The sequence below is a fragment of the Pantoea cypripedii genome (assembly GCF_011395035.1).
GTDB classification, from domain to species: Bacteria; Pseudomonadota; Gammaproteobacteria; order Enterobacterales; family Enterobacteriaceae; genus Pantoea; species Pantoea cypripedii_A.
Map to the genome: position 1 here is coordinate 346,030 of NZ_CP024770.1, position 57,671 is coordinate 403,700.

Genomic DNA, 57,671 nt, shown 5'->3' on the forward strand with positions numbered 1-57,671 from the left:
TTGATGGGGGCCTTGCCGCATCCCACATCACGCCACGCCCGCAGCGTAACCTGATAGCGTTTCCCGCTGGTGACCTCTTTTAAATTGAGCTGTATCTCGCTGAAGCCCGGGCCTAAGTCCCAGTCAATTACCGTCGGACCACTGGCATTGCTTTGCTTCGGCACGGTATAAGCGACTGACCCTTCAGCCGTTTCTTTTGACAGGTCTGGCAGTGTCAGTATCTCCCGCGCATTAATCGTCGTCATCCCGCTCAGGGTGCGTGCTTCAGGGTAGACGCTTTTGATCCAGTGAACATACTGGCTGGTACGTGCTGCATTGGACGAATGCATCGAACCGCTGTTGGTCACGCCAACCACGCTCCAGAATCCCTGATGTTGCTGCCACCAGGCGGCACCGCTGTCGCCAGGCGCGAGGCGGGCCCAGGCTTTGGCATCATGCTCAGGATGGTATGGGGCGCTCATCCCATGATCTTTCTCCCAGATCGCATCGACATAACTTTCTCCCCATGCCCGCAGGGTGCCATGGTCCGGGACAAATTGCTCTCCATCCGGGGTGCTTTGCGGCGAAACTTCACCGGTTCCCCAGTTACCGTAGCCAACCATACTGATGCGTGCCCCTTTCTCCGCCACACCGTCATATATCCACGGCGGGTTGATGGCTTTACCATGATCGTCCAGCATATTGGCTTTTTTATTCAAGGCCAGTATCGCAATATCCGTGGAGGCGCCACCAAATCCTGCCGGACGCTGAATGCGGTAAGGTCCAAGATAATAGGTGCCATTCTCTGCAATAACCCGATTATGCCGATCGCGAAATTGTCCGGTATAGCTGCCGGAAGACGCGGAAGGATCATGGAATTCAGCACAATGGGCGGCAGTCAGAATATACGCTTTTTTCCCGTCTTTACTGTCCCCAAGCCAGGTAGCGGTGCAGGCATAAATCTTACCTATCGCGTCAAAACGTGGGGAATAACTTTTTGCGCGCAACGGGGTATAGGCATCTTCCAGCGTGCTATGAATATTAGCCAGATTGCCGCCATTGTTTAAAAACGTCGAATGGTTAATAACCACTGCGTTGCTGTTAACTGAGAACAATAAAGTGCTCGCAGCGGCAAGTGATCCGATAATAATTCTGTATTTCATCATTTTTCCTGCGAAACCCGGTTTAACATTACCGTTTTCCGTTTTAAACGGATGCATCGAACATCTGGGCGATTGCCATTAAGCAGTAAAGATGACACTCGTTTTTTACATTGAGTTTTGCCATCGCATGCATCTTATGTGCACTTACGGTTTTATTGCTGAGATTCAATTGAGTTGAAATTTCAGGCTGTAGCAATCCCTGATACAAACTATGTAAAACTTCAGTTTCCCGCTTTGTCAGTGCCATTCCGGTCAATGAACCGTTATCACGACGGAATAATGACGCCATCAGTTCCCGTTCAACATAAACCCTGTCGTTCATGACGGAATGGAGCGTTCTCTGCAGCGTTTTTTCACAGCTGTCACGGCCGATATAACCCATGGCTCCGGCTTCCAGAGCGTTACGCACCAGCAGGGCATTCTTATAGGGTGAGATCACCACCGTTTTCATGGCGGGATACAGGCGGCTAATCCCTTTCAGCAAGGCTTCCTTAGGCAATTCACTGTCAGCCGGTGTACTTTGCAACGTCGCCAGTGAGAAGCCAACAAACAGGATGTCGACCTGATTATCCGCCAGCAGCGTCATCAGCTGTGAAGGTGATGCGGTATCTGCCACGACGCTGAACGCCGATTTGGAAAAAGCATTGTTAGCATCGGGGGACAGTTCAGTGATCATTGCCGTTACGCCACGCCGAATCAGGATATGTTCATCGGCAATAACGATATTTTTTTTCATTTGATTCTCCACGCAGATATGTCAGATAGTTACGTTTCTGCTGTGTTAAATCGCAATATCAAACATTTGTGTTTTTGCCATCAGACAGTAGAGCTGACAGTCACTTTTTACGCCCAGCTTATCCATTGCCCGTAATTTATGTGCACTGACGGTTTTATTGCTGAGGTTCATCTGGACTGAAATATCGGTAAGTGACAGCCCCTTGCATAACATACGTAATACATCAATTTCACGCGGTGATAACTCCGCACCACCCATGGCATGATTATCGCGACGGAACATGGAATCCATTAATTCACGCTCGATATACACTTCACCGTTAAGCACCGAGTTAAGGGTGCGCAATAAGGTTTTTTCACAGGTATCACGGCTGATATAACCTTTGGCTCCGGCTTCAAGGGCCATGCGGATCAATAACGTGTTTTTAAACGGTGAAATCACCACGATTTTCATCGCGGGATATTTGCGGCTGATCCATTTAATCAAAGAGACGCCGTCCATACCGCTGATCGGGTTTTGACTCAAATGGGTGGAGAGTGAAAAGCCGAGAAAAAGAATATCAACCTGGTTATGTGAAAGCAGCGACATCAATTCTGAGGGGGAAGCGGTATCACCCAGTACAGTGAAGTCCGGCTTTTCCAGACTCTCGTTAGCAGCGGGTGGCATATTAGTGATCATGGACATCACGCCACGACGAATAATGGTGTGTTCATCGGCAATCACGATACGTGCTTTCATTTAATTCTCCAGGAAAGGTAGCGGTGGTGCGACAGCACTCACCTGATGCGGGGAAAGATAACTGCTCTAACAAGAGGATTCTTTAGTACGGGTAAGAAAACTCAGAGAGGTGTTCTGCTTATCGCGTGGATGGCGACAGAATTAACCCTGATAACCTGTTAAAATCGATACAGAAACGCGGCGGTCATCAATCAAAGAATGGAGGGGATTTACGATGCTGGTAACCTTTTTTGCCATTCTGGGGGCGGTGATTGGCAGCTTTTGTAATGTGGTGATCTATCGTTTACCGAAGATACTCATGGGTGAGCCGTTGTCACTGTCATGGCCTGCCTCGCACTGCCCTCATTGCCATCAACCGGTCCGCGCCTGGCAAAATATCCCGCTGCTAAGCTGGTGCCTGTTGCGGGGACGCTGCGCGCATTGTCAGCAACCAATTTCATGGCGCTACCCCCTGGTCGAAGGGTTGATGGCGTTACTTTTCGCGCTGGTGACATGGCGACAGGGTATTACGCCGCCCGCTGTGTTTGATTTGCTGGTGATTTCACTTTTAATACCGCTGCTGTTTATCGACCTGCAAACCCAGCTGCTGCCTGACCGCCTGACGTTACCGCTGCTGGCATTGGCGCTGTTGTTCGCTGCCAGCGGCGAGGCGAGGATTGATTTTACTATGGCGGCCGTCGCGGCAGCATTAGGTTTTGGCTTACCCTGGTGCCTGTCGTCTTTGTTCCGCTGGTGGCGTGGTTATGAGGGCATGGGGATGGGAGATATGAAACTGTTCGCCGGGTTGGGCGCATGGCTGGGGATAGAGCCCCTGTTCACGCTCTTTAGCGTTTCCTCACTGCTGGCGATTATCTCGGCACTGGTGTTGCTGCGGGTGAAAGTGAGCCAGCCTTTTGCTTTTGGCCCTTATCCAATCATCGCTGCCCTTGGCTGGATGCTGATTTATCATTAATGATATTCGATTATTATTCGGTTAATCACTGAGACGAGAAACTTCTTATTAATCTGGCTGGGAGTCCTGGTAAAGAGTTCTTTATATCGCAAAGATTAAAATTTGTAACACATTAAAATAAAATCTAAGTATGCCGTTACATCTGGCTGCATGGCTGACTATTTTTTTGTATATATAAAGGATCTCTGATTGTGAAAAAACTTGCGTTACCACTGCTTATTGCCGGTGCTTTACTGGCGCAGTCTGCTGTTGCGGCTGATAATAATCGTTCTATCAGTTATCTGGCCTCCTGGGGTGTCAACTGGGGAATGGAAGAGGAGATGGCAGCGACAAAAGTCGATACATTACTGCTGGCCTTCGGTCAGTGGGATGCAAACGGCAATATTCAGTCTTCAGACCAAATCGCAAGTATTCCCTCTGATATCTATAATGTTCCCCTCTCTTATAAAGTCTGGACACAGTTCAAAACAAATAACCAGAATAACAAGGTTCTGATCGCTTTTGGTGGTGAGACCTATGAACACATCTGGGGCGTAATGAATACGCCAGAAAGTCGTGAAAAAATTGCCAGCGGGTTGGCTGCGCTGCTGCAAACTAATTTCCCGGTGTATCAGATGGTAGGATCAACCTACACACAAACCGGCACCACGCAAATTGATGGCATCGATTTCGATTTTGAGAAAGCTCAGCCGCTGACTGAAAAAGAAAATGATGACCTGCTCCAGCTGGCTAAACTGTTGCGTCAGAAAATCGCGGGTCTGCCGTCGAAAAAAATGATGATTCTGACCACCTATCATACGGGTGCCGATCCGGTGGAGTGCAAAGATCCGACGGTCTTTGAGAACTGTTCTTTTGTTGAACCAGGGCGCTCACAGCATCATGGCACTGTGCTGCCCATCCTGCATGGCGGTAAAGATGTCTTCGATTTGTTCAACGTGATGGCTTATGACGCAGGCCCGCGCTTCAAATACGACGTAGCCATGGCCAACTATGCGCGTGCCGTTGGCAATAAAGCAAAAGTTATCCTGGGGAATACCATTAACAGTCAATGGGGACCTGAAGGCAGGTACTATGAAGATTACCAGACCAACCTGAATCGCAGTGCCTGGCAGGCCCGCGAAGGGTATGGCGGTTTCTTTGCCTGGTCACTGGCCGGTACCAACCCGCAATATGGTAACGCTGAGCAGGTAAGCTATATCAACGCCATGAAAGAAGCCGCAGACAATGCTGCTCAGGGTACGATTAACCAGGCTCCTGTGGCACGAGCAAACTATCCTGCTGTGGTGGTGGGTGCGGCAGATCATGTTGAACTGGATGGCTCTGCGTCATCGGATCCGGAAGGAAGCCCGCTGACTTACAAATGGGAACAGTTGTCTGGCCCGGTGGTGACACTGGTTAACAGCACTCAGATGAAAGCCTCTTTCTCGCTGAACAGCGCCGCTCAGGATCAGAGTCTGCGTTTCCGTCTGACGGTGAACGATGGTGAAAAAGAATCCGCACCGTTCGAGTTTACTATTAAGCATCAGGCTGAGCAGGGTGCCGAAAATCTGCCGCCCGTTGCGGCTGCTACTGCCACACCGAAAGATCTGACGGAAGGTCGTGTGACGCTGGATGGTTCAGGTTCGGTCGATCCTGAAGGTGAGCAGCTGACCTATAAATGGATACAGCTGACAGGTAAAACCGTTCAACTGGTGAACGCGGATAAAGTTCAGGCTACTTTCAATCTGGACAAAACCAGCCAGTCAGACAATCTGCAGTTTCAGCTGACGGTAAATGACGGTAAGCAGAACTCCCTGCCAGCATCGGTCGTGATCATCCATCGTGCGAGCAGTACGGAACCGGAAGAGCCAGGGCAGGTCGCTGGCTGGGTGTTGGGTAAAGCCTACGCAGCGGGGGATAAAGTATTGGGTCGCGATGGCAGCATTTATGAATGCCGCGGTGACAACGGACGCAACGGCTGGTGCGGCCTGGCAAGTGTCTATGAGCCTGGTGCTGGTTGGGCGTGGCATGAAGCCTGGAACCTGACGAAATAAGCGTGACCGTCGCTGGCAGGGAAAGATTTAGCCGTAAGTTATATCCTCCAGTGTGAAATAAACCCCGGGTGTTGCTACTTCATCGCCCGGGGTTTTATTTTTCTATTTTCATGCGGGAATTGCCAAATCTTGATTAAAGTCTATACATAGTAATATATGTAAGCTCATAGACTGACAATAAGGAAGGCGTTATGCCATACGTAAACAATACTTGCTTTAGAACATTTGAAAGTGTGAATTTGTCGCTAAAAAAAACAGGAAAAGGTAGCAGAAGCTGAGCGTGCCTGTTTTTCAGCTGAAATTAATCTGCTCTCCAATGAGCCTTTTAATATATCTTCAGACTATCATGATGTTACTGCACAACCCCGACTTCTTTTTTCAAAACCCAATCTGACCCGCTGGTTTTTTCTGTCCCTGCTCTTAGCGAACGCAGGATTGGTTTTTAACCGGGAAAAGGCAACAGGGGAGGCACTTTCGCTGGAAAATAATCCCTTATTGGTCAAGCCTGGGGAGCTAACTCAGACAGATAATGGGCGTTTCCCGCCAAAAATGAAATATCTCCCGGTGACGCAAAGCCGCATAAGAATGCGAAAAGATACCAGCCAGCAGAGAATCGTTTTGAGGGCAAAACATGCTCATGTTGGTGAATGCATACGACGGGTTCAGCATTATGTTGATGATATCCGGAAGTGTATACCGTCTCAATCCTATGAAAGTACGCAGTGTGAATCAATTTTCAATAACAACAGGCTGGTGGATCTTCAGTTGCGTACCCGCTTGCAAACTTATGGCGATGAAACCTGCCTGCGTAATTGTCATGAGACAGTGGTAAAAATTAACGCGAATATTGCTGCTCTGGATGAGAAACTGATTGAAGTAAACCGTATGGAAGTTGAACTGGCGGAAGCGCCAATAGTGCCGGGAGATAATCAGATAAGAGATCAGATCAGAGAATATAAACGTATTATTAAGGTTGCTAAAGAGGGGAATATCCTGCTGCGCACCGCCTGTGAGAATCTGAAAAATGATGCTGAGGTGATCCGTATTGGTGCTCCGGCCCGTAAAGGAATTTTTGCAACGCATTGTAATGCCACATCGATGGGAAGGAATGTGACATTGCCTGACTTCGATGATAATCCGGCGGACAAATCCCATTATAAATTGTGGACCTATCTGAACGGCATGAGGGCCGTGATGGAACAACTGGAGGTCCTTAAAGTGCAGATTTATAATCGCATCGAAGTAACAGGCGTTCAGGTCAGAGAGCCGATGTTTTCCTGAATCATATTCTCACCACTCTGACCGCCCGACGTTTACCCTGCGAATCGGGCTGGTCGAAGGTTGTAGGGACCTAAGTTAATGAGTGACGGATAATCACAAGCCGGAGAAAATCATCTTATGATGTGATTGATTTTATTTAATGTTTTTCACGGGAATATTCCATAAATGTCATAAGTCGGTATGCCTCCGTTTGGTATAGTTATTAAAAAATAATAACGCAGAGGTATTTCTTTTTATGACATCGATAAACTTCAATGGCCAGGCTATTTTAAACACCAACCTCTCCTCAGCTGATGAAGTGGATGGCGAAAGTGGGAAAGGGAAATTTCTGCTGGCAGAAGTGATTAATAGCCAGGTGTTACCGGACACAATTTTCCATTCTGAGGATGAGAAAATGCGAGTTCAGCAACTGCAGACAGCTTTCAAAGCAGACACCAGAAAGAACAACTTTGGATCAGTAAAGAAAATCGTTGTCAATGGAGACAGCCTGTCCGACGAAAATGGTTTAATGTATAAAAAAACACACGAAATCTTGCCATCCGATCCGCAATTTATTGATGGGAAATTTACCAACGGCTATACATGGGTAAAATTTTTGGCAAAATACCTGAGCTTACCTTGTTACAATGTTGCTGAGGGTGGTGCGGTGTCGGCGAACTACTCCGGTATTCCTGTCATTGGAAATCCTGCTTTTTTATTTGTCTCTAATCTTGAAACTCAGACTAAAAAGTCAGCACCCGGAGAGGACGCACTGGTATTTATCTTTCTTGGTGCGAATGATTATATGACTTTTGGCAAGACAGATGTTACCTGCGTTGTCTCTGGTCAGAAAAAGCAGGTGCAGAGAATGATAGATAACAAAGTCAGCAACATCGTGATTATGGGAATGCCTGATTTATCGCTCACTCCTTATGCTCATGAACAAAATGAAGAATACAGAACAATGATGCATGCTGTATCTGAAAAGCATAACAATGCTTTAAAAGGCATGGTGAACGACGTGCAGCGCGAAAATCCGCAGGTGAAAATTATTTATATCGACACCCATGCAATCATGAGTAAAATCATGGAGGTGGCCAAATACGTTAATTACGATCTCGAAAAGGCATTTTTTAATGGCGGGTATGTTTCTTTACGCGATAAAGGAAAGAAATGTACCATTGATCATGAGAACTTCTTTAATGACAAATCACACCCAAGTCAGGAAGTGCATTCTGTCTTTGCCCGGGCGGTAGAAAAAATTGTCAGGGATGAGTTTGGTGATACGGCCATGCATAATAAAAAACATATCGGGAAAAGATAGAACCGATTTTGCCAGTAAATGAAACCCGTTTTGATGTGAATTTTATAAGAAATATATTCTAATTCAATGAGAATCCAGATTCACAGGGTATGGTCGAAAAATAATAGATGTCGCACCGGTAAAACGAGAAGATGCCAGGTGCGACATGTCCGAAGGAATATTGCACGGAAGTTGCTATCCTCAGCACTGAAGCTTTTTTAATTCGCTTTCTGTCATGCCCGTTAACTCCATAATGCTGGCTAAATCATACTTTTTGGATATCATCAGGCGAGCCAGTTGCTCATTGTGTTCTTTACGTGCTATTTCACGGCCTTCCTTCAAGCCTTCCTTCATCCCTTCCTCACGTAAACGCTCTGCAATAGTCATCATCCTTCCCTCTAATTGTGGTTTTTTCTGCGCCAGGGCGGGTGGCTGGATATGTTTCAGAAGCACCTCCTGAAACACCATGCGACGGTGAGTCATAAAACTGTTTAAACAATGCATCGTGAGGTGTAGGGACGGCGTTCATTCGCAATACCGGTCATTCCGTAAAGGTGAGAAAACATTAACAGACTGATTTTTTGGAAAGAATTGGAGTGATTTAATTATCAGGTATATCTTCTAATAATCAGGATTACAGCCATGGAAAAGGCATTTTTTCAGGAATAATTTGGAGTTTATTGGGTTGACTGTGCTTGATTGATGCGTATCCAGTCGGCACTGCCGGGCTTACCGGCCGCAGGCGGTGGGCAGTGGTGCGTTCAGGTCGCTTTTTACGGTGAATTTCCAGTCCTGATATGTCTTCGCTTTGCTGAATTCAACCGCTTCCTCACTAAAACCAGCCTTACGTAGCGGCGTGCCATTGCCAGCGCTGGTCACACCGATCCAGCGACCATCGGGATCGTAAAGCATTGCCCACGTTTCCTGGTTAGTCAGTGGATCGCGATAGTGTTGCCGTAAATGGTAGACGGGCTTCATACCCCGCTCGTCATCGAGCAACTGCGCAAAATCCGTTGGAAAGCAGCCATGGCCTACCGCACGATAGGAAGCAATCGCGGCACGAATTTGCTCACCGCGAAACAGCAATTCCTTTTCCTGCCGTTCACGGTAACGCATGGTGATCTCATCGGTGCTCTTGAGCAGAGCCATCGCCAGTACAGACAGCGCAATCAGCAGCAGCAGATAGGTAAACCCGCCTTGCTGTTTGCGAAGGTTATTCATCATCGTCATGTTGCTGATTCGGATGGCTTAGTGAAGGGGAGTCCACATCCAGAATCTGTCCCTCTTCATCGGTGATGGCTTCCCAGTTATCACGGCTGTTGGCGACGGGGTCCAGCGGTAGCTGACGCAGATAACCGGCTTCCACCAGGTCCTGTAATGTATACGGGCCCGTGAGACGGTCGCGCCGGAAATTATCGATCGCACTGCGCAGCGTATTCAGGTTGTGCTCCAGTACCACCGTTTTTGAACGGTCGATTTGCTGAAAGAAACGCGGGGCGACCAGCGTCATCAGGGTGGCAATGATCGCCATTACCACCAGCAGCTCAATCAGCGTAAACCCTTTCTCACCATTGCGCATAGGGCACCCCATTCAGACCGTTGGCCCGGCTACTGGAGCTGATATCATAAACATCCTTACCACCCGTAAATTCACCTGGCGGTTGATCGGCGGCGCGCAGACGCCAGGTCTCTTCGTCTTTACGTCCATCGCAATCACACATCGGATCACGTGGAATACGACGCAGAAAATAGATTTTGCTGCCTTTGGGCGATTGTTTGTCCTTCACCCCTTCCACCAGAATATTAAGTGAGGGCGGATAGCCTGATGCATCGGACTTTTTCTCAATGCGTTCTTCAGCTGTCGCCTGTTTGTAGAGATCAATGGCGGTGCGAATTTCACGCAGGGCGTCACGTAACTCCTCTTCCTGACGTTGCTGATGATAGCGCTGCACCAGTGGGGTCGCGGCAGCTGCCAGCGTCCCCAGTAGTGCGAGGGTGACCATCATCTCAATCAGGGTAAACCCACGTTGCCGCTGCATTACTCAGTCCCGTAATGTGCCTGCTCATTTTTAATCACCGGCGGAGGCAAGCCAGCAGAATGGTCAGGGAACTGAGCAGGGGGTGCCAGGCGTGGGGCCTCAAAGTTAGGAATGATGTGTTCAGGCGCTGCGCCACGCAGTTGCAAATTCTCACCCGTTAACTCATCGGTGCCCATATCGATGGTGCTGACATGGCTGCCTGGCAGATCAAGGTTGCGCTCAATGGTCGGGGTGATCAGCAGAATCACTTCGGTACGTTTCTTCTCATCGCCTTTATTTGAGAAGAGGCGGCCGATACCCGGGATTTTACTGAGGTAAGGTACGCCGCTATCAAGGTCGATATCTTCCTGTTTGATCAACCCGGCCAGCATCTGCGTTTCACCGTTGCTACTGCTCAGCACGGTGTTGGCTTCACGGCTGTTGGTGCTGTAGTAAACCGCCCCATCTTTACCCGGCTGCGGCGTACCCAGGCTGCTTAAGGTAAACTTCACTTCCATCGAAATGTTGTCATCCATGCTGATATCCGGCGTAACTTCCAGTTTCATACCCACATCCTGATATTCAACTTTTTGCGACAGGAAGCCATCAGAACTGGCGTTGCTGGTCAGCACCGGGATTTTCTGGCCAATATCCACCAGGGCTTTTTTATTGTTTTTAACGCGGATCCGCGGGCTTGCCAGCACTTTGGCATGGCTCAGCACTTGTTTCATATCCAGCGACATGCCATCAATGCTCACCAGCATGTTACGGGGACTCAGGGCGCTCAGGGGAAGCTTGCTGTTGGTATTGCTTGAGGTGGAATCTTCGCCCACTTTTCCGAACGAAACACCAGCGTGCTGAGGCAGGGTCATACCCAGTTTCTGGACATCTTCGGTATTCACTTCCAGCACTTCCACGGCCAGCGTGACCTCGGCTTCCGGACGATCAAGAGTGACCAGCAAACGTTCTGCTTTGTCGACGCTTTCTTCCGAACCGCGAATGGTGACTGAGTTGGTTCGTTCATCAACGTGGACATCTTTCAGTTTCACCAGATTGCGCAGGGCAACATTGACATCTTTTGCCTTGGCATAGGCGAGAAAAATGGTTTTGACCACGATTTCACGGTAAACCTTTTCCTTCTGCGCGGTAGCCGGATAGATCAGTAAGGTATTGGCATTCAGCGCCTTTTTACGCAGGTTGTTTGACATCAGCAAAACATCAATCGCATCTTCGGCGGTCGTGTCTTTGGCAATGATGCTGGTGGTGGCACTGCTGGAAACGTCTTTATCAAAGATGATATTCACACCGGTCATCTGGCTGATACTACTAAAAATGGCCATCAGATTATGTTGGCGGTAATTCAGTGAAATCGGCTTTTGCAGCTCACGGCTAAGACGTTTTGCTGGCTGGTTCATCATCGAAATCTCGCGCAGCAGATGGTCACGCAATGCGCGCCCCTGTGGCCAGTTGGGATCTTCCTCCAGTACCTGCTTCACTTTGCGTAATGCCAGTTCCGGGTCTTTGGTGCTGAGCTTCACCGCTTCGCGATAGGTTTTATCCACGGCACGCCAGGCATTAATTTTGCGCAATCCCTGCTGAGCGCGCAGGTTGCCTGGCTGATACAGCAGGGCACTTTTCCAGTTCTCTGCCGCAAGTTCGTAATTATTCCTCCGCACAGCGACTTCAGCCTGTCGGAGGTAGCTGGCGATAAGCTGGTTGGTCAGATCGGTCTGTTCTGCTCGCAGCGAGATATTGTTCGGATGGTCGACGCGTTCACGGTCCAGCTGCACCAGACGGGCGGCCATACTTTCGGGAGAATGCAGGGACACGGTTTCCGTGGTCTGCGGTAAGTTATGTTCTGCGCAACCACTTAGCAGTGCGCCGAGTATAGAGAGTGTGAAGGTTACTTTTTTCATGATCGATTAACGTGTTGGTTCCGCTTGCAAATCATCCAGCTCAAGGCGTTTGCGTGTGTGAGTGGCTTGCCACTCAAATAAGAGGTGGTCATTCGCCACATCCACTAAACTCCATCCGGCAACCGGCGAACTGCCGATCCAGATTTTCCCGTCAGCCTGGCAACGCTTGCACACCGGCCAGGTTTGATTGCCATCAGTGATGATGACAATGCGCTGTTGCTGACTCCACCACGCCCCCATGACCTGTAACGGCAACGGGGGTGCCGAAGGCGGCGGTGGGGGAGGCGGTGCAGAAGCAGCGCTTTGCCCGGAGGCGTTTTTATCCACTTTCACCGGGCCGGGAAACAAATTCACCCAGGATGAACTGTCCGGTTTTGTCGCAGGTGTCGTCGTGGCTGCCGGGCGGGTGCGCGGCGAGGTTGCCGGCGACAGCGTTAGCTCGTCCGGATCTTCGTCACTGACAAACTGGCTCCATATCACCAGGCCGACGGTGACCGCGATCGCCAGCTGTAAATAGCGCGGAAGTTTCATCGCGCCTCCTGTTGCAGCCGCAGCCGCAGGGTAATTTTCAGCTGGCTGGTGGCCGGCGTTGGCCGCTGCATCGACAATTGATCGATAAATATCGGCAGGGTACGGCTCAGAGTGTCGAGAGCCTGCACCAATGGCAGGTATTCACCCTTCAGTGGAATATCCAGACGCAGAATTTTATTTTCACCCTGTTGCTCCAGTTGATAACGACTGGATTCCACCAACAGGTTATTTTTTTGCAGCTGCTCGAACACCAGCCGCACCTGCTGATATTGATTGAGGCTGAGCTGGTTTTGCAGGGCCGGTTGCTGCTGGTCCATTGGCAGCGTGTCATGCAGTTGCTGGCGGAGCATGATAACTTCCTGCTGCTGTTGCGAAGTTTGCGGCATCGATACGACCAGCCAGAACGCCAGCAGACAGCACGGCAGCATGGCCAGCATCAGCGGCACTTTTCCGGTACGTTCTACCAGTTGTGCCAGCCGCCAGTGGAGTAACCCGCTGTTAACGGTTAGCTTCATCACCTTTCTCCGGATGGAAATTCACATCAAGTACCGCCAGAACCGGCCATTCGGGGTTTTTATCCGTCGCCTGGCGATGGTTATCCAGGGCGACTTTTGCGGGTAATTTCTGCAGGTCCTGGCTAAATTCCAGCACTGCTGCCAGTGATTTGCTGCTGACTTCAAGTCGCACGGCTTGCTGGCCGGGGCTGACATCCGCAGCGCGTAGCACCACATCAGGACGCATCACGCTGCCGATTTTTTCCAGCATCACCAGTGAGGGTGAGGTGGTTTGCTGTTGCTGCTGCTGGCGCATCAGGCGTTGCTGCGCTTCACGCAGCGTGCGGAGTGCCTGCTGTTGCGTATGCAGTTGCTGCTGCATCTGCCCGGCTTCCAGTGTCAGCTGCTGTTGCCGGGAGGAGTCGTGCACAATCAGTCCGGCAATGGGCAGGCAAAGCAATCCGGTCGTCAGCAACGCATAGCGCGCCCAGGGTGGTGTCAGTGAAAAGCGTGGCGTCATGACGTGACTTCCCGGCTGTCAGTGACTGTCTGCCAGTCGGTGGTGTTGATCACAAAACGCGGGCTGTCAGGCATCGCGGCGAGGCGTCCAATAATTTGCAACTGCTCGCTTTGTCCCTGCTGTGGCAAATTGAGGCAATGAACATCACGCCATTGCTGGTCCTGGCGGCAGGCAACACGGCTGCGCATCGGGCCGATTGCGGCAAAAATACCTTCCACCGGTAAACGTCGATTGAAACGATGTAGCAATAACTGGAAGGGCGTGACGACGCCCTGAAAACGCAGATGATGCTGACGTGATAATTTTGCCAGCATCTGCCAGCAGGTCTGTTGCAGGCAGGCCACTAATGCGGGTTGTCCCCAGCTGACGTCTTCGAAACGTACCTGCCAGTGTGGCTGCGTAAAGCGTTTACTGGCTTCGCGTTGCGCGATGCTCAGTAACTCCTGCGGGGTTTTGATGCCGTTTTGCCAGGGGATAACCAGAAAATCCAGTTCATCCGTATCCAGGTAAAATTCAATGGCGTCCAGCCAGGCCATGGCGGCCGGGCGAGCGCTAAGTAAGGCGGTCAGCGCCGTTTCAAGCGGTTCATCCGGGATGCGTTCACAGGACATCACCACCTGCGTGCCGTTGCGCAGACGTAGTGCATGAGGCCAGATATCACACTGCCAGGTTTTAATGAGCGATAACACGGTTTATTTCCTCCCAGGTGGTTTTACCTGCCAGCACGGCACGTAATGCAATGACAGGAAGCGGCACAAAACCATCCTGCAAAGCCACTTCACGCAGTTTTCGTTGTGACGAACGTGCCAGCATGGCTTCTTTGATGCCGTCGCTAAAATGCAGGACCTCGGCCAGCGCGAGGCGACCGCGATAACCGGTGTGTCGGCATGCCTCGCAGCCACGGCCTTTGCGCCAGTCCGGGGTGAGATGCTGTAATGGGCCGTTAAGCCAGGCCTGTTGTGCTTCGGTACTGGCTGGCGCGGACTCACCACATTCAGGGCAGATTTGCCGCACCAGTCGTTGCGCCACGACACCGTTAAGTGCGGTGATCAGACTTGCCGGATCCACCTGCATATAGAGAAAACGTTCCAGTACGCTGAACACGTCGTTAGCATGCACGGACGACAACACCACATGGCCGGTCAGTGCGGCCTGTACCGCAATACCTGCGGTTTCGCCGTCACGAATTTCACCGACCAGAATGATGTCCGGATCGTGACGCAAAATGGCACGCAGACCACGGGCAAACGTCAGCCCTTTTTTGTCATTGACCGGTATCTGCAATACGCCGTTGAGCTGATATTCCACCGGATCTTCAATGGTGATGATTTTGCTTTCACCGCTGTTCAGTTCGCTAAGTGCAGAGTAAAGCGTGGTGGATTTACCACTCCCGGTTGGACCGGTGACCAGCACCATGCCGTGTGGCAGATGGGTGAGCTGACGGATCGCGTGCAGTGTATGGTCGTCAAAACCCAGGGTTTCGAGTTTCAGATTCTGATCGTGTGATTTATCCAGCACACGCAGCACACCATCTTCGCCATAAATACTCGGCATAATGGATACGCGAAAATCGACAGGACGTTGCTGAATCAGCGCCTTAAAACGGCCATCCTGCGGGATGCGGCGCTCGGAGATATCCATACAACCTAGAACCTTAATCCTGGAGATGACCTGCTCAGCATGCTGCAGGCCAGCACAATGGCGGATGTTGTGCAGTACGCCATCGATACGGTATTTCACCATCAGACCATCGGCGACCGCTGAGAGGTGAATATCACTGGCACGGCTTTGCAGCGCGTCATACAGCGTTGCGTTTACCAGCTTGATGACGGCATGGGGTTCGCTGGCGATGGCGGCCGGGGTGATCTCAAGGCAGCCATTTTCCGTGTGTTCCTCGTTTTGCTGCTCCAGCTGATCCAGGGTGCGCTGCTGTTTGCCGAGCACATCTAACCGGTTGTTCAACCAGGAAAGCGGAGCCAGTGCGGGCAGGGCGTTAAAACGCAACGCCCACTGACGCAGCGGCAAAGAAAAGGGATCGGCAAGCGCCAGCCACTGCTGATTATTGAAGCGTAGCGGCAGGACGCGCTGGTTCAGTGCTTCAGCCAGCGGTATCTGGTTAAAATCCTCGACGGCCTGTTCGCATAACGATAAGGGTAATGGCGTCAGGCCGATGGCGGTGGCGGCGGTAGTCAGTGCGTGTGGAAAGCTTTCCAGCAACTCACCGAGCGCGACACAACGCTGCTCCTCCGGTAGCTGCACCAGCTTGTCGATGCTGATGCCGCCGAGATGGGAAGGGGACATTTATTGCAATCCTCCGGCCAGTTCAAATATCGGCATATACAGCAGGAACACCACCAGGCCGACAATCCCCCCTACGATCATCATGAGTACGGGTTCAAAAATTTTGCTGAATTTCTCGATGGCTCGTTCCAGCGACTCATCATAAAAAGCGGCGATGCGTTCGCACATGGCGGGCAATTCACCGCTGCGCTCACCAACCTGTAACAGACGGGTAGCGACCGGCGTGGTCATCTGCTGTTTGTCCAGCATGCCGGAAAGGGACTGTCCCGCTTCGACATCGCGTACCACCTGTTCGATGTGAGGCCGATAAGCTGGTGGCAGGACTTCACTGCCGAGCTTCAATGCTTCAGGAGCCGGAATACCGCCTTGCAGTAACAAGCCGAGGGTGCGGTAAAAACGCACCAGCACAGAGAGCTGATATTGTTGTTTAAGCTGTGGCACTTTTAGCATCAGGCGCAGTGCAAACTGGCGCAGCCAGGAAGAACGGATGGCCATCACCAGCGTGGTGACACCGAGCAGCGTTCCCAGCAGCAGTAACGTCCCGTGGGTTTGTGTGAGCTTGCCCCACCACAAAATGAAACGGGCGCTGTTATTGAGGTTTTTCATGCCATCGAACACCAGGGCGAAGCGTGGAATGATAAATCCCAGCAGGAAAAACAGGATCGCAGCACCCGCCGACATGACAATCGTCGGATAGAGCAGGGTGGCTTTAATCCGCTTACGTAACACGTCCATGCGTTGTTCGTAATATTGAAAACGCCCAAGCGCGATTGGCAGATGTCCGGTCTGCTCAGATGAGGCCACAGTATTGATGAGCAACGGCGGAAAGACGTCAGGCAAACTGGCCATGGCCTGCGAGAGTTGGGCACCTTCGTACAGCCGCTTAATCAACGTATCCAGTACCAGCGTGGACTCGCCTTCGCGGCTGCTTTCACGCAGTGCTTCCACGGCCTCGACGACAACCAGTCCGGCTTCCAGCAGGGCAATCAGCTCCTGCAAAAAGAGATTGAGCGGGAAACGCCGGTCACGTCGTGGCTGGCGTTCTGTCACCCTGATAACGAGACCACCCTGCGTTTCAACACGCAGGCCGGCTTTCTCGGCTGATTCAGCCAATACAGACAGGGTGACGCGTTTACCCTGTTCCAGGGTGATGACGTCGTAATGTTTCATGATAGTGAGCGTTTAGATTTCGTTTTGGGGCCTTTTTTTAATTGCGCGTATTGCGGGGCCACCTTCTTAATATATTTTTGCCGTAATGCATGATGCTTGTGCGTTTTACCGGTGCCTGCGTTATAGGCCCCTACCGCTTCCCAGGAATAACCATACCTGCGAATATTGTCCGCGAGGATCCATGCACCCGTCATCACACTCTGACAGGGATTGTTAATCAGATCTTTTTGACTAATACGAAATTTACTTAACGTCTGAAAATGCCGGCTGTTTATTTGCATCAGTCCGACATCAATAGAACCATCGGTATTTTTGTTAATCGCGGTGGGATCAAGATTAGATTCCACGATAGCAATAGCCTGAAGTAATTCAGGTTCAATACCATAGCGTGCTCCCGCCTGTTCCCAGCAGGTTGCCATGCCGGAAAAAGCGGGGACGAACAGGAGAAAAGCTAAAAACCGGGCTTTCATGGTTAGAACCCATAAGAAATCGCTTTTCCATCTTTGCCAGCTGACTGGATGTCGACTTCATTAATGGTATTTTTTTCACGAGTCGGGTTATGCCACTGATACGCATTTCCCCATGGATCCAGCGGCACCTGCTGACTCAGGTAAGGACCATTCCAGTGCTGAACACCTGCGGGTTTTTCCGTCAGCGCTTTCAGCCCCTGAGATTCAGTCGGATAATTACCCACGTCCAGGCGATATTGCCCCAGTGAATCGGCGAGTGAACGCATCTGGCGCAGAGCGGTTTTTTCTTTTGCTGTTTCAACATTAGAAAAAACCTTTGGCCCCACGAAGCCGGCCAGTAACGCGATAATCATCAGAACAACCAACAGTTCCAACAGGGTAAAGCCACCCTGCTTATTTTTTAGTGAAGCAATCTTGTTCATAAGTGCGTGCCTTGTATTATTTCTGAATTTGCTGGCGTGATTTTTTCATGAAGTTGCTGTGAGGGAGTAGCTGATACCTCTGACCATGTCGGCGAATTTTCGCTAAACCATTCAGATAAATCTCGGGCTAACTGAAAGTACAGGTCATTACTCATCATCTCATCCCCGGCTTGATAATTAATTTATTGAATATTATTTAGAGGCTATTGACTGGCAGGATAGGGTAAAAGGAGACTGAAGTAGTCTTATTTGTTTGTGATTTATTTGGCTGGCTCTGAGGAAATACTATGATGTTCTGAAAATCTGGTTCATGGATGGCTAATAAATAGACATTGAGAGATGTTCAGTATGGGTGTAATCAACCGGTGCGAATCTATCGGGATACGATTGTTATTGTGTTTTATGTGTGATGATAATTATTATCCCAGGCTCAGTTGCGCTTTTTAGTTATATTCTAGCCTTATTTTCATCTCTTACTAACTCAAAGCCCGGGATGAGTTTTTTCGCCGAGGATAACACTCCCAGCTCGCTGACACCGACGAGGTGGTTATTTATCATTTTCCTGGCAATGAATAACAATTTGTGTTGGGTCTGTTCATTTTTCTCCGGGAAGGGACCGGTGATATGACCCAGTTCAATGGCAGCCTGTACCACACTTTCATTAAATGACAGATGACTTTCAAAAAACAAACCGCGGCTTGAGCGTAAATTGACGTTACAGACAATCTCGTACCATTCCTTACAGCCATAATCATAATCAACAGTGTCAGGTGTACTAGCTTCAGTTATTTTATTTGCAAGTGGTAGTGCGGTTGGTTTCGGAGAATTGCAGGATAATGAGGCGATTAGCATAGAAAAAGAGGGTAATGATATTGAGGATTGAGAAGAAGAGGGTAGCGCATCGGTTTGGCTGAAAGTTTGTAGCGGGGATGATGGTGCGGAACTGGCAGGGCTTATCGGGGCCAGAGGGATGGAGAAGATCTGTTGATTGATTCCTGGCATGCTGTCTCTCCCGATTTAATCCTTAGTGTGGCTGGCAGAAAAATGTTGTATCTGCTGTTAGTTTATTTTTATTTTTTCTCGATGAGAATGGCTGATCGCGAAACTGTGACAGGGTTGGCACGCCGTCGGCAAACCGGCGTGCTTTGAGCCTAATCAACAGAGACTAAGGTGCAGAATTGTTCCTGGGATGCGGCATGGAAGGTGTTTTTTTCTGACTGCCGGAACACAACGCAATGCCGGATGTAATCAACATTGCGCTGATGAGATGGAAGTTGTGAAGAGGCGTTTGTAAAAACAGAATACTTAATACTCCTCCGCTCAGGGGGATAAGATGAGAGAAAACTTCACCGCGGGTGGCCCCAATCGCCAGTATTCCTTTGTTCCACAACAGATAAGAGAGCCAGGACGGGAAAACAATCAGGTAGGCCAGCCCCAGTAGAAAATCCGGGCGCAAAAAGACCTGCAAATCAGCCGCATTGTGTTCAACGGTGCGAAAAAAGAATACCGGCAGCAGCATTAACGCCCCGATAACCGCACTGACGGCGACAAAGGCATTCCCGCCAACTTCACGAGGTTTGGTGCGCAGGAAAGCGCAATAGAGTGCCCAGCTCAAAGCCGAACCCATTGTCCAGGCATCACCGCGATTAAGGTTTTTCAGGGTTTCTACATGCATCAGATCACCCTGAAGTACCAGATAAATGACACCTAATGAACTCAGAACGACTCCGGTAACATTACGGGAAGTGATTTTCTCGCGAAAAAACAGTTTGTTTATGATCAGCACCAGTGCGGGTGTTGTGGATAAGTAAATTGATGCGTTCAATGAAGAGGTGTATTGCAGGCCAATATAAAGAGTGAGGGGGAATAACACCTGTCCACACATTGCCAGAAAAAACAGTGTGCCTTTAGCCTGTTTCATTGCAGGCCATTGTTGTTGCACTGATTTATAATAGAGTGCCATCAGCAATATTGCAGTGAGTAACCAGCGAGCCTGAGAGAGTAAAATCGGATCAGCATGAGCGACCAGCAGGTGACCAACCACATAATTTCCTCCCCAGAAACAGGCGGCAAGACTGAGAAATAAATACGGCATTGTAATTTCCTGGTGATTTTTTTATCTGCGCTGTTATCGAAACGGCTGAAATTCTGGCACGGAAATCAGTCGGGTTTATTGATGTTTATCATATTCATTCATTCTGGCCGGTGGTGAGGTATGAACTAAGAACCTTGTTTCATCGGTTGTTTTGCCTGTTTCTGCCCATGACTGAATACCCTTTGCACGAGCTTGCTGGCCATTTTAAAAGACACTTCTGACTAATCACCTTTTCTGGAATGAATAAGTTTTAACAACAGGAATGCTACACATTTATTTTATTTATTAAAATCAAAGTGAGGTCGTTATCTCTATTTTCATATTTATATACGAAAGTACTCATAAAGAGGTATCAAGATCACGTTGTGAGTTTAAGTTAAATAAGGTGACTTCCCGATATTTCATCAGGACTTTCTAATTCATTCTGCGGTTTTCAACATGACCAGCCCGGAGAGAAGGGTTTTAAAGTTAACTCGCGCATTACCTATGAGCAACGTCATTTTGTGTGGCAAGACCTTTCTTCAATCCTTCCGGAGCAGTATCGGGAGATGAGACAAACAGAATGCCAGTGCTGTTACAGATAAGCCTATGAATAGAATAATCACTCGTGGAGCTGGGTTCTGCTGGGAGGTCGAATGATATCAGGGATAACTTTTTCCGTATCTCATCAAGTCTGTCATCCAGTTTCTTGCGCACAATTGACTTTTTCGCGCTGCTGCTGACATTCATACCGGCTGGTGTGGCTATGTGTTCCGAGGTGGCAGGCTGGTTTCGCAGAGGCCGGGCAAAAGCATCGACGCCGGTAAAGTGATTATTATTATTGCTGATGTACTGGATCCTTTCAGGTGTTGTAAATTTTTCTGCTGCGGAGTTTAAATCAGAGATTTCCAGTGGGTTGTATGTTGTTGAATTATTGGAAGGACTAATCTTATACATACTGATCTCTCTGTTAGTGACGTTGTCAGTGAAATTATCTTTTCTGAGGCTGCTGTCATCTATTATAAGGTGAGTCATTTTCATTTTTGATGATGTTCTTCACGAAATGTTGAAGTCGATTAATTTCACTACAATTCATATTCGTTATTGGGGGTTGTAATTGGGAGTGGCTAATCATTTTTGCACGGTTTGTTTTTTGTTTGTCTTGTCTGGAACAGACCAGGTTGTTATTGTTTGATGAAAATCAAAAATGTGTAGAAAAAATCATGCAACCATCAGATTTGATATTCTTATTAACATAATATGCCGGAGTGATAGTCATGACTGCCATAACGACAGGAAAGTTAGTTACAGCGCCTTTCTTGGCCCACAGAGAGAACGATGATCTTGCTGTGGATTTAAGTAAATATACCTTCTCGCATAACGTTATGGCAGAACCTTGCTCATCCTCCTGGAAGCGGAAATTGTGTTATGGTACGGGTATACTTGTTGCGGGTACTCTTGTTTCTTCTGTGGCTTATATAGCGGTGGCCTTTTTGGGCGCTCATAAAGGTGTTTTGCATTCCTCCGTTAACACGCAAGGTGACTTTAAAAGTAACATTTCCGGTAACGGGGACATATCAGGAAGCTTCACTGAAAAGGGCGGGGTGAGTCTGGATAGAAAATTAGTTGACCTGGAAAATCATGTGATTGCGGCCATAAATTCTGGCCAGAAAAAATTCGAAGACATTCCGACCATGGGTGATGTGTTCAATGAAATGAGGAAGGATGCAAAATTCCGTTCCTTTCAGAAAAGATTTATTGCTGAAGTCGACTCCTGGGGCGATAAAGTGAATGCTACAAGAGCAAAAAAAAGGATTGATGTCGCGTTTGAACTTCTCGATACCATGGATTCCGTAAAGAAAATGCTCGATAGAGTTGACTTTGGCACTGAGTCTGGTCGCCATGGATGTCTGCTGGCCAACTACAAAATATTATCTGATATGATGAAGAATGGTGGGCAGCCGACAAATGATTACCTGAAATGCCCCTGATGCCGTAATATTTAAGTATCGGATCTTTATCAATTGTAACCAGCCTGTATTCAGGCTGGTTTTTCCCTGGTGTTGTTTTCTAAGATTAGCGAATATCTTTAGTGAGCAAATATGTTATATAGGATGTGCTCATCTCTTTTTCTGAAAATTTTTCTGTCAAATTTCTGTGGCTTTTTGCCGGGTCCTGCCACTTTGATGTGCGGGAAGGTTTATTGTCCTCATAAAAAGAAGCAGTAGCTTTGTTGTTCTTAATCCGGTTAGCGACCTGATATTTCCATAGTGAACCTTTGCTGTCAATTTCATATATCGAATAGGATTTTTTATTAAGGACAGACTTTCCGCTATGTTGCGTATTGGATGCCACAATTCTATTGTTACAACTTTCTGTTGGCGAGTGGCTATAGAGTGAGGCAATTTTATCCAATTTCTCTTTTACAGGAATGCTGAACTTCTTATGGTATTCTCCTTTTATTGTTGCAGCCATGGAATGGTCAGTGGCTGGATATTTCTCAGCTGAAGACGAAGCCGATAATTCCTGGTCTGCGATATTCGCCAGGTTGGTTTTAATCGACCTGATTCGTTCCATGAGAATACTCCTGCTTGTCTGATTCCCGATGGGTTTAATGACCTCGGACTCAACTGAAGTTGCTATATCACTGACATAACCTGAGTCACTATTCAGACGTGATGGTTGTTGTCGGGATTTTCCATTATTTGAATACAGGGTTTCTCTCGTATTGCTGGCAATAACATCGGATGTGCTGCCTTTTGATCCTGTTGTTATGTCAGCACCGTAAGCCAGGGCGTCAGATGATAGTGATATTCCCAACATAATATACTCTCCACGGTCTGTACGAGGGTTGTTGCAAGTGATTCCCTGTATTTTCATTATTAATATCTGAAAACCAGTGCGGTGTGCAAGCCGAATTTTTCAGGATGCGTTATTTTCAGAAAGTCCTTTGGTATAACTTGTAACTTCTGCCGCTCTTTAGGGTATTACCTCTTCAACTAATCGACAGGAACAGTTAATAGTAGATCAATGAAGAATAAGCAGTGTAGGTTAGCCAGGAGGGGATTGCCAGGCACTAAAAAAAAGCTCTTCAGAATAATCATTCTGAAGAGCGGGGAAAGCGTTTCCCAATGGCACTCACTAACTCAATCTAATCATTTTCATCACGCCCGTTTCGGTACTGATGCCCGGTCAGGGCAATAGGTTACGCGAATCTAATTTTTACCATCAGGTGTAGTGCTGAAACCTGTAAGCAAAAAGGCGATAACTGAGAACTGAAGCCAGTATTTTAATACCGATATTCTGGAGTGAAATGCGGTGAGAAAAAAGGCTCTGGTGACGGGAAGGACTACAGAATTAAACAGAATTTTCTGCACTGCGTGGAGTGGAGGGAGAGGTAACAGGTGTTCTGAAAAAGAAAAAAAAGTTGGCCAAATGATTGGCCAACTTTAAGACCCTGGTGGAGGCACAGCGTGTATCTTCTTTTATCTGGTTCTGGAGGAAGGTGCGAGATACTCAGCTGCCGGTATACATTTACTACTTTAGCGATAGAAAGCAATTGTAAATTAATAAAGTCAGGCTTTTATCCTGATTATCATTCATTCTCATATTTTTTATTCATGATTTCATGGTTTTTTAATGCCACGCTGTCCCTCCAGGTTAATACTGATCCCGGAACCGATACGCAAATTGTAAAAAGGTGGCGCGGCGGGTCCGAATAACAACGCTGGTTTTTCATTGATCTTTATGACGATAGTGTTTTGTTGTACTTCGACTGGAACTTCAAGGTTCAGGTTAAGATAGTTGTTTGTTATTTCGGCAGTTTTCTTCTCGTGGTTAATGTTGATAAAGGTAGTGCTCTGCGCAATCGTATGTTTTTGTGTTACCCGATCGTAGACATCTATCCGGGTGTCCCCTATTCGAATGGCAACATTTTTCCAGGATTACCTTTCACACTGCATTGGCCCGCACTGATCACACTCAGTTCGGCCTCATTGATGGGATAACCATGCGGTTCGCGATCGACAACAAAATTCATAAAGCTTGCGCGGCAAGGTTGAGGGGAGGGGGAAGCAGCATTCACGACTATTGGCATGGCCAGAAAAAGCCACACCATTCTTAACCTGATCATACTAAGCCTCTCATCAATAACGAATTATTGATAAATATTGTGTTGATATTATAGCTACTGAAGCTGATCTGCATTGCCGAATGATTGGGTCGGAAAACAGATTCAGGCAGCGTCTCTCTGCAACAACGGTGTTGCAGGTATTGCGCAGATCCTGAGAAATGATGTGGCCTGAGAGCCTGGCAGGGTAAACCGTGCAGCCCTTATTGGATTCTCTGACAACAAAGAGATCTAAGGTCTGCACAGTTTAATGAACAGGGCATTACATGTTCGGTTGATAAGAGGACAGAGGCTGATGATTCATATCAATCGTCATACCGTGTTTACCACCAACGTTCTAACGATAATTGATGGTGTTCTTCGTCTAAGTCAACGGTGATTGCCAAACCACCCTGTGAAGTTTCGCGGTATTTCTCATGCATATCCTTCCCGGTCTGGTACATAGCGGCAATGACTTTATCCAGACTGACCCGAGGAGGTGAGGTTCTGCGTAACGCCATTCTGGCTGCATTAACCGCTTTCACGGCTGCAATAGCATTACGTTCGATACACGGGACCTGAACCTGGCCCGCGATCGGGTCGCAGGTCAGACCGAGGTTATGTTCCATGGCAATTTCAGCCGCGATACAGACTTGTTCCGGGGTGCCCTGCCATAAGGCTGCCAGCGCCGCTGCAGCCATTGAGCAGGCAACGCCGACCTCGCCCTGGCAACCCACCTCAGCACCGGAAATGGACGCGTTCATCTTATAAAGTGAACCGATCGCACTGGCGGTCAGATACCAGGTCGTGAGCGTATCGTCGTCTACCGGTCTGACAAATTTATCGTACCAGGAGAGAACGGCAGGAAGGATGCCGCAGGCACCGTTCGTCGGTGCAGTGACGACCCTGCCACCTGAGGCGTTCTCCTCACTGATAGCCAGCGCAAAAAGGTTGAGCCAGTCCAGCGCGAGTAAGGGATCGTCAGTCTGACTTTCGGCTCCCTGCAGCATCCGGTGTAACGCCGGTGCGCGACGTGGTACCCGGAAACAACCCGGTAATACACCGTCCTGACTCAGACCACGCTTAATACCTTGTTGTGCCACCGACCAGATAGTTCGCAGATGTGCAGTTAACTCTTTTGCACTATGCAATGTGAGTTCGTTCTGCATCATCACCTCAGCAATGCTCAGTTGATGCGTCTGGCAGGTGTCCAGCAGGTCCGCAGCGCTTGCGTAGGGGAAAGGGACATATTGCTCATGGTCCTGGGGTTGTTGCAGTTCGGCCTCTTCGACAACGAATCCCCCACCGATTGAAAAATAAACTTTTTCAGCGACAGTCCGCTCTCCCTGTCTGGCGTCGATACGCATACCGTTTTCGTGCAGAGGTAAAGCAGCAGGATGAAAATGGATATTATCAGTGGCCGAGAAGCTAATCGTGTGCGCAGCATTCGCTAAAGGAAGCGTCTTTTGGCTCCCGACTTCTGCAAGAAAAGCGGGGGTGGCATCTATATCCACGCTTTCCGGCGCAAACCCCGCCAACCCCAGAATCACCGCATTGTCGGTTTGATGCCCTTTCCCTGTGAGAGCCAGAGAACCATAAAGATGCACATCAATATGGGTGACTTCATGCAGTTGCTTTGTCATTTCAAGCTGCGTGATAAAACGCTTCGCGGCATTCATGGGTCCTATCGTGTGAGAGCTGGAAGGGCCTATGCCTACTTTGAACATATCCAGAGTCGAAATCATACCATTACCTTACTCATACTGACTGTTGGCGCTGTTGCTTAAGCCAGCAGTGAAAAACAGATACCGGTTAGCGCAATCAGGCCAATAACCGTGACAAAAACATTACTCAGTGCGCCGCGATATTTCTGCATCGCCGGGATTTTACGGATTGCGTACATCGGCATCAGGAACAGAAGCATGGCAATGACCGGTCCGCCCAGCGTTTCAATCATGCCGAGAATGCTGGGGTTAAGAGTGGCGACGGCCCAGGTCGTGATCAGCATGAAAAGTGGAGTAATCCAGCCAAATTTAACTTTGCGGCTATCGTCATTGATATTGATTAAAGCATTGAAGCCTTCGGCAGCACCGAGGTAATGACCAAAGAAGGATTTGGTGATGGCGACGATGGCAATAATCGGCCCCATCCAGCTGACGAATGGCAGGGCGAAGTGGTTGGCCAGATAGGAAAGTATGGAGATATTCTGCGCTTTCGCTTCTGCCAGATGTTCAGGCTGCAGACTCAGCACGCAACTGAAAACAAAGAACATCACCGTGGCGACCATCATGATGTGTGCATAAGCAAGAATGCGGGAACACTTCGATTCTGCTTCAGCGCCGTATTCTTCACGCTTCGCCACAGCGAAAGAGGAAATAATAGGGGAGTGATTAAACGAAAAAACCATCACCGGGATTGCCAGCCACAGCGATGTCAGAATGCCGGTGCCTGAAGACTGGAAGGAAATGGACTCCAGTGCCGCACCATTCCAGTGTGGGATCAAATAAATCGCCATCAGCAGTAACGATAAAACAAACGGATACACCAGAATGCTCATCACTTTGACCATCATTTTTTGACCAAACTGGACGATGGTCATCATGGCAAGAATCAGCATCAGTGCCAGTAACGCACGTGGTGGCGGGGTGATACCCAGCTGGTGGGTCATCAGGCTTTCCACCGTGTTCGTTATTGCCACGCTGTACATCAGCAAAATTGGGTAGATGGCGAAAAAATAGAGCAGAGCGATCACTTTTCCTGAGCGTGCCCCAAAATGCTCATTTACCACGTCAGTGATATTGGCTTGTGGCTGACTGCCGGATAACACGAAGCGCGTCATACCACGATGAGAATAGAAAGTTAGCGGGAACGCGAGCAACGTCATCAGTATTAACGGAATCATCCCGCCAAGACCGGCATTGATAGGTAAAAAAAGTACACCCGCGCCAATGGCTGTACCATATAAACTTAACATCCAGACGGTATCAGTTTTTCGCCAGCGGCTTCTGGCAATAGCCGTTGTCCTTTCGGCGTTGTAAAGACTCATGTCATTTTTCCTTTTATTTCGGGAGAGGTATTTGTTGAATTAACTGTATGGTAATGAGATTCGTTTTTCTGCTGATATGTTTTAAGTTGTATCTCTGATGGTGTGATGGAAATGTGATTGTCCAACAATTATATTGAGTATTTTTCAAGGTTAAATAGGAGTACTGACTTATCTAATCAGTAATTTCTCAGGTTATGACAGGAACGTCAGGTGTGATATTCATAATATTTCAGATTAAAGCATAAGGAATATAAATACTCCTGGTCAGAAGGGACGGCGTTCCGTCCCAGTCAGGTTCATGTGTTCCAGGTCTGCCCACTTTACCGGATAAAGATCGTGCTGATTAATTATGAAGCAACATCAAGGCTGCGGAGCCATTCGCGGGTACAACACTCTTTGCAATAACGTACATTTGTGTGGCGTTGTTTCGCGATAGACATTGCCTGGGTTCTGCTGTAAGCCGATCCCAGGAAATGGCTGGCTCCTTTAACGACATACAGGCATTCCCTGGTATGGAGAACATTGCTATCAAGATAGTAGAAGGCTGATTTTTCCATGATCTTACCTCTGCATCGAATTGGACGGTACGATTTCATTCTTATGACTGGCATAGTGCTGAATACATGAAATGCAGGGTCTGACCTTACCGAAATTGTTGCTCGCAACATCAAGTGCAATAACCTCCAGGTCATAAGAACCGATAAGAATCATCTCTTCACTCAGGCTGACGAGATGGCAGGTATTTTTATGCAATGTGTGATAACCATCGCTGTCTTTTGAAATACTGAGGTATCAGGTTCTGACATTCATTTTTTGATACCGATTTCATCGTGGAATGAAGGGTTCTGGTAAGATGTCACACCAGTTCATCATGGGAAACTACCCAAAAAGGGTAGTTTTGTAAAATAAGATTTATCTTATGGATATTCTTGTTTGTAGATTGCCCATATTTTGATTGCTATCATGGAGTGTATGTAAAATTCTATTTTTTTCAATGGAATATGAGATATGTGTCTCATCCCAGATATAGGATCGAACGGGCAACGTTGCTCGTCAATAGCCGTATTTCATTAGACGATGAATGAAAGTATGGACACGAAGCTACCCGCATCCAGGGTGGCAAACAGATTGACTCACTAAGGACAGACGATGTGGATATTACTGGCGTTAGCGTTGGTGTTATTGCGTTTTAATGGAAAATCAGCTGCGTGGCTGTTGTTTGTTGCTGTTATCACGGGTGCCTTTACCGGTGTTCTTGACTGGCGCGCGTTACTTTTTCTCACGGTGTTATTACTGGTTGCCATCGTCCGTTTGAGATTGGGTGATAAAAAAGTTGTTCAGCATGCGGTGGAATTGCTGGCTTTTGTTTCTGCATGCGGTCTGATGATCCATTGGGTGCCAGGATTCCATAATTTAAAGGTTCTCGATCAGGTCAGCGCCGGACCGGAAAGTATGCCGTTCTCGATGTATTACAATTTTGACAAGGCATTGCTGCCTTTTGTGTTGCTGATCGCGATGAGATCACTCTTTGTCGCAACGGCGGCATACAAGCCTGCTAAATGGCAATGGTTGTTGCTGGTTGCTGCCGTTCCGGTGCTGCTCCTTGTGGCTGTTTTCCTCGGAGGGTTAAAGCCTGAAAGCCATGCTCCGGAGTGGTTATTCCAGTTTATCTTTGCGAATATTTTTTTCGTCTCACTGGCTGAAGAAGCGCTGTTCCGTGGCTATCTGCAACAGCGGCTGTCGGGTTTTATGCACCCTGTTCTGGCGTTGTGCATTTCGGCACTGATTTTTGGCGCTATGCATCTGGCCGGAGGCATGATGCTGGCTGTCTTTGCGGCTCTTGCTGGTGTTATTTATGGACTGGCCTGGATGTGGAGCGGACGGCTCTGGGTAGCGGTATTTTTTCATGCCGGGCTCAATATTGTTCACCTGCTTTTCTTTACTTACCCTGCGGCAATGCATGGGTAACAATACAAAAGACAATTCCCCTGAGGAGTTTGAACTTTTGTATTGAGGTTTAAATAAAACAAAATCCGATGCACTTATAATTAAGTGCATCCCCAATTCAGCCATTGTTTATTTTATAAATTACATTGCCGGATAAATCATAATGTCATCCCGGATAACTCCGTATACTGCCGCTATCTGTCGTTACGGCAGTAAATAATTAATGACCTATATCATTCGGGGATAACTTATGCTCAAAAAGCTGGCACATAGCAAAAATAAATCAATCTCAGGTTTATTCGCAACCACAGGTGCTGCCCTGCTGGCAATGGTTTTACTGTCACCGCTGACAACGGTACATGCCGCAGATAAAACCTCAGTTAAAGTCGGTATTATGAGTGGTGAGGATGAAGACGTCTGGCGCGAAGTGGTAAAACAGGCTGCCAGCAAAGGGTTGACGGTAAAAACCGTGGTGTTTAATGATTACAACCAGCCCAATGAAGCGCTGCAAAACGGTGAGGTTGATGCTAATGCGTTTCAGCACCAGCCATTCCTTGATAATCAAATCAAGGTCAACCACTACGATATCGTGCGTGTCGGTGATACTGCGGTATGGCCGATTGGCCTCTACTCGAAAAAAGTGAAATCGGTGGCTGAGTTAAAATCGGGTGCGGTGATCGGTGTCCCTAACGATCCGGCTAACGAAGCGCGTGGTCTGAACTTGTTGCAACGGGAAGGCGTGCTGAAACTGAAACCGGGTGCAGGCATCTTCGCTACAACGGCGGATATCATCGACAACCCGCGACATATTCAAGTCAAAGAACTGGATGCGGGTATTATCGGTCGTTCGGTACCGGATCTGGATGCCGCTATCGTCAATACCGACTGGGCACTGAAAAGCGGCCTGACAAAGCAGGATCGCATCGCGCAGGAAGGGGTAAAAAATAATCCCTATAACAACTTTATTGCCGTGAAAAAAGAGAACATCAACGCACCCTGGGTAAAAACGCTGGTGGCGTCGTATCAGAATGATGCGGTGAAGACGGTGTTTGACCAGGTTTATAAAGGGACCGGGATCACCGCCTGGTAAAATAACTGACATGAGGCAAGGTGAATCGCCTCACTAACCGCAGACGTCTGGGGCACGCGTTGAGGCTGTATACCCGCGGGTGGAGAACGGCTGACCAGGGGGCACGTCAGCCCGGAGAGTTAACCGCCGGTTGATACGTGCTGACGTCAGAACCACCATAAGCGGCGCTCAGGGCGGGAAAACTGATGTCTTCACCAATTTCCCATAGCAGACGCAGCAATCTGGCCGCCGTCATCCCCTTTGGGCATCCCTGCTGGCGTAGCAGCCGCAACTGTTGCTCCTGGGGTATGTCCAGCGCCGCTATAGGTGGCCAGACCCGGCGGATCCAATTCAGATCCTCTGTTAACAGGATTGATTTGTAGGCAGACAGGCACAACCCACTTAACTCGGCGTCTGCCGCAGGAAGACCCGCAATTTTCAGCGCAGACAGTGCCTGAGCGGGTCTGATATTGGAGTTTTTCAGGCTGAAAAGCAGCATGCCAAGTCGTTTCAGCTGCGTCATGTTGTCTGCCGGGCACACCATGTGCCAGTGAGTCCGCACCACCTCCTTCAGATGAACCGAGAACTTGAGCGCATTGCGCACCAGTGACATGCTCATGCTGACCTGCGCATTAAACAGCAGTCGCCAGAGATCAGCCACCGCCATGGCGGGTGCAGGTTCCCGGCAAAGCAGGTTGATCAGCTGTTCCCACTTGGTGCCGGTGGCAGAGCTGACCCAGTTGCGATTGAACCATTGCTGTTGTTCTTCACTGGGCTTTGCTTTAAAGGCTGACTGAGACAGCTTGACCAGCGGCAGACTCATCCTTTCTTCAGCCAGCTCGATCAACACGAACAACTTCATTGCCGTCATTTCCTGATAGTCGGGCAGACATTGCAGTGCCACCAGCAGATCCATCTGACAATGGTATTTACGACGCAGGGTGCGAAGGTTGTGCGTGATCCACTCCACCTCAGCCTCTTTCACGTCGATATTCAAGGCAGTGGCAGCCTGGCACAGAATGGTAATATCCGGGATATCATCGGCGTCGAGCAGCGCGCGTCGAAACTGTGCCGGACGCAGCCCCAGATGACGCAATTCCTGTTGCAGACGCATCGCTAACGTATACTTGCCGATTTTTTCGTTCTGGCAATGCAGTTTTTCCCAGGTTGCTTTGATCAGCGCCTGATGCTCCCTGGAGACGCTGGCTCTGAGCACTGTCAGGGCGCTCTCCACGGTGGGTAACCCGACTTGCACCTGACTTTCCAGAAAACGATAGACCACGATTGCGCTGAGCTGGCGCACATGCTTAATGCTGAGCTTGCCTAACAGCTTCTCTACCTGTCTCACCTGGCTGCCAGTGGCGAAAATTTCTTGCCCGTGGGTTTTGAATTGTGTCTTCAATGCGTTAAGCGCAGCATCGCCACGCTTCTGACCGAAGCTTTGCGTGCTTTGACTGATGCTGGCGATATGAGCGGTGAGTTGTCCCGGCCTGCTGCTGGCCGGGTTTGCTGCTGACGGGGTAGTGACGAACGATGATGAAGCTGCGGTTAAACTAAACATGAGAATTCCGTGTCAGAACCTCCATTTCTTCAATGTTGCAAAGGGAGGCAGGGGGGGCTGGTTGTTTAGCGCCGGTGCGATTTCCGGGGCCGGTAGCGCGGGAGGATTGGGGAGGAAGTAAGCGCTGACAGGATCTTCATCCGTATCCATGGCGTCCGGTAACGCCTGGATTGCACGCGCTTTCCTGTCGGGTAATGGCTGGAAAAAAGTCTTAGGGGTGTCACCCGCAGACTGGTTTTTGGTATTTTTCAACGCAGCCATGATCATACCAGGAGTGACATCCTCATCAATTTCCCACAGTAAGCGTAGCAGTTTTGACAGCGTTATATTCTGCGGGCACTGCTCATGATTCAGTAGAGCTTCAATTTGTCTCAGCTGCTCACTGCGTTTAGCCTTCAGGTTGATGCGTGGCCGCATACGCTTTATCCAGGCCAGATCGGCAGAGGAGATGTCAGCATTAAGCGCCGCCTGAGCGTACTCCGTCATGACATTGGTAATGATGTAGTGTGGATCGTTGAGAACATACTGGATCAGCAGTGGCGAGAACGTTGACACGGCGGGTTCGCGTAAGAGTTTACCCAGCCGTTTTAACCGGCTCATTCTGGTGTCCGGATCAATCTTATGCCACAGCTGCTTAACTATTTTTTTTTGCTGAGGTGTTGGCTGCGAGCCACTGGTGGTGGCGAGCGCTTTATAGGCAACTGAGTAACTGATACTCCTCTTCGCATTATGAAACAGGCACCACAGCTGCGAGGTCGTCATCTCGGGTCGCCCCTGCCGTTTCAGCAACCTGTCCACTTTCTTTCTCATGGAAATTTTGTGGGCAGATATGGCTGGCCAGTTTTTGCTGAACCATGCCTGCTGCGCTTCGGTGGTTCGGGTCCTGAATAATGTTTTGGCTTGTGTCACCGTCTGGACCTTGACCGAAATTCCGGCATCGGCTAACGCGCAGTGCAACCTTCCCGAACCCTGCTCCTGGTAATCAGGCCGCCGCTGGATATCAACCAGCCAGGCGATCATATTTTTTCCCGGCGGATTTTGCTCAATCACTTTCTCCGCCCATGCCACCTCTTCAGCGCTGGCGATGGAGTCTGAGGTCCAGATAGCCTGCTTCAGAGTAGTGATATCGATATTTACCGGGTTATCAGGCATTTCCAGCAAGGCGCGCCGGATCTGGTTCCGCGACAGTTTCAGACGTAATAAGGGCCTCAGTCGCACAATCCTGTCTGGTTCATCCTTGTTCTGCTCCCAGAGCTTTTTAATCTTCTGCCGATCTTCCAGCGAAATACTGGCATTCGCGGTCTTCAGTGCATTTTCTACCGTGGTGGCACTCACCACGATGTTCTTCTCCAGCAGCAGATTATGAAAGTCGTTGGTTTTTATGTTCTTAATATCTTCGGGCTTAAACTGCCACAGCAATGTCTCCAGACGGCTGCCGAGACTGATTTTGTCAGGGATCTTTTGCCACCAGGTAGCAAAATCGCTTTTGAGTGCGTTTAAGCAGGGATTGTCCGATGTTGCGGGTCTGGCTTTCCTTCCCCGCCGGAAAGAACTCAGATTCTGCGGGTTTTGTTTCACGCTCTGGATTTGTGTGGCCAGTTGCCCGGTAAAGGTTGAAGTGGCGGGGGCTGACTGGAGTAGCGCTCGTATCGATGTTGCAGGAACGGAGGTTGTTTGCATAGAAATTCCCTTTCATGTTGTGGCGTTAAACAAAGATTACAGGGCTGATATTGTCAACTAAAACGATAAACTAAAGTGCAAAAATGTGAATTGTGCATTGGATTAGTTTACGAGTAATCTTGCTTCATCAAATGCAGCCAAGGTTATAAACCTTATTACCGGCAACTGTTTTGTGCCTAAACTAAAAAACTGACTCTTTTTAATTTTTTCAAGGAAAACTGACATGCGTTACATTTCACTGGATAACTATCGTGACACCATCATTCTTATTGCGCGTGTTGCTCTCATGGTGCTTTTCATTATTTTTGGCTGGCAGAAACTGACCGCATTCAGTTACACCGCCGGGTATATGCAGAGCCTGGGGTTACCTCTGCCATCTGTCGCAGCAGCGGTTGCGGTGATTGCTGAGTTTGGTTTTGGTGTGCTGATTGCGCTGGGCTTCTTCACCCGCCCGCTGGCGCTGCTGATGGCGGTGTACACGCTGGTCACCTCCTTTATTGGTCATCCGTACTGGCACATGACGGGTATGGATCAGTATGCCAACATGATCAACTTCTACAAAAATATCAGCATCATTGGCGGTCTGCTGCTGCTGGCGCTGATCGGTCCGGGCCGCTTCTCGCTTGACCGTCGGTAAGCTGTGCTTATTCAACATAAGCAGAACCATCACCCCAGGGTGATGGTTTTTTTCCTGCGCCAGACAGAATAATGGTCATCAGCGCTTGATTACTGGCTCGCAGCTCTCCTGATGGTCTCAAATGCCGGCAGTGTCTGGCTGGTGCTCGCTGGCGGTGAGTCTTCCATATCTAACACCATATCCAGCAGTTCAGTATTGTCCTCTGCGGGGGCCGGCTGGCGTGGGGGATAGAGCACTCTGGCATCCCGGATAGCACGGCTCAGGGTTGAGACCCCTTCATCATGGCCCACATGCCACATATAGCGCATAAAAGCGGAGGGACTATTAATCCTGGGACAACCGGGATGACGCAGCACGCTGATCAGCCGTACATTTTTAGCCGAATGAGGTAAGAGCCGCACTTTGTCCCAGACGCACCTGAACTGGGCTAATTCCTCATCCGTGATCTCTGATCTCGCGGCAGATAAGGCATGAACCACCGCCCCGTAGTGTAGGTATTCGCCCTTTTCCTCCAGCACTTTTTGCAGCTCGGCAGCCGTGACTGGATGGGCGCTGGACTGCAACAGCAGCAGACCCAACCACATCAGCGAGGATTTATTGTCCCTGGCGGGGGCATTTGCCAGGCTGATATCCATCCAGTCTCGTAATTCGTCAGAAATTTTCGCGTTGTGGGTGGCAAGGGCGCTACTCACCACCGAAGGACTGATATTTTCCTCAGCGATTAACATCAGTGTCCACAGCTGCGGCGCAGTGATCGCCAGATTGCCTTTCTGCTTCAGCAGAGTTAATACCCGTTGCCATTTTGTATCCCTGGCAGGGATCTGCGGCCAGTTATCCTGGAACCACTGCCACATCTCCTGAGTCAGGTTTTCTGCCAGCGCCAGTCGCGCTTTTCTTACTCTGTCATAGCTGATGTCTACTCCTGCGTCTTCCAGGGCGCGATTCAGCTGTGGTTCGGTCAGATTCAGCGCTTTTATTTCGGGCTGAAGCAACAAGGAGACCAGCCGGTTCAGGGGATGGCGTATTACCGCATGCTTTTGCCAGCCAGCCTCAATTAAGTCACTGGTTTTCTTTGGGATGGTAAGCCAGGCAACAGATATCATCTGCGCCATGCTCGAAGCAGAAACAAACACGCCAAGATTCCATAAGGCTTTGCGCATTTCCGGCTGGGTTAAGCGAGGAAAGTCTTCCAGACGCAGCATTTTCCTGACCTGATTCAGAGGGCCTGGCTCTTTAGGCAGGCTTTGCCAGAGTTTTTTTATCAACTGAAGGTTTTCGGGTGAGACTTCTGCTCTGGCGGCCCTGAGGGCGCTATTCACGCTGACTCGCTGCACGGACACTTTTTTGCTGTGCAGGAATCGTAATATCTGCGCGGTAGTCACAGCCGCCAGCTCCTCCCGGTTAAGCTGAAACAACAGATGTTCTGTCCTGCCTACTGGGGATTCATTTTTCGCAACCCTTGCCCAATAAAATTCCAGTCGCTTTTCTAACAAAGGAGCAGATGCTGCGGAACGGAAAAAATGATGGCTGCTTTGTGAGACGCTGGAAATATTCGGGGTCAAGGCACTGCATGGGGTGGAGACGGAGGGGGATGGTCCTGCCAGGGATGTCGGATTTGTGTCTATATTCATAGAAATTTCTCCGGGTTGTTAGCAGATAACCGGTGCATTCAGCTACCGGGGGCCATGTCATCAAACTCTTCATAACCGCTCAGTGGCGGGAGGATGATGTCCTGCCACTCCAGATCCGGCCATACCGGTTCACTTTGTTCAGGCGGGACAATTCCACCGCCGGTGGGCAAGTGTGCCAATGTGTTCTCAGGTGGTAATGGCGCGCTTGCGCGGCATCTGAACAGACGATAGAGCGTGATGTGGCTCGGATCCTCTCCTGCATCCCACAGGCAGCACATTAATTTTTCCCAGCTGTTGATGAAGGTCAGTTCAGTCCTGTTGAGAAAGGTGCTCAGCATTGCTCTGTCGATGCATTGCTGAGGAGGGGGGGCCACCGGCCTTGCCCTGGGCGGACGTGATGCATTAACCCGTCTTTTGCGGGTGAGTTTCACGGGCTGATAGCCGGGTTTAAAAACCAACCACGCCTGTCTGAACCGATCACTTTCGGCCTGGGGGATGTCCAGGTTTGCCGCCGTGAGCGCATGATCAACCTGATTGAAATCCAGCTTTATCCCGGCATCCCACAGGCCTTTAATCAACTGGAAAGACGAGATCTGGCTTAGCGGCAACCCGGAGGCTGCACGGAGATGCATGCCCAGCCATTTCGTGCGGGAATCGTCACTGCCAGGTGCATTTTTAAGGGTATGGTTAATCCAAAGGGTCAGGGGTAATGGAGGAATGGCATAGCTGGCCGACAGCGCGCGACTCACCAGTTCATAGCTGTATCTGCGCTCACCGTGAATGTTCAGCATGTACGACAGCGCCAGTCGGGTGATATCGAGACTGTCTTTAGTTTCCAGCAACGTCATGAGTTTTTCCCAGTTGGTTGCCTCACGGTATCTGACAGATTGCCAGGCCTGGGGGAACCATTCTCTCAGCGCTGGCGGGAAATTTTTAGCGTACTGGATCAGGACACTGGTCAGGGAGACGGGATCAACAGGTATTTGCGCATTGACGATGCTTTCTCTCAGTTGCCCGGTTCTTTCCAGTCTCAGCGCCTGTACATCGTCATGGAGCAGCGTCAGGATCAGCCGGTTCAATGAATTTTTCTCGTAATCAAATTTCTGCCAGCTGCTTTTAATTACCCCGGCACAGGCTGCCGGGTTATGGTTTCTGGCGAAGTTTAAAACCTCCACCCGCGGTTGAAGGATATTCGTATTCGTTTCTGGCTGAAGACAGGCAGGGGTTACAGAAGTGATCGATGAGGGCAGGTCAGCGGCTGTGCCATCGTCGTTGGCTAGCGTTATCGATGAGAAATGCGGAACTGATACCGGGAAGATATTCATAGACATTCCTTTGTAATGTGCGTGGCACACACCAGTATATTCCTCTGCCTGCGCCAAAAGCGCCGTATGGCACGCAGTTGCGAAAATTGTATCGCGTCGATATGGCATTGATGTGCGCAACCCGGTCAAAATGATAGTTCTGGTGATAAATTTGACTGGATTAGGGCGTTCTCATTGGACGAAGCCGCCTATAATCAGGCTGGCGTTTTTTGTTTATCGTTCAATCCGCACACAGATGAGAGAAGAGAATGAAATTATTCAGCCACAGCTTTAACGACGGAGACGTCATTCCCGGCAAGAACAGCTTTGCGGTGTATGACGCAGAAAGCCATGTCCGTTTGTCTGACAACCTGAACCCGCATTTTGGCTGGTCAGATTTGCCTGCGGGTACACAGTCACTGGTTCTGATTTGCCATGACTACGATGTGCCAACCAGCGGGGAAAACGTGAACCAGGAAGGTAAAGTGGTTCCGGCTTCACTGCCGCGTACTGATTTCTATCACTGGTCACTGTTTGATATTCCGGCTGCACAGCAGGAAATTGCCGAAGGTGCACAATCGAGCGGCATCACAGCCAAAGGAAAACCCGGCCCGGATGCGCCAGCAGGACTGAAGCATGGCATCAATGATTACACCGCGTGGTTTGCCGGTGACGAGGCGATGGGTGGAACGTATTATGGCTACGATGGCCCCTGCCCGCCGTGGAATGACGAGATTGTCCACCATTATGTGTTTACCTTATATGCCCTGGCTGCGCCGACATTAACCGTGGAAGGTGAACTCACCGGTGCCAATATCCGTCGTGCAGTTGAGAACAGCGATGTGCTGGCGAAAGCGAGCCTGACCGGGCTGTATACCCTTAACCCCGACGTGAAAATTTAATCAGGTCTGAACGGCAGAAAACCATGACCAGAGAATGTGCATCATTAGCGGCAGAGGAACATTTCTTCTGGTCTGGACTTTCCGGCCACAGCCTCAGTCGGCATAACCTGATTTCGGTTGCCTGGCCGAGGCTGAAGATTGAACAGAAGGCGAGTTCGTTTTTCTTTTTTGAACCTACGCTGCTGCTGGTCTTGTCAGGCAGAATTGACGTTGCCTGCGCCGGAAAGCGTCATTCGCTGAACTCGCCTTCAATGCTGGGTTTTATCGATCAGGGCGTGGATATCGATTATATAAAGTATCCCTCTGACCCGCATACGCCGTTTCGTTCGTTGTTTATTAATATCAGCCCGGATGTGCTGGAAAACTTTTACCAGCATTTTCAGGAACCGCTCTCCGCGGTTAAAAAAAATCCCCAGCTCAGTACGGTAGAAATTAACCGAAACCTCGATGATTCACTGCATCAGCTGCTGGCAGCCCTTGAGAATCCACAGGTCAGCGATGATCGTATCCGGCTGAAAATCTTTGACCTGCTGCTGGTGCTAGCAGAACAGCAGCTGCGTTTTGCGTTGCCACAGCGGCAGGGGATTTTTCCCCGTCTGAGTAACCTGTTACGTGAAGCGCCGGAAAGGAACTGGACTGCCCGCCTGGCCGGTGATGCGCTGGCGATGAGTGAATCGACACTTCGCCGACGGCTTCGGCAGGAAGGCGTCAGGTTCGAGCAGTTGCTGCTGGATATCCGCATGCACCATGCGCTGATGCTGATCCAGACCACGCACTGGAATCTCACTCAGGTAGCTGATGCCTGCGGCTACCGATCCGTCTCCCGCTTTGCCGAACGTTTTAAACACCGTTTTGGATCATCTCCGGCACAATTGCGCTGATGGTGGTGGTTTGTGACGGGCAACAACACCTTTTGCGAAACGCAGGAGAATTTTTTACTATTAATTAGAAAAATTGGAGCGTGGCAGCGACCGTGGTACTGCCTTACAGACTACAACCGACGGAGAATGGATGCATGGCACGAGATATTGCCCCCGGATATTGTATAGTTGAGCGCCCTGGCGGACTTGATTATCAGGCAAGGGAACTCTTCCGAGATATACGTACTCCGGCAGCTCAGATGTTCATGAAAATGAATGCTGACACGCCATGGCTGAAACCAGGACAGATATTAATTGTTGCCGATCCTGATACGCCAGCACCAAAAACTATGCAAGCATTGGCCGCACTCAGGCAAGCCAAGACGAAAACAAATCAGGCTTTGATTGGAGTAAGCACAGAAGAAGCCAGTTTCATGCAGAAGTATTACGGGATGATAGCTGGCATCACAAGTGCCGGGGATACAATCTTCGGGGCAACAAGTGATGTTGGTGAGAAATATTTCTCCTCTATCGAGCAAACGCTGAAGAAAATCGAGGCGAGCTACCAAAATCAGTATCGTTCTCAGGGAACACTTATAAGTCAGCAGTTTTTTGTAGAACGCACCCAGCTATTAAACCAACTTAAAGAAACTGTGAATAAGCCGCTTCTCAAGTCTCTTTCTCGCTATGCCGTTCAACTTCGTCCATACGATGATATGCGTAAAGCATTAAACCTTTCCAGCCGCTCTATAGTGCATGAGTGGTCGACCGTCGGTATTGGCGGAATTCCCGGTTATTCGAACTTTGTTGGCAATGCTGCCAGGGCTGCTCGTTTCCTAAAATATGGTGGATACATCGGGATTGGTTTTTCATTCGCCAATTCAACTAATGAAGTTATCGATACCTGTACAAAAGGACGAGAAAATGAATGTGAAAATGCCGCATTCAAAGAGTATGGAAAGTTTGCGACATCGACGCTAGTTGGCCTGGGTACTGGGTCTATCGGTGCAGCAGCAGGCATTGGAGTTTGCGCCGGAATCGGCATTGTCACTGCTGGAGTAGGAGGTGTTGCGTGTGCTGCGGTCGGTTCAATCGCCGGAGGCTACATTGGCTCTCAGGCTACTGACTGGGGCATGAAAAGCCTTTACAAATATTTTGGTCTCTAATCCATTATGAAATATATAGTTGTTATTGTAATAATCCTTGTCAGCCTATGCTTAGCCGTCAATGTGTTAATGTACTTAGCCAACAGATCAAAATACTATAAACTAATCAACTTATTACAAGAAAAATTCGCACTTCCTGCCCCATATTCCCTTCACGTCCACACGGGTTTTTTTGGGGCTGTCACAATGATTTATTTTTTTCTTCGCTTGAAGAAGAAGAAGAAAATACTTTTTCTGAGAAAGGATGATCCTGCCTACGCATTTTTTGACGATAGCAATTCGGAATTAGCAAACTGGATGCCTGCGTTCTATTACATATTTATCTTTGGATTTATATGTGGTGTGCTCCTGTTTATGCTGGCAGTTTTTCTGGAGGCGAAGGACAGGTTTTTCCCATGAGCTGCATGTGTTGCCGCCAGGATAAACAGCCCACTAAGTGGTAAGACAGCAGCTCCGTGTTCTTCCGTTGCCTGTGGCCGCGCCTTAATTCTCTTCAATCCCGATGCGAATAAATTCGGACTCTGCATCTGCAGGGGGTATTGATGCCGACCAGGCCAATAGCCCCACGGAGCCGTAGCGGCGCGATTTATCGCGCAACTCTGCGCACGGTGCCGCTAAACCCCGCGTGATAAATCACGCCGCTACGACCCGGTGAGATATTTCACCAGGGGTTTCAAGCATGCCGCTATCGCACAACCTGCCCGCTGTAACTCAAAATCTTCATCCGATCGGCGTCAGTTTTTAACAAAAAGTGCGGTTTACTCGCCATTAAATCATTACTTATCAAGTAGATATTATTCACTTCGATAACTGGCATAACAAATCGGTTGCTATTAAGTAGTGTGCTATATAAATTAGACCCCGAAGCAAGCAGATGACAAATCACCGCAACCATTTAAATAGCACGCGATATAATCGCGAAGAAAATAAGGGAGTTCACCATGAAATTTAAACAGACATTTTTAGCCATCGCACTGGCCGCTGTTTCTGCAGGAAGTGTAGCGGGAGAGCCGCAACCGGAACGTCATGTACAGGCATTTCTGAACGCGCTGAACAGCAGTGGTGGAAAACCTATGGAACAACTTTCCCCGCAGGATGCACGTCAGGTACTGATTGGAGCGCAGAAAGGCGCGGTGTTACCACCCGCAGATGTGACGGAAAAAACCATTGAGGTAAATGGCCAGCCGCTGAAACTGAATATCGTTAAACCGAAAGGTGCGCATGGTACATTGCCGGTGTTTATGTTCTTCCACGGTGGTGGCTGGATACTGGGTGACTTCCCGACTCATGAACGTCTGGTGCGTGACCTGGTGGTGGAATCCGGTGCGGCCGCGGTGTTTGTCAACTACACCCCATCACCGGAAGCCCACTTCCCGGTGGCAATTAATCAGGCTTACGCGGCGACCCGCTGGGTAGCAGAGCATGGTCATGAAATCGGTGTTGACGGTAAACGTCTGGCGCTGGTGGGTAACAGCGTAGGGGGCAACATGGTCGCCGCCGTCGCGTTGCAGGCAAAACAGCAGCATACCCCAGCGATTCGTTATGACGTGATGTTGTGGCCGGTCACCGATGCACACTTTGATACTGCCTCATATAACCAGTTTGAAAATGGCTACTTCCTGACGCGCAATATGATGAAGTGGTTCTGGGATGCTTACACCACCAGTGACAAAGACCGTAATAGCATTCTGGCCTCTCCACTGCGTGCCACCCGTGAGCAGTTACAGGGGCTGCCACCAACGCTGATTCAGACTGCGGAACTGGATGTGCTGCGTGATGAAGGCGAAGCCTTTGGCCGCAAACTGGATGAAGCAGGTGTGGATGTCACGGTGACACGCTATAACGGCCTGATTCATGACTACGGTCTGCTTAATCCACTGAGTAACGTCCCTGCGGTAAAAACCGCACTGCGCCAGGCAGCAGAAGAACTGAAAACCCATCTGAAATAACGAAGAAGGCCAGGTTAACCACCTGGCCTTTTTTTACCCGCCATTTTGTTATCCGAATCACAATCACGACGTATGCCAGTCAATCCCTAAATAATTATGAGATATGGAAAACGGTTCCGGGGCATCGGATGGTATTGAATGGACAATGTGATGAAGAGGCACAATTTCATGATGCTATTTATCCAATTGGTGCTGTGACGTTCCGTAGAGAATGCCAGATACCCTCCTGGCAACAGCCTTGTGAGGTGGGTTTTAGTATCTTAAGGTTTTCTTAATTATTAATTTCAAAAGCCATGTTGCAGAAATTTTCACCACTATTTTTTTCCTTCTGTAACCCAGGCTGGGCCTGGAACAGGGCCGTTTATCAGTGTTTTTAACGAAGCGGCAAAAAGTTTAATGATTTCACAATGTTACTAATGTGTTTGTTTTCGACAGCTAATCAGTCATTTAGGCAGCAATTGAACCCATGCTTGACCTGAAAAATAAACAATTCGTTAACATTTGGCGCTTCTCATGTCATGAAGGTTAAGGTATCGATATCGGACCATTAACATCCAGTTGTATTTCATAATAAATTTCCCTCCACCTAATTTATCTATCTGATACATAAGTAAATATCCAACTAATCATCTGATTACTCCTAATATGCTGGAGTAATCCTCTATTTATTCAATTTAAGAAAGGATTGATCGATCAACGGCTGTTTTTTGATAGGTAAAAACATAGATAAAACCGATCTTAAACTGTTTATTGATTGGTAATAGTGATCATAGAATGAGAATCATCTGATGTGTGTTAAGGAAAACATTCTCATGAATCTCAGCGAAGTCTTAACAGGTAAAGTTATCAGTGGTATTGAAGCGGAACCGATAGTAGACAGAGAAGGGAATGTTCTGGCCGTCAAGGTACGTACAGAGAGCGCCGCACCAGGGTGGCTTTCATGGCAGGGTGGGAAGGCGAGTAAAGCACAGAAGAAGAAACTGCTGAAGGAGCAGCTGACGCTCATCGACCAAAAAACAGCATATTTTCATAATAATAATATTTTATGCTCCATCGACATTGATTTTGAAAAGGCGGCGATTCTTATACAGGATGATGAAATTGCTGAGTTAGCCAGATCAAAACACTTTTTACGATTAGAGATTTCAGAAGGTTTCCCCAATCTTTCAGATGGAAGAAGCAATCGGGTATTACAGGAGTTAGCTGAAAATTATCGATTGTGGCTGGGAGATTTAGGTTCAGGTGAAGCAAGCCTGAGAGCGTTACAGGAAAACCTTTATGACGCGGTTAAAATCGATAGTGACTTTCTAAAGCTCTATAGTCATTCAAGAATTTGGCCGGTCATTACCAAAAACATCATGCGTTACTGTCAGTTTATTATTGTCGAAGGCCTTGAGAGCACAGAACAGTGCCATGCCGTCGTGAAGGATATCAAAGCAATACAAGGTGGATGTTTTAAAAGCGTACTTCTTGAAAATATCGAAAGTCTAAATAAGAAATTCATATTATAACCCTACTTATTTTTTATTTTCTTTTCACAGCAAAGCGGCGGAATTGATCTGCCCAAAATTTTTTGTGCCAGTTTCGCGCAAGCGAAGCTGTGCCTGTTGCGTTGATTATTTATTTTTCAGGACATTGGCGCCAATAAGCTAAGGGCGGTAGCGTGTCTGAAAGCAAGCGAATGAGCTTGTGTTAAAAGTTGGATGAAAAACCAATAATCTTCCCTCAACAAATAAAGAAGGTATAAATATGAAAATCACAGCAATAAGTACTTTGTTAATAGCCGGTATGCTGAGCCTGAGTGCAAATGCAGCTGACACGACAACAACACAGAACACCGGTGCTGCCGCTGGTGACACGGCGACCAGCTTTGCTGAAGGCAACAGCGTGGTTATCGGGGTGTCTGCTATCGGACTGCTGGCGGGTGTCGCTCTGGCATCAAGCAACAATGGAGGCAGCAACACCAGCACCACCACGACTACCACCACTACCGGAAGATAGTTGTCATTCACATTGGGGGGCATCGCGTAGGTGTTAAAGAGATATGAGGATAATTTCCGATGATTACTACCTTAGGCTGGGGTTAAGAGAAGCTTTAAGAGTCCATGAAAAGGGGCTACAGGATATAACAATAGCAATAAGCTCAGACCTGAAAACAATCAGGCTGTATAAAGATATAAGCATCTATTCTAATGAAAAATTTTTTGTCGGAAATTGTCTGACGACCTTTGTTCTGAGCTATCAGCTCAGTCATGGACTCACACCGCTGCATCACAATCTCTATAAGCTAATCGCCGAAAGAAAGACTATGTACTTAACCCCCCGGGAAATTGACGTACTCAGCGAATTATTGAAAGGAGAGAACATACTCGGCATCTCACGGATGTCCGGGCTTAGCCCGAAGACAATCAGTGCGCAAAAGAACTCAGCCCTGAGAAAACTTAAGGTTAATAATTTACATATGCTGCATAGAGACATTTCATCATTCAGAAATCTCTTTTATGGAAAAGAACGTAACCAATCAGGGATGGATTACTAAGGGCGAGTTAATGAAGTTTCCATTTTATATGCCTCTTTAGCTGTTTACGAAGAGGCTTTATTTTCGTGTCTTTAATAGGATGATAGTTCAGCTCATGATGATGAAATTGCCTTTCAGATTATCCGCCATCGCGGTATCTGTTTTTTTTCTTTCCGCGTGCACCATTGTTCCCGGACAATATTTATCCACCAGTAATAAGGATGTGATAGAGCAGACAGACTCTAATACGGATATTGATAAGTTCGTATCGGTGTACCCGTTAACACCGAAGCTGATTGAATCTCTGCAACCGAAGGTTGTGATGTCCAGCGCGAACCCGCAGCTGGAAGATGAAATAAAGAACTACCAATACCGTATCGGCATTGGTGATGTTTTGATGGTGACGGTGTGGGATCACCCCGAGTTAACCACCCCGGCGGGGCAGTATCGTAGTGCCAGTGATACCGGCAACTGGGTGAACACCGATGGCACCATCTTTTACCCCTATATTGGCAAGGTGAAGGTTGCCGGACGCACCATCGATGAAGTGCGCACCGACATTGCCGACAGGCTGAAGACCTATATTGAAAGCCCGCAGGTTGATGTCAGCATCGCCGCGTTCCGTTCACAAAAAGCCTATGTCACTGGAGAGGTGATGAGGTCCGGTCAGCAACCTATCAGCAACATTCCGCTGACCATTATGGATGCCATCAACGCGGCGGGTGGTTTAGCCCCGGATGCGGACTGGCGCAATGTGGTACTGACGCACAATGGCAAAGATAGCCTGATCTCGCTGCAGGCATTAATGCAGAAGGGCGATTTGAGACAGAACCGATTACTGACGCCCGGCGATATTTTGTTTGTTCCGCGTAATGACGACCTGAAAGTGTTTGTTATGGGCGAAGTCAACAAACAATCCACCCTCAAGATGGATCGCAGTGGTATGACACTCGCCGAAGCACTGGGTAATGCCGAAGGGGTCTCGCAGGAAATGGCAGATGCGTCCGGCATCTTTGTGATTCGTCCAATCAGCAGAAGCAATGGAAATGGCAAGCTTGCCAATATCTATCAGCTGAATGCGAAAGATGCAGCGGCAATGGTGATGAGCACCGCCTTCCAGCTGCAACCTTACGACATCGTCTATGTCACAACGGCACCGGTAGTGCGCTGGAACCGTGTTATCTCCCAGCTGGTTCCGACCATTGGTGGTGTGCATGACATGATCGAAGCCACACGGTACGTCAAAGATTGGTAATCGAAATGTTTGATTCAATACTTGTCGTATGCACCGGGAACATATGCCGTTCCCCGACTGCAGAGCGAAGGTTACGTCAATTGCTACCTGGGAAGAAAATTGACTCTGCTGGAGTCAACGCTTTAGTTGGTTCTCCAGCAGACGAAGTTGCAGCACGGACTGCTGGATCGCATGAGGTGAATCTAGATGGCCATAAAGGGCAGCAATTCACAAAGCATCTTGGCCGCCAGTATGACCTTATTCTGGTTATGGAGAAGCGTCAGATTGAATATGTAACTCGTATTGCACCAGAAGCTCGTGGGAAGACCATGTTAATTGGACACTGGCTGCAGCAGAAAGAAATCCCCGATCCTTATCTACAGAGCCAGGAAGCATTCGATTTTGTATATCAGTTAATTGAACGAGCTTGTCAGACTTGGGCAATTAAACTAGGCGGCTAACTATTAGGAATTTATTGTATGTCATCTGTTATGTCCATAAAACCGCAAAGTTCAAACTCGGATGAGGTTGATCTGGGTAGATTATTTGGTGAGTTGCTTGATCATCGCAAACTTATTGTTAGTGTAACCGCAATTTTTGCTGTCCTTGCGATTATATACGCCCAGTTTGCAACGCCAATATATCAAGCTGATGCATTGATTCAAGTTGAACAAAAACAGGGTAATGCACTGATAAATAGTATTAGTCAAATCTTACCTGATAGTCAGCCTGAATCTGCGCCAGAAATAGCTCTCTTACAGTCAAGAATGATACTAGGAAAGACAGTTCAGGACCTAAATTTACAAGCTAAGGTTGAGCAAAAATACTTTCCCATTTTTGGGCGTGGCTGGGCACGCATGATGGGGCAGCCCAAAGGTAATTTGAGTGTCAGTCGTCTTTATCTGCAGAGTACTGATGGTGATGTTCCGAAAGTCATATTAACTGTGGTGGATGGGCATCATTTCCATATAATTGGAAATGGAATAGACGTAAGAGGAAGCGTTGGAGAGTTGATTGAAAGTAAAGGGATTTCAATTCTTATTAATAAAATGGACGCACTACCCGGTACTAGTTTCACAATTACATACTTAACAGATTTAGAAGCTATTGATAACCTTCAAAAGTCATTCACAGCAGCAGACCAAGGTAAAGATACAGGCATACTTAATCTTACGCTAACAGGGGATGATCCAATACTGATTAAGCAGATATTGAGTAGCATTAGCGAAAATTATCTGGATCAAAACATTGCGCGCCAGGCAGCACAAGATGCTAAGAGCCTCCAGTTTCTAAACACTCAGTTGCCACAAGTTCGTAACGATTTAAATACTGCAGAAGATAAGTTAAATGCCTATCGGAAACAAAGTGATTCTGTTGACCTGTCACTGGAAGCAAAGTCCGCCCTTGACCAAATTGTTAATGTAGATAATCAACTAAATGAATTGACATTTCGCGAAGCTGAAATTTCACAGCTTTACACTAAGTCACACCCCACATATAAAGCCCTACTTGAAAAGCGTCAAACGCTAGAAGAAGAAAAGGGGAAACTTAACCAGCGGGTTGCGAAAATGCCAGCGACTCAGCAGGAGGTATTACGGCTGAGTAGGGATGTTGAGTCCGGACAAGCAATTTATATGCAGTTACTGAATCGTCAGCAGGAACTGAGTATTGCAGAGTCTAGTGCAATCGGTAATGTTCGAATCATTGATACTGCGGTTACCCAGCCTAAACCTGTAAAACCAAAAAAAATTATTGTAGTCCTCATTGGGATCATATTGGGTGGCATGCTGTCAGTTGGTATTGTTTTATTAAGAGTGCTTTTACATCGAGGTATTGAATCTCCTGAACAACTAGAGGAACTGGGTATCAATGTATACGCAAGTATTCCCTTGTCTGAATGGATGGTTAAAAAGGGAAAGACAAAGAAGTATGGTTCGAAAAAGGGAAAAGAGAACATTTTCTTCTTGGCTCAAGAAAACTCGGCTGACTTAGCAATCGAGGCAATACGAGGTCTACGTACAAGTTTGCATTTCGCGATGATGGAAGCAAAAAATAATGTATTAATGATTTCAAGTGCTAGTCCAAATGCGGGTAAAACTTTTATCAGCAGTAACATGTCAGCACTTCTAGCGACAGGGAATCAGCGTGTATTATTTATAGATGCAGATTTGCGTAAAGGATATGCGCATAAGTTATTCAAAGGCAATCTCGACCATGGTTTATCTGATATTTTGGTTGGTAACTGTACGATTGAACAAGGCATTAAAACTGTAGCTGAAGTGGGTTTTGATTATATCTCACGCGGTAAAATTCCACCAAATCCAGTCGAATTATTAATGCACGAAAGATTTGGAAAACTAATAGAATGGGCATCAGATAATTACGACATTGTTGTTATTGACACAGCTCCGATATTGGCTGTAACGGATGCTGCTGTGATTGGCCGCTATGCAGGGACTTCGTTGCTTGTAGCACGTTTTGAAGTCAATACTGCGAAAGAAATAGCAGTGAGTATTAAGTATTTTGAACAGAGTGGCATAAAAATAAAAGGTTGCATCCTGAATGGGATGGTTAGGAGGTCAAGTAGCTATTATAGCTACGGCTATAATCACTATGGCTATACATACGCGGATAAAAAAGCAGATTAAAATATAATATAGGGCCTAAGGAATAGGCCCTGGATTATTTTCCACATTATTAATGCTTGTTAATTGTGCATTATTAATTTCCCCCTTTCCAAAACATACAAGAGAATTAGAGAGTAGGAGTGATTAGTATTAATGTTATGTAGAGAAATGCAAAAAATAAATCTAATGACTTGAATTAAATGACTGGGGTTAATTTAATGCGCAATAAAGGTAAAGTTATCATAGTAGCTCGATCTCTGCCATTGCATAACATTGGTGGGATGGAGGTGGTTTGTTGGGACTTGTGTAAAGAATTAGCAAGGTTAGGGTTAAATGTACAAGTTGTAACAACTCAAAGTAACACACAGGATCATAACATCAAACATGATAACTTAGATGTTATTTTTCTGAAAAACACTAAGCCTGGCGTGTATTCAAGTAGTTGGTGGAGAGAGGTTTCAAGATATTTTGATACATTAAATCCTGAGGAAATCACATCAGTCATTAGTATTAGTGCTGCTGCTGTAAGTATTTTAAAAAACAAAAATCATTTCAAAAAAACAAAATTCATTATGCAGGCGCACGGGACATCTTATGGTGAGTTCGTTTCAAAACTTAAAACATACTCAATTAAAAAATGGTTAGCATCCAGTAAGAATATCCTGTGGTTTTTTAAAGATTGGAGATATTATCGGAAGTTTGACTATATAATTTCCATTGGTTCGGCAGTGACCGAAAGTTTGAAAAGTACACCGACGAAATATATAGCAGATGCAGAAAAGATAATTCAAATAGAAAACGGCATAGATGAAAAGATGTTCGAGTTGAATTTGTTCGATAGAGAGAACATGAGGAGGAGTCTTAACATACATGAGAATGCGTTAGTGGTGATGTCTGCATCCAGGTTACATGAACAAAAGGGAGTAGACAATAATATATATGCATTTTCAAGAGTGCTAAAAGAAAATGCGGATGCTTATTACCTTGTGTGTGGGGATGGTCCAGACAAGACCAGGCTTAGTGATTTGGTAAATAAATTGAATATTGAGAGAAATGTAATTTTTCTTGGTTCTATGAGTCGAGATGAAATCGCTAAAGCTATGAGTGCAGCGGACCTCTTTATTTTTCTAACGAAAAGGGTAGAAGGGTTACCATTGAATGTGCTCGAAGCTATGGGAGCAGGGTTACCGGTTGTAACATCGGAACATCTTAGTTTTATCGAAAGTGAAAAATTAAGAAAAGTAGGATATTCTGACATGAATGGTGCTGCAGAGGCCATCATGAAATTGTACCAGCAAGGGAAACCAAATCTTCGTATGAGTTACATTCCTGAAAAGAATAAATTGTCGTATGCAGCTGAACAGTATCGCAATTTGATAGCTTAATGAAGTCACCCACACTATTGAGAGATTGTAATTATACTCCCTAATATAACACTGCATACATAAGCACTGAGTAAATAATCGAACTAGTATAAAAAGGGTTTATTTGTGAGAAAAGCCATTATTTCTTTAGTTAGTGGGAATTTAATATCTAAAGGATTAGGACTAGTAAGGGAAATGATTGTCGCCGCTCTATTTGGTACTGGCTATATTAACGGTGCCTATAGAGTGGCTCAAACAGGAACATTGGTTCCGGTAAACTTTTTGGTAAGTGATAGTCTCACAGCCTTCATTCCTTTATATAAAATATTTTTCAATGAAAACAGAGAAAAAGCCCATCTGTTCTTTTGGTCAATGCAATTTCTATTTTTGTTTTTTTCGTCACTTCTAACCCTTGGCGCAATCCTTTTCGTTGAGCCGTGGTTAGAATTAATTGCCCCTGGATTAGATCCTGCGACAAGGAAACTATCAAGGGATATGCTTATTGTTATGAGTTTTGGTATTCCATTGTACCTTAGCTCTGCTCTAATTAATTATGTGGAAATGGCTCATGATGACTTCTTTCCAATGTCAGTTCGGCCATCTGTACAAAATGTCGGAATGCTAATAGGTGCAGTGATTTCTTACTACTTAAAAAATCCGATTTATTTAGCTTGGGGGTTTACAGCAAGTTATATTTATTTTTTCTTATGGGTTTTAATCAGAGGATTAAAGAAAAACTTGTTGGACTTTCCTAAGCATATTGATCGAGATATTCTTATATCAGTGATACGTTACTTTTGGAAAACTCTCAGACCATTGATCTTACTTCCAATAATGAGTCAGGGAAATATTGCAGTGGAAAGGGCTGTTGCTACATTAGTTAGTATTACCGCAATATCAGCTCTCGATTATGCAAAGTTCATCACTGAAACTTTAATCCTTGTAGTGTCTACACCAGTAGCACTTGCTGGCCTCGCAACATGGGGAGGGATGTCAGAATTAGAGATTAAGAAAAGACTAATTAACGGCGTTAATCTCTTATTGATCTTTGCACTACCATTTTCAGTGTTTTCGTACATGCACTCGGAATCAATTGTGTCTGTTTTATTTGAAAGAGGTAAATTTGACCAATCATCAATTATAGCGACATCAAATATCCTCCAGGGAATGTCTTTTGGTTTGTGGGCTAACGTAATTGGTTATGTATTGATTAAGGCTCTGAATGCGAAGTTGAAAAATTCAGCTGTTATGATAATTATGGCTATTTCACTAGCAGGAAATGTATGTTTTAATTTGATTTTTCATACTTATTATTCAGAGGCAACATTAGGGTATGGCTATTCAATTTATGGTTGCTTAATGTTCATTTGCAGTATTTATGTTTTGGATATATATAGAGAGACATCTAAAACGTTCATTATCGTAATTTTAGGCTGCGTTCTATATTTGTTTATTTCAGACTTTAGTTTTTTTATATTTAATAATTTAGTTTCATTGTTTCTAAATGGTGTTATTTTTCTTTTGTTCTGGTCTTTATATGCTTTATTATTTCCTCAATTAAGAGGGAGTTTATATCCGCTAATAAAAAGAAAGGCAAAACATGATCAAAAAATTAAAGTTTAGGTTTTTATTTGCATTCATTAGAGCCATTTTATATAAAATAAAATATGGAAGTAATATCGAAATAAACCCATTTAAAGTATACATATCTTCATCTGTAAAAATAGCAATATCAGGCAATGGTAGGATAATAATAAAATCAGAAAAAGATAGAGTTTTTATTTCAAGGAACACAACAATTCATTGTTCATCAGGGGTGCTTGAAATTGGTAATGGAGTTTTCTTTAATGAGAACAATCAGATCGTTTGCCATGAGAGTATTGTGATTGGCGACGATTGCATGTTTGGCCCAAATGTATGCCTATACGATTCTGATCATTTCTTTGAAGATAGAGATATCCTTATAAGAAATCAGGGTTATAAGAAGAAAAAAGTAGTAATTGGTGAAGATGTCTGGATAGGAGCTGGCTCGGTGCTTACTAAAGGAACAATCATTGGGAGGCATACTGTTATTGGTGCGAATGCGGTAGTGCGTGGAATACTAAATGGTAATTCAGTCTATGCTGGGAATCCCGTAAAACTATTAAAGGAACTATCATGAGCTCAATAAACGAAAATAATGAAATTGTGCTTCTTTCTACAGCCGATTGGGATAATCCATTTTGGACGAATAAGCAACATGTTGCTGTTGAGTTTGCAAGAAGGGGATACAAAGTATTTTATATTGATTCACTGGGTCTTAGAAAACCAAGCATGAATAAAAAAGATCTCAGTAGGATTTTTAGACGCTTGTTTAAGGCATTGAGACCACCAAAAAAAGTACAAAAAAACATTTGGGTATGGTCTCCTATAACATTACCTTGGAATCAATATAGCTTTGTCAGGAAATTCAATAGACTCTATTTTAAGTTCTTCTTGACTGTTTGGTCGAAAATTTATGGTTTCAAACGACCTTGGTTGTGGACTTATAATCCGCTAAGCACTGAATATATAGAACCATCCGATTTTACCAAGACAATTTACCACTGCGTTGATGAAATTAAAGCCCAGCCTGGAATGCCAATCGAAATACTTGAGCGAGAGGAAAGGGTTCTCTTATCTAAATCTGATATTGTCTTTGTTACAGCTCCTAAGTTGAAAGAAAATCGCGTTCAATGGAATGATAATATATATTATTTTTCTAATGTGGCCGATTTCTCGCATTTTAACAGAGCGATAGTGGAGAAGTTTGACAAACCAGTCGAGTTAGTAAATCTTGAAGGACCTGTTCTGGGTTTTATTGGCGCAGTAAGCAGCTATAAAATAGACTTTTCGTTGCTAAGTAAATTGGCCGAAACAAGGCCAGGTTATAATATCGTGATCATTGGTCTGGTTGGAGAGGGAGATCCATCTACTAATATCAATACGTTAACGAAGCATAATAATATACATCTTATCGGTCCTAAAGATTACTCTATACTTCCTGTCTATTTAAAGTATTTTGATGTGGCATTATTGCCTAATCATATTAATGAATATACAGATAATATGTTTCCGATGAAATTTTTTGAATATCTAGCTGCGGGAAAACCTGTAGTAAGTGTTAATTTAAAAGCTATTCAGGAATTCAGTAATGTAGTTAAGATTGGCAGGAATCCGGAAGAGTTTATAGACTGTGTTGATCAGGTGTTGGCTGGTGATGTTGCGGACTTGAATACAAGGTTGGATTTGGCCCAACAATATACATACGAATCCAGAATGGATAAGATGCTTAAATTAATCGATTGATCCCTGTCATTAGTTATTGCAGACGTACTCTTGCTCTATTCATCATGGGATGAACACCATAGTACATTCTCATTCCCATAATATCATTTAAATGCTTACTTTTAGTCTGTAATGGTAACAGTATGTACTTAAAATTTTTTGTGTTCCTGTCATTAGTAACATCTGTTCCACTTCTATTTATTATTCCTGGAGGCACTGATGTCCCATTAAGTTTTGTTGTGTCACTATTTCTATTTCCGTCTTTAGTTGAAAATATTAAATTCTTTTTTAGAAAGAAATTATTTGCTGTCTCTGTATTAATCCTTATGACTCAAATTATAAGCCTGCTTTGGTCTATAAAAGTTTCTGAGGGATTTAGAGATATTTGTTATATGCTTAGCTTTTGGTTTCTAATTTCCGGCATATACAGTCTTCATAAAAAATCGCCTGACTCATTGTTGAAAATCATTAAATGCTTTCTAATTTTAGTATGTTTCGAAGCAGTAACAATCATCATATTTAGACTTTTGCCGGAGATGAAATTATCACTCGTGTTGTCTCCTCCAATGCGATATTTATTGGGCCAGAATGTGCTGGACTCTTTGGTCCTGGAGGGCGCTAGAAATAACTTCTATGATCCTGAGAAATCGGGAGGCCTCCTTTTCATTAATGCCAACATTGCTGCATGCTATGTCGGAATTAGCTCATTTCTTTCGTACAATGTAGCAAAGTTAAAGAATGACAAATTGTTATATGCAATTTCATTTGTGTTATGGTTCTCTGTGTTTTTTTCAGGTTCAAAAGCGTCAGCAATTTTTGCCATATTAATACCAGGGTTTATTTATATAGTGAATTCCTCTAGCAAAAAAAGGATGTCTCTTCTTGTGTTTGGAGCCATTCCTATTCTTGCGCTGTTGTTATATTTTTCTATATTCAATGTCGACATTAATAATACTTTTCTAACATCCACCGCTGATACAACAGACAGTAGGATGGAGATTTGGAGTTATGGTGTTAATTCTTTTATTGCTAGTCCAATATTAGGTTTAGGATATGGAGGGTGGATGGCTGGCTATGCTAAAATAGCGACCGTACTATACCCTCCCCATAATACAATTATGTATATGTGGGCTAAGTCTGGAATCTTTTCAGCCTTTTTCGGTCTTCTTTTTATTTATCTTGTTATCAAAAGTGCTTTCAAATCTATCAGTTCACCGCTTCATCACATAAAAAGGGCAGGAACAACTTTGCTAATGGTCTCTGGCTGGTTGTTTTTGCATGGGTTTGGTGAGAATTTCGGTTTGATAGGTGATCCACATCAAATGATAGTGTTAGCCATTGCAATTTCTATGAATTTCTCAATAACTGGAAGTAGTAAGTCAAATTATGAAGTGGTTTAGCTTTCAACGCTTTATATAAGGTGCTGAATGATGTTTATTAAGAGGTTTTTGATACTAATCTATTTTTTTTTATTATTATTACCATTGTCGTCTGGAGCATTCACACTAGGCGTCAATATTAGAGTTTTTAATTCTAATAAGGAAGCAATAAAAGAAAATCTTGATATTATTAAATCACTGAACATTAAGTCCGTCAGGGTTGATATGCCCTGGAAAATTGTTGAGAAAACAAAAGGGCAGTTAGTGATTCCTGATAATTGGGATTACTTTGTTGATTATGCAAATTCTATTGGTTTGAATGTGTTATGCATATTAGACTATGGTAACCAATTTTATGATCATGGTGATAAGCCACGCAGTAAAGAAGCAATATCAGGGTTTGTAAATTACATAAACTTTTTAACTTCGCACTATCGTGAAAAAATAAAGTATTATCAAGTCTGGAATGAATGGAACGGAAAGGTTGGAAACACAACACCGGGAACAGTTGACGAGTATAAAAATATTGTCAGATCTGCTTACCCTGTAATAAAATCTAACGCTCCACAATCAATAGTAATAACTGGTTCTTTTTCTTCCGCAGCTTTTAATAAGGCAATTGGAATTGAAAATAGAGGTGATTATTTACGAGATTATTTAACGCCGGATATGGCAAATTTTACTGACGCAATAGCTGTTCATCCTTACACAACATATCGTAAATATCCTTTTGACCAATATTCGTATTATCTTAGGCAAATTCGATATGCATACAACCTGGTCAAAGAAAATCCGTATTTTAAAAGCAAACAAGTTTTCATCACAGAAATAGGATGGAGTACATCAATTTCACCGTTCAGTGTTTCTCTTTTGTCACAGTCAAAACTACTTAATGAATCATTATGTGATGCAAGAAAAGCAGGGTACGCAGGAGTGTTTGTTTATAAATTTAATGATTCAAAATCCTTTTCGAATGAAACAGAAGACGGGTTTGGAATACTCTATGATAATTTGAGGAAGAAACCAGCGGCAAATATGATTGGCAATTTACAGTGCAATTAATATTTTTGTATTTTATAAATTCACTTTTATTGAAAATTTTTTAGGTGATCATTTATGATATTTCCCATCATCATTGCCGGAGGCACTGGAAGTCGTTTGTGGCCTCTATCTAGAGAGTTATATCCAAAGCAGTTCTTGAACCTTAATAGTGATTTTTCAATGCTGCAAGTAACAGTCAATAGATTGCAAGGTTTAGAGGTTAGAGAACCTTTAGTCATCTGCAATGAACAACACCGTTTTTTAGTTGCTGAGCAATTGCGACAGATTGATAAGTTATCGAGAAACATCATTCTTGAACCTGCTGGACGAAATACTGCACCTGCTATTGCGCTGGCCGCATTGAGAGCTACTGCAACTAATAATGACGACCCTCTTTTACTGGTTCTTGCAGCAGATCATGTAATTGATGATACATCAGCATTTCACAGCGCAATAAGAAAAGCTGTTCCACATGCGGAAGATGGAAAGCTCGTCACTTTTGGAATTGTAGCCTCTGGTCCAGAAACGGGTTATGGTTATATCCAACGAGGGAAACACTTAGATGATGATTTCTCTGGTGCTTACAATGTTAAAAGATTTGTTGAAAAGCCCAATGCAGAAACTGCGCAAACCTATCTAGATAGTGGTGAATATTACTGGAATAGCGGGATGTTTCTATTTCGAGCTAAGCGCTATCTTGAGGAGTTGGGGATTCATCGCCCTGATATTTTATCTGCTTGCCAAAAAGCTATGGCCGGTCAGTCGCCCGATTCATTACAGGACTTTATTCGTGTTGATAAAGATGCTTTCCTGGGATGCCCGGATGAATCCATTGATTATGCTGTAATGGAGAATACATCTGCCGCTGTAGTTGTCCCTCTTGATGCGGGTTGGAATGATGTGGGGTCATGGTCCGCTCTTTGGGAGGTTAATGAAAAAGATGAAGAAGGTAATGTAGTGAATGGGGATGTATTCACTCATAACTCTACGAATTGCTATATCAATACTGAAGAGCAATTCACTGCTGCTATTGGTATACAGAATCTTGTGGTTGTTAGTACCAAGGATGCACTCTTAATTATTGATAAATCTAAAGTTCAGGATGTTAAGAAAGTTGTCGAGCATTTGAAGAGCAATTTTCGACGTGAGTATCGAGTTCATCGGGAATCATACAGCCCATGGGGAAGAAGTGATCTAATTGTCAATAAACCTCGATATCATATTAATAAGGTAACAGTAAAGCCGGGGGGTAAATTCTCTCTTCAAATGCATCATCATCGTGCAGAACATTGGGTAGTATTATCTGGTACTGCACAGGTTACGTTAAATGGTGACATTCAATTGCTAACAGAGAACCAGTCAACCTTCATACCAATAGGTTCCCAACATATGTTGGAAAACCCTGGGAGAATTCCTCTCGAATTACTGGAGATTCAGTCAGGTTCCTATCTGGGTGATGACGACATAATTCGTATAAAAGACCATTACGGGATGTATTCGGAGAAGTAAAATGTCCGACAAATTAACTTGCTTTAAAGCTTATGATATTCGAGGGAAGTTAGGCGAAGAATTAAATGAAGATATCGCTTATCGCATTGGTCGTGCTTACGGGGAGTATTTAAAACCAAAAAAAATGGTCGTAGGCGGTGATGTACGATTGACCAGTGAAGGATTAAAACTCGCTTTAGCCAAAGGCCTTCAGGATGCAGGTACTGATGTCATCGATATTGGTTTGTCTGGTACTGAAGAGATCTATTTTGCGACATCTTATTTGAATGTTGATGGCGGTATTGAGGTAACAGCCAGCCATAACCCATTAGATTATAATGGCATGAAACTGGTGCGCGAAGGTTCAAGACCTATCAGTGGTGATACCGGCTTGCGTGATATTCAACGCCTGGCGGAAGGCAACGATTTCCCGCCGGTAGACCCGGAAAAAACAGGTTCCTATACCACCATTTCGGTACTGGATGCCTATGTTGATAAGCTATTCAGCTACATTAATCTGGATAACTTCACTAAGCCGATGAAGTTAGTGCTCAACTCCGGCAACGGTGCTGCAGGCCATGTTGTTGATGCCATTGAGGCTCGTTTCAAACAAGCGGGTATTGCCATCGAATTTATCAAAGTTCATCACCAGCCAGATGGTAATTTCCCCAATGGTATTCCTAATCCCCTGTTGCCGGAGTGCCGTCAGGATACTACCGATGCCGTAGTTGCTTCTCGGGCTGATATGGGTATCGCGTTTGATGGAGATTTTGA

General features: G+C 46.4%; 52 protein-coding genes (2 of these 52 only partly in view). 26 read left to right on the forward strand and 26 right to left on the reverse strand.

Going from position 1 to position 57,671, the window contains the following annotated elements; all coding sequences use genetic code 11:
- The 3 genes from CUN67_RS24810 to CUN67_RS24820 all read right to left on the reverse strand — a co-directional run.
- Positions 1–1,070, reverse strand: the 5' portion of a protein-coding gene (locus tag CUN67_RS24810) for a trypsin-like serine protease (RefSeq protein ID WP_217621316.1). It extends 178 nt beyond the left edge of the window; 1,070 of the gene's 1,248 nt are visible here — the first part of the coding sequence; the start codon lies at positions 1,068–1,070; its stop codon lies off the left edge, out of view.
- Between the two features lie 115 nt (positions 1,071–1,185).
- Entirely contained in the window at positions 1,186–1,878 is a 693-nt protein-coding gene (locus tag CUN67_RS24815; protein WP_208718143.1) for a response regulator transcription factor, read from the reverse strand.
- 45 nt (positions 1,879–1,923) lie between these two features.
- Positions 1,924–2,616 carry a LuxR C-terminal-related transcriptional regulator gene (locus tag CUN67_RS24820; RefSeq protein WP_208718144.1) on the reverse strand — a complete coding sequence of 231 codons (693 nt, stop codon included), beginning with the start codon at positions 2,614–2,616 and terminating at the stop codon, positions 1,924–1,926.
- Positions 2,617–2,830: 214 nt separating this feature from the next.
- Here CUN67_RS24820 and CUN67_RS24825 point away from each other — a divergent pair, with 214 nt between their 5' ends.
- The 4 genes from CUN67_RS24825 (at position 2,831) to CUN67_RS24840 (ending at position 8,185) form a co-directional block, all read left to right on the forward strand.
- Positions 2,831–3,568, forward strand: a complete 738-nt coding sequence (locus tag CUN67_RS24825) for a prepilin peptidase (protein WP_208718145.1) — start codon at positions 2,831–2,833, stop codon at positions 3,566–3,568.
- A 191-nt stretch (positions 3,569–3,759) separates the two neighbouring features.
- Positions 3,760–5,601 carry a glycoside hydrolase family 18 protein gene (locus CUN67_RS24830; RefSeq protein WP_208718146.1) on the forward strand — a complete coding sequence of 614 codons (1,842 nt, stop codon included), beginning with the start codon at positions 3,760–3,762 and terminating at the stop codon, positions 5,599–5,601.
- 435 nt (positions 5,602–6,036) lie between these two features.
- A complete protein-coding gene (locus CUN67_RS24835) occupies positions 6,037–6,882 on the forward strand; it encodes a hypothetical protein (protein ID WP_208718147.1) in 846 nt (281 codons plus the stop codon).
- 235 nt (positions 6,883–7,117) lie between these two features.
- Positions 7,118–8,185, forward strand: a complete 1,068-nt coding sequence (locus tag CUN67_RS24840; RefSeq protein WP_208718148.1) for an SGNH/GDSL hydrolase family protein — start codon at positions 7,118–7,120, stop codon at positions 8,183–8,185.
- Positions 8,186–8,365: 180 nt separating this feature from the next.
- Here the strand turns inward: CUN67_RS24840 and CUN67_RS24845 are convergent, their stop codons facing one another.
- The 16 genes from CUN67_RS24845 to CUN67_RS24920 form a co-directional block, all read right to left on the reverse strand.
- Positions 8,366–8,647, reverse strand: a complete 282-nt coding sequence (locus tag CUN67_RS24845; RefSeq protein ID WP_208718149.1) for an Rpn family recombination-promoting nuclease/putative transposase — start codon at positions 8,645–8,647, stop codon at positions 8,366–8,368.
- A 246-nt stretch (positions 8,648–8,893) separates the two neighbouring features.
- Entirely contained in the window at positions 8,894–9,388 is a 495-nt protein-coding gene (locus CUN67_RS24850; RefSeq protein ID WP_208718150.1) for a type II secretion system protein, read from the reverse strand.
- On the reverse strand, positions 9,378–9,743 hold the full coding sequence (locus tag CUN67_RS24855) for a type II secretion system protein (protein WP_208718151.1): 366 nt from the start codon (positions 9,741–9,743) through the stop codon (positions 9,378–9,380). Before CUN67_RS24855 ends, CUN67_RS24850 begins: the two co-directional genes overlap by 11 nt.
- Positions 9,730–10,203, reverse strand: a complete 474-nt coding sequence (locus tag CUN67_RS24860; protein ID WP_208718152.1) for a type II secretion system protein — start codon at positions 10,201–10,203, stop codon at positions 9,730–9,732. The genes CUN67_RS24855 and CUN67_RS24860 overlap by 14 nt, the downstream gene beginning before the upstream one ends.
- Positions 10,203–12,098, reverse strand: coding sequence for a secretin N-terminal domain-containing protein (locus tag CUN67_RS24865; RefSeq protein WP_208718153.1), 1,896 nt, complete (start codon positions 12,096–12,098; stop codon positions 10,203–10,205). The genes CUN67_RS24860 and CUN67_RS24865 overlap by 1 nt, the downstream gene beginning before the upstream one ends.
- A 6-nt stretch (positions 12,099–12,104) precedes the next feature.
- Positions 12,105–12,629 (reverse strand): hypothetical protein, encoded by a 525-nt coding sequence (locus CUN67_RS24870; RefSeq protein ID WP_208718154.1) that lies wholly within the window; start codon positions 12,627–12,629, stop codon positions 12,105–12,107.
- The gene (locus tag CUN67_RS24875; RefSeq protein ID WP_208718155.1) at positions 12,626–13,144 is read right to left on the reverse strand and encodes a GspMb/PilO family protein; all 519 of its coding nucleotides are present in this window, start codon (positions 13,142–13,144) and stop codon (positions 12,626–12,628) included. The genes CUN67_RS24870 and CUN67_RS24875 overlap by 4 nt, the downstream gene beginning before the upstream one ends.
- Positions 13,128–13,643, reverse strand: a complete 516-nt coding sequence (locus CUN67_RS24880; RefSeq protein ID WP_208718156.1) for a hypothetical protein — start codon at positions 13,641–13,643, stop codon at positions 13,128–13,130. The genes CUN67_RS24875 and CUN67_RS24880 overlap by 17 nt, the downstream gene beginning before the upstream one ends.
- The gene (locus tag CUN67_RS24885) at positions 13,640–14,332 is read right to left on the reverse strand and encodes a hypothetical protein (RefSeq protein ID WP_208718157.1); all 693 of its coding nucleotides are present in this window, start codon (positions 14,330–14,332) and stop codon (positions 13,640–13,642) included. The genes CUN67_RS24880 and CUN67_RS24885 overlap by 4 nt, the downstream gene beginning before the upstream one ends.
- Entirely contained in the window at positions 14,316–15,944 is a 1,629-nt protein-coding gene (locus tag CUN67_RS24890; RefSeq protein WP_208718158.1) for a GspE/PulE family protein, read from the reverse strand. Before CUN67_RS24890 ends, CUN67_RS24885 begins: the two co-directional genes overlap by 17 nt.
- Positions 15,945–17,114 (reverse strand): type II secretion system F family protein, encoded by a 1,170-nt coding sequence (locus tag CUN67_RS24895; protein WP_208718159.1) that lies wholly within the window; start codon positions 17,112–17,114, stop codon positions 15,945–15,947. It lies immediately after the preceding gene.
- Positions 17,111–17,584, reverse strand: coding sequence for a lytic transglycosylase domain-containing protein (locus CUN67_RS24900; protein ID WP_208718160.1), 474 nt, complete (start codon positions 17,582–17,584; stop codon positions 17,111–17,113). The genes CUN67_RS24895 and CUN67_RS24900 overlap by 4 nt, the downstream gene beginning before the upstream one ends.
- Positions 17,585–17,586: 2 nt before the next feature.
- Entirely contained in the window at positions 17,587–18,006 is a 420-nt protein-coding gene (gene gspG, locus CUN67_RS24905) for a type II secretion system major pseudopilin GspG (RefSeq protein ID WP_208718161.1), read from the reverse strand.
- A 447-nt stretch (positions 18,007–18,453) separates the two neighbouring features.
- On the reverse strand, positions 18,454–19,008 hold the full coding sequence (locus tag CUN67_RS24910) for a hypothetical protein (protein ID WP_208718162.1): 555 nt from the start codon (positions 19,006–19,008) through the stop codon (positions 18,454–18,456).
- A 163-nt stretch (positions 19,009–19,171) separates the two neighbouring features.
- Positions 19,172–20,101: a DMT family transporter gene (locus CUN67_RS24915; protein ID WP_208718163.1), complete on the reverse strand. Its 930-nt coding sequence runs from the start codon at positions 20,099–20,101 to the stop codon at positions 19,172–19,174.
- Between the two features lie 480 nt (positions 20,102–20,581).
- Positions 20,582–21,121, reverse strand: coding sequence for a hypothetical protein (locus tag CUN67_RS24920; protein ID WP_208718164.1), 540 nt, complete (start codon positions 21,119–21,121; stop codon positions 20,582–20,584).
- A 236-nt stretch (positions 21,122–21,357) separates the two neighbouring features.
- Between CUN67_RS24920 and CUN67_RS24925 the strand changes: the two genes are divergently transcribed.
- Positions 21,358–22,071, forward strand: coding sequence for a hypothetical protein (locus CUN67_RS24925; protein ID WP_208718165.1), 714 nt, complete (start codon positions 21,358–21,360; stop codon positions 22,069–22,071).
- An 85-nt stretch (positions 22,072–22,156) separates the two neighbouring features.
- On the opposite strand, the gene CUN67_RS24930 is transcribed toward CUN67_RS24925, so the two are convergent.
- From CUN67_RS24930 to CUN67_RS24940, 3 genes are all read right to left on the reverse strand, one after another.
- Positions 22,157–22,903: a hypothetical protein gene (locus tag CUN67_RS24930; RefSeq protein WP_208718166.1), complete on the reverse strand. Its 747-nt coding sequence runs from the start codon at positions 22,901–22,903 to the stop codon at positions 22,157–22,159.
- Between the two features lie 1,629 nt (positions 22,904–24,532).
- A complete protein-coding gene (locus CUN67_RS24935) occupies positions 24,533–25,933 on the reverse strand; it encodes an L-serine ammonia-lyase (RefSeq protein ID WP_208718167.1) in 1,401 nt (466 codons plus the stop codon).
- A 38-nt stretch (positions 25,934–25,971) separates the two neighbouring features.
- Complete coding sequence (locus CUN67_RS24940) at positions 25,972–27,234, reverse strand: serine/threonine transporter (protein WP_208718168.1); 1,263 nt, start codon at positions 27,232–27,234, stop codon at positions 25,972–25,974.
- 1,149 nt (positions 27,235–28,383) lie between these two features.
- Here CUN67_RS24940 and CUN67_RS24945 point away from each other — a divergent pair.
- Positions 28,384–29,202, forward strand: a complete 819-nt coding sequence (locus tag CUN67_RS24945; RefSeq protein ID WP_208718169.1) for a CPBP family intramembrane glutamic endopeptidase — start codon at positions 28,384–28,386, stop codon at positions 29,200–29,202.
- Between the two features lie 229 nt (positions 29,203–29,431).
- Positions 29,432–30,271: a MetQ/NlpA family ABC transporter substrate-binding protein gene (locus CUN67_RS24950; protein ID WP_208718170.1), complete on the forward strand. Its 840-nt coding sequence runs from the start codon at positions 29,432–29,434 to the stop codon at positions 30,269–30,271.
- Between the two features lie 106 nt (positions 30,272–30,377).
- Here the strand turns inward: CUN67_RS24950 and CUN67_RS24955 are convergent, their stop codons facing one another.
- Together CUN67_RS24955 and CUN67_RS24960 are read right to left on the reverse strand one after the other, a co-directional pair.
- Positions 30,378–31,811 (reverse strand): hypothetical protein, encoded by a 1,434-nt coding sequence (locus CUN67_RS24955; RefSeq protein ID WP_208718171.1) that lies wholly within the window; start codon positions 31,809–31,811, stop codon positions 30,378–30,380.
- 12 nt (positions 31,812–31,823) lie between these two features.
- Positions 31,824–33,491, reverse strand: a complete 1,668-nt coding sequence (locus CUN67_RS24960; RefSeq protein ID WP_208718172.1) for a hypothetical protein — start codon at positions 33,489–33,491, stop codon at positions 31,824–31,826.
- 223 nt (positions 33,492–33,714) lie between these two features.
- Between CUN67_RS24960 and CUN67_RS24965 the strand changes: the two genes are divergently transcribed.
- Positions 33,715–34,128, forward strand: coding sequence for a DoxX family protein (locus CUN67_RS24965; protein WP_084878731.1), 414 nt, complete (start codon positions 33,715–33,717; stop codon positions 34,126–34,128).
- An 89-nt stretch (positions 34,129–34,217) separates the two neighbouring features.
- On the opposite strand, the gene CUN67_RS24970 is transcribed toward CUN67_RS24965, so the two are convergent.
- Positions 34,218–35,510 carry a hypothetical protein gene (locus CUN67_RS24970; RefSeq protein WP_208718173.1) on the reverse strand — a complete coding sequence of 431 codons (1,293 nt, stop codon included), beginning with the start codon at positions 35,508–35,510 and terminating at the stop codon, positions 34,218–34,220.
- Between the two features lie 287 nt (positions 35,511–35,797).
- A complete protein-coding gene (locus tag CUN67_RS24975) occupies positions 35,798–37,192 on the reverse strand; it encodes a hypothetical protein (protein WP_208718174.1) in 1,395 nt (464 codons plus the stop codon).
- Between the two features lie 140 nt (positions 37,193–37,332).
- Here CUN67_RS24975 and CUN67_RS24980 point away from each other — a divergent pair, with 140 nt between their 5' ends.
- The 18 genes from CUN67_RS24980 to cpsG form a co-directional block, all read left to right on the forward strand.
- Positions 37,333–37,965, forward strand: a complete 633-nt coding sequence (locus tag CUN67_RS24980; RefSeq protein WP_208718175.1) for a YbhB/YbcL family Raf kinase inhibitor-like protein — start codon at positions 37,333–37,335, stop codon at positions 37,963–37,965.
- Positions 37,966–37,988: 23 nt separating this feature from the next.
- Positions 37,989–38,846, forward strand: coding sequence for an AraC family transcriptional regulator (locus CUN67_RS24985; RefSeq protein WP_208718176.1), 858 nt, complete (start codon positions 37,989–37,991; stop codon positions 38,844–38,846).
- A 134-nt stretch (positions 38,847–38,980) separates the two neighbouring features.
- Complete coding sequence (locus CUN67_RS24990) at positions 38,981–39,991, forward strand: hypothetical protein (protein WP_208718177.1); 1,011 nt, start codon at positions 38,981–38,983, stop codon at positions 39,989–39,991.
- A 941-nt stretch (positions 39,992–40,932) separates the two neighbouring features.
- Positions 40,933–41,940 carry an alpha/beta hydrolase gene (locus tag CUN67_RS24995; RefSeq protein WP_084878758.1) on the forward strand — a complete coding sequence of 336 codons (1,008 nt, stop codon included), beginning with the start codon at positions 40,933–40,935 and terminating at the stop codon, positions 41,938–41,940.
- 812 nt (positions 41,941–42,752) lie between these two features.
- Positions 42,753–43,451: an EAL domain-containing protein gene (locus CUN67_RS25000; protein WP_208718178.1), complete on the forward strand. Its 699-nt coding sequence runs from the start codon at positions 42,753–42,755 to the stop codon at positions 43,449–43,451.
- Between the two features lie 238 nt (positions 43,452–43,689).
- Positions 43,690–43,941 (forward strand): exopolysaccharide production protein YjbE, encoded by a 252-nt coding sequence (gene yjbE / locus CUN67_RS25005; protein WP_208718179.1) that lies wholly within the window; start codon positions 43,690–43,692, stop codon positions 43,939–43,941.
- A gap of 307 nt (positions 43,942–44,248) precedes the next feature.
- Positions 44,249–44,479 carry a helix-turn-helix domain-containing protein gene (locus tag CUN67_RS30475; protein WP_254711519.1) on the forward strand — a complete coding sequence of 77 codons (231 nt, stop codon included), beginning with the start codon at positions 44,249–44,251 and terminating at the stop codon, positions 44,477–44,479.
- A 97-nt stretch (positions 44,480–44,576) separates the two neighbouring features.
- Complete coding sequence (locus CUN67_RS25015; protein WP_208719475.1) at positions 44,577–45,713, forward strand: polysaccharide export protein; 1,137 nt, start codon at positions 44,577–44,579, stop codon at positions 45,711–45,713.
- Positions 45,714–45,718: 5 nt separating this feature from the next.
- A complete protein-coding gene (locus CUN67_RS25020; protein ID WP_208718181.1) occupies positions 45,719–46,153 on the forward strand; it encodes an arsenate reductase/protein-tyrosine-phosphatase family protein in 435 nt (144 codons plus the stop codon).
- A gap of 18 nt (positions 46,154–46,171) precedes the next feature.
- Entirely contained in the window at positions 46,172–48,340 is a 2,169-nt protein-coding gene (locus tag CUN67_RS25025) for a polysaccharide biosynthesis tyrosine autokinase (RefSeq protein ID WP_208718182.1), read from the forward strand.
- 197 nt (positions 48,341–48,537) lie between these two features.
- Positions 48,538–49,704, forward strand: a complete 1,167-nt coding sequence (locus CUN67_RS25030; RefSeq protein ID WP_208718183.1) for a glycosyltransferase family 4 protein — start codon at positions 48,538–48,540, stop codon at positions 49,702–49,704.
- A 105-nt stretch (positions 49,705–49,809) separates the two neighbouring features.
- The gene (gene murJ, locus CUN67_RS25035; RefSeq protein WP_208718184.1) at positions 49,810–51,306 is read left to right on the forward strand and encodes a murein biosynthesis integral membrane protein MurJ; all 1,497 of its coding nucleotides are present in this window, start codon (positions 49,810–49,812) and stop codon (positions 51,304–51,306) included.
- Positions 51,284–51,844 (forward strand): acyltransferase, encoded by a 561-nt coding sequence (locus CUN67_RS25040; RefSeq protein WP_208718185.1) that lies wholly within the window; start codon positions 51,284–51,286, stop codon positions 51,842–51,844. The genes murJ and CUN67_RS25040 overlap by 23 nt, the downstream gene beginning before the upstream one ends.
- Positions 51,841–53,010, forward strand: coding sequence for a glycosyltransferase (locus CUN67_RS25045; protein ID WP_208718186.1), 1,170 nt, complete (start codon positions 51,841–51,843; stop codon positions 53,008–53,010). Before CUN67_RS25040 ends, CUN67_RS25045 begins: the two co-directional genes overlap by 4 nt.
- A gap of 122 nt (positions 53,011–53,132) precedes the next feature.
- Positions 53,133–54,389: an O-antigen ligase family protein gene (locus CUN67_RS25050; protein ID WP_208718187.1), complete on the forward strand. Its 1,257-nt coding sequence runs from the start codon at positions 53,133–53,135 to the stop codon at positions 54,387–54,389.
- A 27-nt stretch (positions 54,390–54,416) separates the two neighbouring features.
- Complete coding sequence (locus CUN67_RS25055) at positions 54,417–55,430, forward strand: hypothetical protein (RefSeq protein WP_208718188.1); 1,014 nt, start codon at positions 54,417–54,419, stop codon at positions 55,428–55,430.
- A gap of 54 nt (positions 55,431–55,484) precedes the next feature.
- Complete coding sequence (locus tag CUN67_RS25060; protein WP_208718189.1) at positions 55,485–56,918, forward strand: mannose-1-phosphate guanylyltransferase/mannose-6-phosphate isomerase; 1,434 nt, start codon at positions 55,485–55,487, stop codon at positions 56,916–56,918.
- A gap of 1 nt (position 56,919) precedes the next feature.
- Positions 56,920–57,671, forward strand: partial view of a phosphomannomutase CpsG gene (gene cpsG, locus CUN67_RS25065; RefSeq protein ID WP_208718190.1) — the 5' portion only. It continues 625 nt past the right edge of the window; 752 of the gene's 1,377 nt are visible here — the first part of the coding sequence; the start codon lies at positions 56,920–56,922; the stop codon falls past the right edge of the window.

Excerpts from the sequence above, each read along its gene's own strand:
- CUN67_RS24815 (WP_208718143.1), bottom strand. The coding sequence starts at position 1,878 with ATGAAAAAAAATATCGTTATTGCCGATGAACATATCCTGATTCGGCGT.
- CUN67_RS24820 (WP_208718144.1), bottom strand. The coding sequence starts at position 2,616 with ATGAAAGCACGTATCGTGATTGCCGATGAACACACCATTATTCGTCGT.
- CUN67_RS24825 (WP_208718145.1), top strand. The coding sequence starts at position 2,831 with ATGCTGGTAACCTTTTTTGCCATTCTGGGGGCGGTGATTGGCAGCTTT.
- CUN67_RS24840 (WP_208718148.1), top strand. The coding sequence starts at position 7,118 with ATGACATCGATAAACTTCAATGGCCAGGCTATTTTAAACACCAACCTC.
- CUN67_RS24845 (WP_208718149.1), bottom strand. The coding sequence starts at position 8,647 with ATGACTCACCGTCGCATGGTGTTTCAGGAGGTGCTTCTGAAACATATC.
- CUN67_RS24850 (WP_208718150.1), bottom strand. The coding sequence starts at position 9,388 with ATGATGAATAACCTTCGCAAACAGCAAGGCGGGTTTACCTATCTGCTG.
- CUN67_RS24855 (WP_208718151.1), bottom strand. The coding sequence starts at position 9,743 with ATGCGCAATGGTGAGAAAGGGTTTACGCTGATTGAGCTGCTGGTGGTA.
- CUN67_RS24860 (WP_208718152.1), bottom strand. The coding sequence starts at position 10,203 with ATGCAGCGGCAACGTGGGTTTACCCTGATTGAGATGATGGTCACCCTC.
- CUN67_RS24865 (WP_208718153.1), bottom strand. The coding sequence starts at position 12,098 with ATGAAAAAAGTAACCTTCACACTCTCTATACTCGGCGCACTGCTAAGT.
- CUN67_RS24870 (WP_208718154.1), bottom strand. The coding sequence starts at position 12,629 with ATGAAACTTCCGCGCTATTTACAGCTGGCGATCGCGGTCACCGTCGGC.
- CUN67_RS24875 (WP_208718155.1), bottom strand. The coding sequence starts at position 13,144 with ATGAAGCTAACCGTTAACAGCGGGTTACTCCACTGGCGGCTGGCACAA.
- CUN67_RS24880 (WP_208718156.1), bottom strand. The coding sequence starts at position 13,643 with ATGACGCCACGCTTTTCACTGACACCACCCTGGGCGCGCTATGCGTTG.
- CUN67_RS24890 (WP_208718158.1), bottom strand. The coding sequence starts at position 15,944 with ATGTCCCCTTCCCATCTCGGCGGCATCAGCATCGACAAGCTGGTGCAG.
- CUN67_RS24895 (WP_208718159.1), bottom strand. The coding sequence starts at position 17,114 with ATGAAACATTACGACGTCATCACCCTGGAACAGGGTAAACGCGTCACC.
- CUN67_RS24900 (WP_208718160.1), bottom strand. The coding sequence starts at position 17,584 with ATGAAAGCCCGGTTTTTAGCTTTTCTCCTGTTCGTCCCCGCTTTTTCC.
- gspG (WP_208718161.1), bottom strand. The coding sequence starts at position 18,006 with ATGAACAAGATTGCTTCACTAAAAAATAAGCAGGGTGGCTTTACCCTG.
- CUN67_RS24910 (WP_208718162.1), bottom strand. The coding sequence starts at position 19,008 with ATGCCAGGAATCAATCAACAGATCTTCTCCATCCCTCTGGCCCCGATA.
- CUN67_RS24915 (WP_208718163.1), bottom strand. The coding sequence starts at position 20,101 with ATGCCGTATTTATTTCTCAGTCTTGCCGCCTGTTTCTGGGGAGGAAAT.
- CUN67_RS24920 (WP_208718164.1), bottom strand. The coding sequence starts at position 21,121 with ATGAAAATGACTCACCTTATAATAGATGACAGCAGCCTCAGAAAAGAT.
- CUN67_RS24925 (WP_208718165.1), top strand. The coding sequence starts at position 21,358 with ATGACTGCCATAACGACAGGAAAGTTAGTTACAGCGCCTTTCTTGGCC.
- CUN67_RS24930 (WP_208718166.1), bottom strand. The coding sequence starts at position 22,903 with ATGTTGGGAATATCACTATCATCTGACGCCCTGGCTTACGGTGCTGAC.
- CUN67_RS24935 (WP_208718167.1), bottom strand. The coding sequence starts at position 25,933 with ATGATTTCGACTCTGGATATGTTCAAAGTAGGCATAGGCCCTTCCAGC.
- CUN67_RS24940 (WP_208718168.1), bottom strand. The coding sequence starts at position 27,234 with ATGAGTCTTTACAACGCCGAAAGGACAACGGCTATTGCCAGAAGCCGC.
- CUN67_RS24945 (WP_208718169.1), top strand. The coding sequence starts at position 28,384 with ATGTGGATATTACTGGCGTTAGCGTTGGTGTTATTGCGTTTTAATGGA.
- CUN67_RS24950 (WP_208718170.1), top strand. The coding sequence starts at position 29,432 with ATGCTCAAAAAGCTGGCACATAGCAAAAATAAATCAATCTCAGGTTTA.
- CUN67_RS24955 (WP_208718171.1), bottom strand. The coding sequence starts at position 31,811 with ATGTTTAGTTTAACCGCAGCTTCATCATCGTTCGTCACTACCCCGTCA.
- CUN67_RS24960 (WP_208718172.1), bottom strand. The coding sequence starts at position 33,491 with ATGCAAACAACCTCCGTTCCTGCAACATCGATACGAGCGCTACTCCAG.
- CUN67_RS24965 (WP_084878731.1), top strand. The coding sequence starts at position 33,715 with ATGCGTTACATTTCACTGGATAACTATCGTGACACCATCATTCTTATT.
- CUN67_RS24975 (WP_208718174.1), bottom strand. The coding sequence starts at position 37,192 with ATGCCATATCGACGCGATACAATTTTCGCAACTGCGTGCCATACGGCG.
- CUN67_RS24980 (WP_208718175.1), top strand. The coding sequence starts at position 37,333 with ATGAAATTATTCAGCCACAGCTTTAACGACGGAGACGTCATTCCCGGC.
- CUN67_RS24985 (WP_208718176.1), top strand. The coding sequence starts at position 37,989 with ATGACCAGAGAATGTGCATCATTAGCGGCAGAGGAACATTTCTTCTGG.
- CUN67_RS24990 (WP_208718177.1), top strand. The coding sequence starts at position 38,981 with ATGGCACGAGATATTGCCCCCGGATATTGTATAGTTGAGCGCCCTGGC.
- CUN67_RS24995 (WP_084878758.1), top strand. The coding sequence starts at position 40,933 with ATGAAATTTAAACAGACATTTTTAGCCATCGCACTGGCCGCTGTTTCT.
- CUN67_RS25000 (WP_208718178.1), top strand. The coding sequence starts at position 42,753 with ATGAATCTCAGCGAAGTCTTAACAGGTAAAGTTATCAGTGGTATTGAA.
- yjbE (WP_208718179.1), top strand. The coding sequence starts at position 43,690 with ATGAAAATCACAGCAATAAGTACTTTGTTAATAGCCGGTATGCTGAGC.
- CUN67_RS30475 (WP_254711519.1), top strand. The coding sequence starts at position 44,249 with ATGTACTTAACCCCCCGGGAAATTGACGTACTCAGCGAATTATTGAAA.
- CUN67_RS25015 (WP_208719475.1), top strand. The coding sequence starts at position 44,577 with ATGATGAAATTGCCTTTCAGATTATCCGCCATCGCGGTATCTGTTTTT.
- CUN67_RS25020 (WP_208718181.1), top strand. The coding sequence starts at position 45,719 with ATGTTTGATTCAATACTTGTCGTATGCACCGGGAACATATGCCGTTCC.
- CUN67_RS25025 (WP_208718182.1), top strand. The coding sequence starts at position 46,172 with ATGTCATCTGTTATGTCCATAAAACCGCAAAGTTCAAACTCGGATGAG.
- CUN67_RS25030 (WP_208718183.1), top strand. The coding sequence starts at position 48,538 with ATGCGCAATAAAGGTAAAGTTATCATAGTAGCTCGATCTCTGCCATTG.
- CUN67_RS25040 (WP_208718185.1), top strand. The coding sequence starts at position 51,284 with ATGATCAAAAAATTAAAGTTTAGGTTTTTATTTGCATTCATTAGAGCC.
- CUN67_RS25045 (WP_208718186.1), top strand. The coding sequence starts at position 51,841 with ATGAGCTCAATAAACGAAAATAATGAAATTGTGCTTCTTTCTACAGCC.
- CUN67_RS25050 (WP_208718187.1), top strand. The coding sequence starts at position 53,133 with ATGTACTTAAAATTTTTTGTGTTCCTGTCATTAGTAACATCTGTTCCA.
- CUN67_RS25055 (WP_208718188.1), top strand. The coding sequence starts at position 54,417 with ATGATGTTTATTAAGAGGTTTTTGATACTAATCTATTTTTTTTTATTA.
- CUN67_RS25060 (WP_208718189.1), top strand. The coding sequence starts at position 55,485 with ATGATATTTCCCATCATCATTGCCGGAGGCACTGGAAGTCGTTTGTGG.